Origin of the sequence: Psychromonas aquatilis (assembly GCF_038155185.1) — a bacterium.
Classification (GTDB): Bacteria; Pseudomonadota; Gammaproteobacteria; order Enterobacterales; family Psychromonadaceae; genus Psychromonas; species Psychromonas aquatilis.
Genome location: NZ_JBAKAZ010000022.1, coordinates 1 through 48,830, shown reverse-complemented (window position 1 = coordinate 48,830; position 48,830 = coordinate 1). Strand labels below are relative to the sequence as shown.

At 36.7% G+C, this 48,830-nt stretch carries 46 protein-coding genes and 2 tRNA genes; 24 read left to right on the top strand and 24 right to left on the bottom strand.

Going from position 1 to position 48,830, the window contains the following annotated elements:
• Nucleotides 1–357: 357 nt before the first annotated feature.
• Both V6256_RS07590 and V6256_RS07585 read right to left on the bottom strand, forming a co-directional pair.
• Nucleotides 358–445 (bottom strand) — tRNA-Ser (locus tag V6256_RS07590).
• 114 nt (nt 446–559) lie between these two features.
• On the bottom strand, nt 560–1,510 hold the full coding sequence (locus tag V6256_RS07585; protein WP_341597474.1) for a glucokinase: 951 nt from the start codon (nt 1,508–1,510) through the stop codon (nt 560–562).
• Between the two features lie 237 nt (nt 1,511–1,747).
• Between V6256_RS07585 and V6256_RS07580 the strand changes: the two genes are divergently transcribed.
• Both V6256_RS07580 and pyk read left to right on the top strand, forming a co-directional pair.
• Nucleotides 1,748–2,617: a MurR/RpiR family transcriptional regulator gene (locus tag V6256_RS07580; RefSeq protein WP_341597473.1), complete on the top strand. Its 870-nt coding sequence runs from the start codon at nt 1,748–1,750 to the stop codon at nt 2,615–2,617.
• A 68-nt stretch (nt 2,618–2,685) separates the two neighbouring features.
• Entirely contained in the window at nt 2,686–4,116 is a 1,431-nt protein-coding gene (gene pyk / locus V6256_RS07575; protein WP_341597472.1) for a pyruvate kinase, read from the top strand.
• A gap of 51 nt (nt 4,117–4,167) precedes the next feature.
• Here the strand turns inward: pyk and V6256_RS07570 are convergent, their stop codons facing one another.
• Nucleotides 4,168–4,728 carry a glutathione S-transferase gene (locus tag V6256_RS07570; protein WP_341597471.1) on the bottom strand — a complete coding sequence of 187 codons (561 nt, stop codon included), beginning with the start codon at nt 4,726–4,728 and terminating at the stop codon, nt 4,168–4,170.
• 349 nt (nt 4,729–5,077) lie between these two features.
• Between V6256_RS07570 and V6256_RS07565 the strand changes: the two genes are divergently transcribed.
• Both V6256_RS07565 and V6256_RS07560 read left to right on the top strand, forming a co-directional pair.
• Complete coding sequence (locus V6256_RS07565; RefSeq protein ID WP_341597476.1) at nt 5,078–6,400, top strand: YjiH family protein; 1,323 nt, start codon at nt 5,078–5,080, stop codon at nt 6,398–6,400.
• Between the two features lie 22 nt (nt 6,401–6,422).
• Entirely contained in the window at nt 6,423–7,022 is a 600-nt protein-coding gene (locus tag V6256_RS07560) for a MarC family protein (RefSeq protein WP_341597470.1), read from the top strand.
• A gap of 54 nt (nt 7,023–7,076) precedes the next feature.
• Here the strand turns inward: V6256_RS07560 and dinB are convergent, their stop codons facing one another.
• The gene (gene dinB, locus V6256_RS07555) at nt 7,077–8,186 is read right to left on the bottom strand and encodes a DNA polymerase IV (RefSeq protein WP_341597469.1); all 1,110 of its coding nucleotides are present in this window, start codon (nt 8,184–8,186) and stop codon (nt 7,077–7,079) included.
• 168 nt (nt 8,187–8,354) lie between these two features.
• Here dinB and V6256_RS07550 point away from each other — a divergent pair, with 168 nt between their 5' ends.
• Nucleotides 8,355–10,739 carry a heavy metal translocating P-type ATPase gene (locus V6256_RS07550; RefSeq protein ID WP_341597468.1) on the top strand — a complete coding sequence of 795 codons (2,385 nt, stop codon included), beginning with the start codon at nt 8,355–8,357 and terminating at the stop codon, nt 10,737–10,739.
• Between the two features lie 8 nt (nt 10,740–10,747).
• Entirely contained in the window at nt 10,748–11,143 is a 396-nt protein-coding gene (locus tag V6256_RS07545; RefSeq protein WP_341597467.1) for a MerR family DNA-binding protein, read from the top strand.
• Between the two features lie 2 nt (nt 11,144–11,145).
• Here V6256_RS07545 and V6256_RS07540 read toward each other — a convergent pair whose 3' ends face one another.
• From V6256_RS07540 to malQ, 7 genes are all read right to left on the bottom strand, one after another.
• Nucleotides 11,146–12,234, bottom strand: coding sequence for a DNA alkylation repair protein (locus tag V6256_RS07540; RefSeq protein ID WP_341597466.1), 1,089 nt, complete (start codon nt 12,232–12,234; stop codon nt 11,146–11,148).
• Between the two features lie 112 nt (nt 12,235–12,346).
• Nucleotides 12,347–13,114, bottom strand: a complete 768-nt coding sequence (locus V6256_RS07535) for a class II glutamine amidotransferase (RefSeq protein WP_341597465.1) — start codon at nt 13,112–13,114, stop codon at nt 12,347–12,349.
• Between the two features lie 3 nt (nt 13,115–13,117).
• Nucleotides 13,118–13,699, bottom strand: a complete 582-nt coding sequence (lpcA, locus tag V6256_RS07530; RefSeq protein ID WP_341597464.1) for a D-sedoheptulose 7-phosphate isomerase — start codon at nt 13,697–13,699, stop codon at nt 13,118–13,120.
• A 154-nt stretch (nt 13,700–13,853) separates the two neighbouring features.
• Nucleotides 13,854–14,132: a YeaC family protein gene (locus V6256_RS07525; RefSeq protein ID WP_341597463.1), complete on the bottom strand. Its 279-nt coding sequence runs from the start codon at nt 14,130–14,132 to the stop codon at nt 13,854–13,856.
• A 137-nt stretch (nt 14,133–14,269) separates the two neighbouring features.
• On the bottom strand, nt 14,270–16,360 hold the full coding sequence (gene glgX / locus V6256_RS07520; RefSeq protein WP_341597462.1) for a glycogen debranching protein GlgX: 2,091 nt from the start codon (nt 16,358–16,360) through the stop codon (nt 14,270–14,272).
• Nucleotides 16,361–16,363: 3 nt separating this feature from the next.
• Nucleotides 16,364–18,601, bottom strand: a complete 2,238-nt coding sequence (gene glgB / locus V6256_RS07515) for a 1,4-alpha-glucan branching protein GlgB (protein ID WP_341597475.1) — start codon at nt 18,599–18,601, stop codon at nt 16,364–16,366.
• 98 nt (nt 18,602–18,699) lie between these two features.
• Entirely contained in the window at nt 18,700–20,892 is a 2,193-nt protein-coding gene (gene malQ, locus V6256_RS07510) for a 4-alpha-glucanotransferase (protein ID WP_341597461.1), read from the bottom strand.
• 271 nt (nt 20,893–21,163) lie between these two features.
• Between malQ and V6256_RS07505 the strand changes: the two genes are divergently transcribed.
• The 10 genes from V6256_RS07505 to V6256_RS07460 all read left to right on the top strand — a co-directional run bounded on the left by V6256_RS07505 (nt 21,164) and on the right by V6256_RS07460 (nt 31,762).
• Nucleotides 21,164–22,057, top strand: coding sequence for a D-hexose-6-phosphate mutarotase (locus V6256_RS07505; protein WP_341597460.1), 894 nt, complete (start codon nt 21,164–21,166; stop codon nt 22,055–22,057).
• Nucleotides 22,058–22,423: 366 nt separating this feature from the next.
• Nucleotides 22,424–23,416: a type I glyceraldehyde-3-phosphate dehydrogenase gene (gene gap / locus V6256_RS07500; RefSeq protein WP_341597459.1), complete on the top strand. Its 993-nt coding sequence runs from the start codon at nt 22,424–22,426 to the stop codon at nt 23,414–23,416.
• Nucleotides 23,417–23,923: 507 nt separating this feature from the next.
• Nucleotides 23,924–25,351 carry an exodeoxyribonuclease I gene (gene sbcB, locus V6256_RS07495; RefSeq protein WP_341597458.1) on the top strand — a complete coding sequence of 476 codons (1,428 nt, stop codon included), beginning with the start codon at nt 23,924–23,926 and terminating at the stop codon, nt 25,349–25,351.
• A gap of 176 nt (nt 25,352–25,527) precedes the next feature.
• On the top strand, nt 25,528–26,493 hold the full coding sequence (gene cysK, locus V6256_RS07490) for a cysteine synthase A (protein ID WP_341597457.1): 966 nt from the start codon (nt 25,528–25,530) through the stop codon (nt 26,491–26,493).
• A 376-nt stretch (nt 26,494–26,869) separates the two neighbouring features.
• Complete coding sequence (locus V6256_RS07485) at nt 26,870–27,127, top strand: HPr family phosphocarrier protein (protein WP_341597456.1); 258 nt, start codon at nt 26,870–26,872, stop codon at nt 27,125–27,127.
• 47 nt (nt 27,128–27,174) lie between these two features.
• Nucleotides 27,175–28,896, top strand: a complete 1,722-nt coding sequence (gene ptsI, locus V6256_RS07480) for a phosphoenolpyruvate-protein phosphotransferase PtsI (RefSeq protein WP_341597455.1) — start codon at nt 27,175–27,177, stop codon at nt 28,894–28,896.
• 73 nt (nt 28,897–28,969) lie between these two features.
• A complete protein-coding gene (gene crr, locus V6256_RS07475) occupies nt 28,970–29,479 on the top strand; it encodes a PTS glucose transporter subunit IIA (RefSeq protein WP_341597454.1) in 510 nt (169 codons plus the stop codon).
• 121 nt (nt 29,480–29,600) lie between these two features.
• Nucleotides 29,601–29,951 carry an ArsC family reductase gene (locus V6256_RS07470; RefSeq protein WP_341597453.1) on the top strand — a complete coding sequence of 117 codons (351 nt, stop codon included), beginning with the start codon at nt 29,601–29,603 and terminating at the stop codon, nt 29,949–29,951.
• 9 nt (nt 29,952–29,960) lie between these two features.
• The gene (gene dapE, locus V6256_RS07465; RefSeq protein ID WP_341597452.1) at nt 29,961–31,094 is read left to right on the top strand and encodes a succinyl-diaminopimelate desuccinylase; all 1,134 of its coding nucleotides are present in this window, start codon (nt 29,961–29,963) and stop codon (nt 31,092–31,094) included.
• A complete protein-coding gene (locus V6256_RS07460) occupies nt 31,091–31,762 on the top strand; it encodes a M15 family metallopeptidase (protein WP_341597451.1) in 672 nt (223 codons plus the stop codon). Before dapE ends, V6256_RS07460 begins: the two co-directional genes overlap by 4 nt.
• Nucleotides 31,763–31,811: 49 nt before the next feature.
• Here V6256_RS07460 and V6256_RS07455 read toward each other — a convergent pair whose 3' ends face one another.
• Entirely contained in the window at nt 31,812–32,294 is a 483-nt protein-coding gene (locus V6256_RS07455; RefSeq protein WP_341597450.1) for a YajQ family cyclic di-GMP-binding protein, read from the bottom strand.
• A gap of 148 nt (nt 32,295–32,442) precedes the next feature.
• On the opposite strand from V6256_RS07455, the gene V6256_RS07450 reads away from it, so the two are divergent.
• Complete coding sequence (locus tag V6256_RS07450; RefSeq protein WP_341597449.1) at nt 32,443–33,345, top strand: ketopantoate reductase family protein; 903 nt, start codon at nt 32,443–32,445, stop codon at nt 33,343–33,345.
• Here the strand turns inward: V6256_RS07450 and V6256_RS07445 are convergent.
• From V6256_RS07445 to yejK, 5 genes are all read right to left on the bottom strand, one after another.
• A complete protein-coding gene (locus tag V6256_RS07445) occupies nt 33,323–34,315 on the bottom strand; it encodes an LPP20 family lipoprotein (protein WP_341597448.1) in 993 nt (330 codons plus the stop codon). The genes V6256_RS07450 and V6256_RS07445 overlap by 23 nt on opposite strands.
• A 21-nt stretch (nt 34,316–34,336) precedes the next feature.
• Nucleotides 34,337–35,572 (bottom strand): COG3014 family protein, encoded by a 1,236-nt coding sequence (locus V6256_RS07440; RefSeq protein WP_341597447.1) that lies wholly within the window; start codon nt 35,570–35,572, stop codon nt 34,337–34,339.
• 57 nt (nt 35,573–35,629) lie between these two features.
• Nucleotides 35,630–36,232, bottom strand: coding sequence for a penicillin-binding protein activator LpoB (locus V6256_RS07435; protein ID WP_341597446.1), 603 nt, complete (start codon nt 36,230–36,232; stop codon nt 35,630–35,632).
• A 47-nt stretch (nt 36,233–36,279) separates the two neighbouring features.
• Nucleotides 36,280–36,627 (bottom strand): HIT domain-containing protein, encoded by a 348-nt coding sequence (locus tag V6256_RS07430; protein ID WP_341597445.1) that lies wholly within the window; start codon nt 36,625–36,627, stop codon nt 36,280–36,282.
• A 204-nt stretch (nt 36,628–36,831) separates the two neighbouring features.
• A complete protein-coding gene (gene yejK, locus V6256_RS07425; RefSeq protein ID WP_341597444.1) occupies nt 36,832–37,908 on the bottom strand; it encodes a nucleoid-associated protein YejK in 1,077 nt (358 codons plus the stop codon).
• 190 nt (nt 37,909–38,098) lie between these two features.
• Between yejK and V6256_RS07420 the strand changes: the two genes are divergently transcribed.
• The 3 genes from V6256_RS07420 to V6256_RS07410 all read left to right on the top strand — a co-directional run bounded on the left by V6256_RS07420 (nt 38,099) and on the right by V6256_RS07410 (nt 40,575).
• Nucleotides 38,099–38,323 carry a YejL family protein gene (locus V6256_RS07420; RefSeq protein WP_341597443.1) on the top strand — a complete coding sequence of 75 codons (225 nt, stop codon included), beginning with the start codon at nt 38,099–38,101 and terminating at the stop codon, nt 38,321–38,323.
• Between the two features lie 5 nt (nt 38,324–38,328).
• Nucleotides 38,329–40,128: a DUF3413 domain-containing protein gene (locus tag V6256_RS07415; protein WP_341597442.1), complete on the top strand. Its 1,800-nt coding sequence runs from the start codon at nt 38,329–38,331 to the stop codon at nt 40,126–40,128.
• Between the two features lie 150 nt (nt 40,129–40,278).
• Nucleotides 40,279–40,575: an HlyU family transcriptional regulator gene (locus tag V6256_RS07410; RefSeq protein WP_341597441.1), complete on the top strand. Its 297-nt coding sequence runs from the start codon at nt 40,279–40,281 to the stop codon at nt 40,573–40,575.
• Between the two features lie 92 nt (nt 40,576–40,667).
• Here V6256_RS07410 and V6256_RS07405 read toward each other — a convergent pair whose 3' ends face one another.
• From V6256_RS07405 to V6256_RS07390, 4 genes are all read right to left on the bottom strand, one after another.
• Nucleotides 40,668–41,066 (bottom strand): hypothetical protein, encoded by a 399-nt coding sequence (locus V6256_RS07405; RefSeq protein ID WP_341597440.1) that lies wholly within the window; start codon nt 41,064–41,066, stop codon nt 40,668–40,670.
• Between the two features lie 72 nt (nt 41,067–41,138).
• Complete coding sequence (locus V6256_RS07400; protein WP_341597439.1) at nt 41,139–42,044, bottom strand: hypothetical protein; 906 nt, start codon at nt 42,042–42,044, stop codon at nt 41,139–41,141.
• Nucleotides 42,045–42,731 carry a YoaK family protein gene (locus V6256_RS07395; RefSeq protein WP_341597438.1) on the bottom strand — a complete coding sequence of 229 codons (687 nt, stop codon included), beginning with the start codon at nt 42,729–42,731 and terminating at the stop codon, nt 42,045–42,047. It lies immediately after the preceding gene.
• 186 nt (nt 42,732–42,917) lie between these two features.
• Nucleotides 42,918–43,316 carry a CBS domain-containing protein gene (locus V6256_RS07390; RefSeq protein WP_341597437.1) on the bottom strand — a complete coding sequence of 133 codons (399 nt, stop codon included), beginning with the start codon at nt 43,314–43,316 and terminating at the stop codon, nt 42,918–42,920.
• A gap of 139 nt (nt 43,317–43,455) precedes the next feature.
• On the opposite strand from V6256_RS07390, the gene V6256_RS07385 reads away from it, so the two are divergent.
• Entirely contained in the window at nt 43,456–44,001 is a 546-nt protein-coding gene (locus tag V6256_RS07385) for a DUF2058 domain-containing protein (RefSeq protein WP_341597436.1), read from the top strand.
• 427 nt (nt 44,002–44,428) lie between these two features.
• Here the strand turns inward: V6256_RS07385 and serB are convergent, their stop codons facing one another.
• The gene (serB, locus tag V6256_RS07380) at nt 44,429–45,451 is read right to left on the bottom strand and encodes a phosphoserine phosphatase SerB (RefSeq protein WP_341597435.1); all 1,023 of its coding nucleotides are present in this window, start codon (nt 45,449–45,451) and stop codon (nt 44,429–44,431) included.
• Between the two features lie 129 nt (nt 45,452–45,580).
• On the opposite strand from serB, the gene V6256_RS07375 reads away from it, so the two are divergent.
• The 3 genes from V6256_RS07375 to V6256_RS07365 all read left to right on the top strand — a co-directional run bounded on the left by V6256_RS07375 (nt 45,581) and on the right by V6256_RS07365 (nt 46,978).
• Entirely contained in the window at nt 45,581–46,210 is a 630-nt protein-coding gene (locus V6256_RS07375) for an AhpA/YtjB family protein (RefSeq protein WP_341597434.1), read from the top strand.
• A 141-nt stretch (nt 46,211–46,351) separates the two neighbouring features.
• Nucleotides 46,352–46,427, top strand: a tRNA-Val gene (locus V6256_RS07370).
• A 422-nt stretch (nt 46,428–46,849) separates the two neighbouring features.
• Entirely contained in the window at nt 46,850–46,978 is a 129-nt protein-coding gene (locus V6256_RS07365; RefSeq protein ID WP_341597433.1) for a hypothetical protein, read from the top strand.
• An 89-nt stretch (nt 46,979–47,067) separates the two neighbouring features.
• Here V6256_RS07365 and V6256_RS07360 read toward each other — a convergent pair whose 3' ends face one another.
• Entirely contained in the window at nt 47,068–48,063 is a 996-nt protein-coding gene (locus V6256_RS07360) for a hypothetical protein (protein ID WP_341597432.1), read from the bottom strand.
• 141 nt (nt 48,064–48,204) lie between these two features.
• Nucleotides 48,205–48,522, bottom strand: coding sequence for a hypothetical protein (locus tag V6256_RS07355; RefSeq protein WP_341597431.1), 318 nt, complete (start codon nt 48,520–48,522; stop codon nt 48,205–48,207).
• Nucleotides 48,523–48,830 lie beyond the last annotated feature (308 nt).

The following is a 48,830-nucleotide window of genomic DNA, read 5'->3' as shown; positions in this document are numbered from 1 at the left end:
TCGCTGTGCTATCGAGATTGGACAAATTTGGAAACTTAATTAACGGAATTGGTATAATTTCAAAACGCTTTTTGAAACATGACTAATTTAACTAATACATTATTAAGACTTTGTATTTACACCACTCTATCGGCATTTTTTAGCCATCAGTAGTTAAAACTTAATTTATATTGTGTCGCATTGAAACTTATCGACAAGCGGTAGCTTATCTATAATTTAATGGCAAAGGTATTTTGAAGTGAGTATGTTGGGGCAGCAATAAATAAACCCAGTAGATCAATGGTTGGGGCATAAAAAAACCCGTCAACCTTTTTGACAAGATTGACGGGTTTAGTCGTATCTATTCGATACTGTTGTTGGCGGAGAACAAGAGATTCGAACTCTCGAAGGGTTGCCCCTTACACACTTTCCAGGCGTGCGCCTTCAGCCACTCGGCCAATTCTCCATAAACTTTATTGTCTATTATATGAACTCGTTAAAGTCATTCAATAACAAAGTGATGCGCATAATAGATAACTCGGGCATTTAAATCAACCATTACTGTTCATATATCAGTTATTTATGATAATTCTTGCTGTAAATAAACCGCCGCCCCTAATAATCCAGGGTTTTTATGGGTAATTAAATACGTTGGAATCGTTTCAAGTGTTGCTTTCAAACGTCCTTTTGCTTCAAAGAATGCCCTAAACTCACTCGTAGTAAAGAAATCAACAAAGCGTGGCACAATACCACCAGCAATATACACACCGCCTCTGCAATCAAGGTTTAGTGCAAGGTTACCAGCAAAGGCTCCCATAGATTCACAAAATAAGGTTAATGTTTGTTTTGCAATATCACAGTTATTAGCCAGTGCGGCTTTACTGATTTCAGCAGCCGAGCGTAACTCTGCTGGTTTATCTGCTAATTGGCATAACGCTTGATAAATATTTTCAATCCCCTGCCCTGATAACAGCCTTTCAGCAGATACATGACCAAACCTTTCTTGTAACTGCAGTAATACATCAGCCTGCAGTCGTGTATTAGGCGCAAAACTCGCATGCCCCCCTTCACCGTCTAAGCTAACCCACTTACTTCCTTGTCTAATTAAATGTGATACCCCTAAGCCGGTGCCGGGTCCAAAAATAGCTTTTACACCATCAACTAATTCTTGACCACCACCGATCTGGATTTTATGTTGATCAGAGATAAAAGGAACAGCCAATGAAATTGCCGTGTAATCATTAATTACAAATAATTGTGTTAGTGAAAACTGCTCTATTAAGGCTTTTTTAGAAAAAGCCCAATTTAAATTAGTCATGGTCACTTGGTCATGTTCAACAGGACAAGCGATACCGATACATAAGTTGCTTACGGGAGCAGATAGCGTTGCAAAATATTGCGCTAATGCTGGCTCTATATTTGAAAACTGTGCACAAGCATATTCTTTTGTTTCAGATAACGCGCCGCTTGTTATATCTAATACTGCTAAACGGATATTGGTGCCGCCTAAATCAACAACAACGGATAACATAATTTTACTCCTAACTTATAAACCTATCGAATTATGAAAGAAACTTAACAGTTTCACATTTAAATATAATTAATTATTGATCTGAAACATTATTTTTATGTAATAAAATGACAACAAATAGGAGTTAACTTATACTGGTTGCATCAATAGCTACAAATTTTTGTACTTTTATTTCATGCTAAGTTACAAAAATCCATAACTTAATACTGATCGCTTTTACTACGAGTAAATAATATTATGAAAACTTTAGAGTTAATCAAAAAAAACCTTGAGACGTTCAGTAAATCAGAACGAAAAGTAGCCGAAGCAATACTTGCTTCTCCTGAAACGGCCATTCATTCTAGTATTGCTAACCTTGCCAAAACAGCTGAAGTCAGTGAACCGACTGTCAACCGTTTTTGTCGTCGCTTAAATACTAAAGGGTTTCCTGATTTTAAGCTACATTTAGCACAAAGCTTAGCGAATGGTACACCTTATGTGAACAGAAACGTTAATGAAGATGACGGTCCTGAAGCTTATACCTCTAAAATATTTGAATCAACAATGGCCTGTTTAAATGCAGCCAAAAATGGGCTAGATACTAACCTTATTAATCGCGCCGTTGATGTACTAACACAAGCCAATAAGATCTCATTTTTTGGTTTAGGTGCTTCTTCATCAGTAGCGCATGATGCCTTAAATAAGTTTTTTAGATTTAATATTCCTGTTTCTTGTTTTGATGATATTGTAATGCAACGCATGAGTTGTATTAATAGTAGTGAAGGCGATGTGATTGTCTTAATTTCACATACAGGCCGTACCAAGCCATTAGTTGAAGTAGCACAATTAGCTAGAGAGAATGATGCATTTGTTATTGCCTTAACGGAAAAAGGCTCTCCTTTAGCAGAACAAAGTAATCTGGTGTTATCACTTGGTGTACCTGAAGATACTGACATTTATATGCCAATGTCATCACGTATTGCACAACTGGTGTTAATTGATGTACTGACCACCGGCTTTACACTTCGTAGAGGCGCAAAATTTAGAAAGAACCTTAAGCGTGTTAAAGCGAGTATCAAAGATTCTCGATTTGATAAAATCAGTGAGGAAGATATAGAAGAGATATAAGGTATTTTATTGTAACGAACAGTTCATCCCTCTTTTAACATTTATTTTAATATTTGATTGGAGTTTACATGACAAGACGTACAAAAATAGTAACCACTTTAGGCCCTGCCACGGATCGTGATGATAATTTAGAAAAGATAATCATTGCTGGCGCTAATATGGTGCGCATGAATTTTTCTCATGGTGAAGCATCAGACCACATTGAACGTGCCCAACAAGTCAAAGCGATAGCCGCTAAACTAGGTAAGCAAGTGGCGATTATGGGAGATTTACAAGGACCTAAAATACGTGTCTCTACTTTTGAAAACAATAAAATAATATTAAAAGTCGGGGATAAATTTACCTTAGATAGCGATATCCCTAAAGGCCAAGGTAACCAACAACAAGTTGGCCTTGACTACAAATCTTTACCTCAAGAAGTCGCGATGGGCGATGTTTTATTATTGGATGACGGTCGAGTACAACTGAGTGTTGAATCGGTTGAAGGTAACAAAGTCCATACCATTGTTACGATAGGCGGCCCACTGTCGAATAATAAAGGCATTAATAAACAAGGCGGTGGTTTATCAGCCGCTGCATTAACCGAGAAAGATAAGCAGGACATTGTTACTGCCGCGAAAATTGGTTGTGATTACCTTGCCGTTTCTTTTCCTCGTAATGGTCAAGACATTCATTACGCAAGAGAATTAGCACGCGAAGCGGGCTGTATGGCAAAAATTGTCGCAAAAGTTGAACGTGCGGAAGCAGTTGAAACACAAGAAGCATTAGAAGATATCATCTTAGCATCTGATGTGGTGATGGTCGCTCGTGGTGATTTAGGTGTTGAAATTGGTGATGCGCGATTGGTCGCAGTGCAAAAAAATATGATCCGTAGTGCTCGCCGCTTAAATCGTGTTGTGATCACCGCGACACAAATGATGGAATCCATGGTCAGTGCCCCTATGCCTACCCGAGCAGAAGTGATGGATGTTGCCAATGCCGTACTAGATGGTACCGATGCTGTGATGCTTTCAGGTGAAACCGCAGCAGGTGATTATCCAGTAGAAACAGTAAAAGCCATGAGCGATGTTTGTATTGGCGCTGAAAAACACCCAAGCATTAATGTTTCAAATCACCGTATGGATCAAACTTTTGAGAATGTTGAAGAAGCCATTGCTATGACCACTATGTATGCAGCCAATCATACTAAAGGTGTTAAAGCCATTGTCGCGCTAACCGCATCGGGTAAAACGGCTCTTTTAACATCTCGTTTAAGTTCAGGCTTACCTATCTATGCGCTATCGAAAAACCAGAAAACCTTAAATTATTGTGCATTGTACCGCGGTGTTACCCCAATTTATTTTGATTCTGTTGCCACGGAGAGTATCGATTATATTGCGAATGCCATTACCACGCTTAAAGCCTTGGCATTAATTTCTACTGGGGATTTAGTATTATTAACCCATGGTGATAATACGTTAAAAGGCTCAACTAATACTTGTAAGATTATTAAAGTGTAAATATTAAAGCAGGTTATATTTAATGTATAACCTGCTTTTTATTGTGGCTACTTATTCTTTTGGTGCCGTTTGTGCGAAAATACTGTCCGTATTAGCAAGGTCTAATAGCTTTTGTAATTGTGGGTACTTAGCTATATCAATCACATTTCTAAATATTGCCCAATCTAAGAAAATCGCTAATCTTGTTTCAGCATTTGTTAAAGGCAATGTCTCACTCAAGCTTTTTTCATTAATCGCATTTAAACTAGTCTCTATGCGTGATTTTTGTCTTGTTAAGTACTGACTTTTCTCCGCTGTAATACCATCAAATTTAGCCAGCATTAATAAATTAACACATGTATCTAACATTGTGTTGGTTATATGGTAAAGCTCGACATCTTCTAAATCAGATAAAAAGTCCTCTCCAGCTACCTCATATAAATGAGTTAAAATAGATGTTGAGTCAGTTAAGGTTAATTCACAATCCGTTAAATAAGGAACCCTTTTTGTCGGTGAAATTTCTGCAATTTGAGCTGCATCAGTTTCTATAAATTTACATTCGATATTTTTTTGTAATAGTGCGATGCGACAATGGCGCACAAAAGGTGAAGTGTAGCTACCGTATAGTTCCATAATAAACCTTTATAATAGATGAGTGGGAAAAATAGATGATTTATACTGTATGAATATATTTAACGTTAGTCAATCAATCTATTTGCGTGAAATGATCCGCAACAGACTGATTTAAGTGATTAAATTATCCCGATAATGCAATCAAAATATCACACCATTATAAAAACCTTTATTAACTGCAAAAAAGAAAAAATAAACCATTAAAAATCAACAGTTTAAATATTGGCTAATGGTTTATTTACAAGCCAGAATAAAGGGGGTACTCTAGCGCCCCTTTAGATACCGACTCAATTGTTAATAATTTAAGGCGAACACAGTGAAACAACCAGCATCATTCACTTTAACCACCATGATGACATTCTTAATCCCATCATTATTAGGCTTATTTTTGTTTATGACTCCGATTGCATATAACGATTCATTAACCATTCCTATTGCTATTCTAGCCAAATCCTTAGAACAATTTTTAGGAGGAAATGGTGCATTATTAGTCACAGTGATCGTTGTATTTAGCGCCTTACTCAGCCTTTTATGTAAATTAATTAACCCTAAATTCATGCAACGCTCTGCATTTATTCATGATTTATTTAATACTAATTTAACTTGGTTATCAGTACGTGTGCTCGGGGCTATTTTTATCACATTAACCTATTGGCAATTCGGATCTGAAATGATCTATTCAGGTAATACCGGTGCCTTAGTCTTAAATGATCTATTACCAATTTTGTTATGTGTATTTATTTTTGCAGGGCTATTACTACCGCTATTACTTAACTTTGGGTTATTGGAGTTATTTGGCACGCTATTAACTAAAATTATGCGACCTGTCTTTAATTTACCAGGGCGCAGTGCAATTGATTGCATGGCTTCTTGGTTGGGAGACGGTAGTGTTGGTATTTTACTGACCAGTAAACAGTATGAATCACGTTTTTATACCCAACGTGAAGCGGCTGTCATTGGCACCACTTTCTCTGCTGTTTCTATTACCTTTTCTTTAGTCGTGATCACACAAGTTAAATTAGAGCATCTATTTTTACCTTTTTACTTAGCTGTTTGTACTGCAGGTTTGGTTGCAGCGATAATTGTTCCTAAGCTACCTCCTTTACGAAATAAAAAAGATATTTATATCGATGGTTCAACACCACAAGAAAATGATGAAGCTATCCCTGAAGGACACAATGTTTTCTCTTGGGGATTGCATCATGCACTAACTCGAGCGAAACAATCACAAGGGATTAAGGCAACCCTAAGCGATGGCTTAAAGAATGTGATTGATATGTTATTTGGTGTATTACCTGTGGTGATGGGCATTGGTACTATTGCATTAATGATCGCTGAATACACGCCTATTTTTCAGTATTTAGGTGCACCATTCATTCCATTGTTAGAATTACTGCAAATACCACAAGCAGCAGAAGCATCTACGACTATTGTTGTGGGCTTTGCAGATATGTTTATTCCTGCTATTTTAGCAGCTCAAATCGAATCAGATATGACACGCTTTATCATTGCCGCGATGTCTGTAACACAATTGATTTACATGAGTGAAGTGGGCGCGCTATTACTGGGCAGTAAAATTCCCGTTAATATTACAGAACTATTTATTATTTTCATTTTACGTACGTTAGTGACATTGCCTGTTATTGCCGGCATTGCGCATTTAATTTTTTAATATAAATTGAAATAGAAAAGATATGGATACTACACTTTACCTACATGCAATAACGGGTTTACTGGTTATTATCGATCCAATCGGATCGGCATTAATTTTCAACTCATTAACTGCTGGTAGTGATCAAAAATACCGTAATCTAATGGCGATAAAGTCAGTGATCATTAGTGGATTTTTACTGATTTTATTTGGTAATTATGGTGAGGCATTGTTCTCTCATTTAGGCATTAATATTAACTCTTTACGTATTTCTGGTGGGTTGCTTTTATTTTATACGGCATTTCATATGATCACGCAGGAGTTAAAATTCACTAAGGCAGAAAAAGACACTGATATTTCAGTGTTCCCTATGTCTATTCCTTTGTTAGCAGGTCCAGGTACTTTAACATTAGCCATTTTATTATTTTCACAAAATACAGAAAAAGGCAGTGCAGTTTTATCCGTGAGTGCGGCAATAATAAGTGTATTATTAATTACCTTTACTGCCATGATTGCATCTAAATACCTTAAAAACATCATAGGTAAAACCGGTGATGAAATTATACGTCGTTTCTTAGGTGTTGTTTTAGCGGCATTAGCTATCCAATTTATCTACGAAGGGATCCGTAATATTTCTATGTAGTTGTGCTGTTTAATATTGTTATGTAGCTTTTCTATATAGTTTAAATGTATTCATTTATTCATCAATCAAGCTGAGCTGTATTGATTGTTGTTCAGACTTTTCTGCAATGCCTACACTTAACCCTAGTAATCGAATCGGTTTATTAGGGTTAAGTGTAATTAATTGATGCAGCAGTTGCTCAAAAATAGCTTGGTTTAGTTTTGAATACTTACGTTCACTGCTTTTAATCGTAAAATCACTGAATTTTAATTTTACACCTAGTTTAGTAATCACCTTATTGTCTAAATGTTTCTCTACCCTAGCTTGTAACCGTTGATAAAAATCAGCCAAGTGTTTAGCACACTGTGCTTCGCTTATTAGGTTATGCTCAAATGTCCGCTCCACCGCGACTGACTTACGTTCTCTATTGGGTTGTACAGGACGTAGATCGATACCTTTACTATACGATAACAAGGCTTTGCCTAACTTACCAAAACGCGATAACAGCTGAGACTCCGGATAAGCAAGAATATCTGCACAAGTAAACAAGCCCTTTTCAGCTAAATGTTGCTGCCCTACTTTCCCTACTCCTGGTATTTTTTTAAGCGGTAATGTGGCAATGAATTGATTGGCTGTCGTAGGGCTAATAACAAATTGTCCATTTGGTTTATTTTCATCAGAGGCAATTTTGGCTAAAAATTTACAATAAGAGATACCAGCAGAAGCTGTTAAATGAAGCTCACTTTCAATGGCTTTTCTGATATCTTCAGCAATATAAGTCGCAGAGCCATGAAACATTTCACACTCACTAACATCTAAATAAGCTTCATCTAATGATAAGGGTTCAACTAAGTCAGTATAACGGTAAAATATTTCACGCAATTTTTGAGAGACTGCGACATAGCGCTCCATTCTGCCCGGTACAATAACTAATTGCGGACACAACTCCCGTGCTTTAAACACAGGCATCGCTGAATGTAAGCCAAATTGCCGTGCAATATAGTTACAGGTAGATAACACACCTCGATGTCTACTTCTGCCACCAATGGCTAAGGGAACATGCCGGTATTCGGGGTGATCACGCATTTCCACAGCCGCAAAAAAACAATCCATATCAATATGAATAATTTTACGTTGTGTCAACTCCGGATGACTAGCATCTGCTTGCTGATGGCACTGCCCCATACTCATTCGACCTTAAACGACATGAAAAGAGATAATAAAGATAACTGTTTATAAAAACAGTTATCTTATGATAAATAATTAATATTTCAAGCATAAAGAAATGTTTGACCTTACCCTTAGGGGAAGGGTTATCCTTTTTCTATTCTTTTAATAACCTAGTGAGTTAATATGAGTGAACAACAAAAAATCTCGTTCTCTGTTTATGGAATGAATTGCGCTAGCTGCGCAAGTACACTTACCAAGGCATTTGAAACGCTACCGAACATTCAGGCTAACGTAAACTTCAGTTTAGAGAAAGCAAGTTTAACTTTTGATAAAACGCAATTAAGTGAACCACTTGCGCCAGCAATTAATCAAATATTATTAGATAAAGGTTATCAAACAGATTATGAAACCTTAGTTTTCAATGCCGATTGGTCATGCGCAAGTTGCGTAGAAAAAACCGTAAAAGCTTTGAAAAAACATCCCTTTGTTATTGATGTTAAAACTAATTTGATCACTAAAACGCTATATGTAGAAACACTACAGAGTCTGGTCAACGCCGAACTAATACAAACATTGATTGCGATCAGTCCATATCAGTTAGAGCAAAAAGACAACCATAGCTCACAACAAAAATTGATAAACAAACAACAACAAGAAAAACGTTTATTTCGTCGTGAAAAAATCAGTTTATTGTTAGCTTTATTATTAAGCTTGCCCTTCTGTATTGCGATGATATCGATGTTTATCAATGATACTCAATTGTTAAGCCCAATAATGCAATTCGCTTTAGCATCGCCTATTCAATTTTTAATTGGAGCGCGCTTTTATAAAGGTGCATGGCAAAGTATCAAGAACTACACCACTAATATGGATGTATTAGTGGTATTAGGGACTTCTGCCGCCTATTTCTTTAGTGTCTACTCGATGCTCAGTGGTCATCACACTCACCTGTACTTTGAAAGTAGTAGTTTAGTGATCGTGTTAATTCGTATTGGGAAATATTTAGAGTTTAAAGCGAAAAAATCCAGTAGCCAAGCAATCGCTTCTTTAAATCAATTACAGGCCATTGATGCGCAGGTAAAAAAAGGAAAAGTGTTTAAAACCGTATTAATTGAACAAGTACAAGTGAACGATCTTGTGCAAATAGCTGCTGGCGATAAAGTACCGGTTGATGGTGTTATTGTCGAAGGTAGTAGCTATATTAATGAATCATTATTGACTGGTGAAAGTAAGCCTATTTTAAAAAATACTGACGACACTATTTATGCAGGTACGATAAATGGTGATGGCACGCTCTTAATTAAAACAACCGCAGTCAATGAACAAACTAAATTACACCATATCATTTCGCTGGTTGAGTCAGCGCAAATGAGTAAAGCGCCCATCTTACAATTGGTTGATAAAATAAGCGCTGTTTTTGTCCCTGTCGTGTTAAGTATTGCTTTATTAACCTTTGCGAGTTGGATGTTAATTGATGGTAACTTTGAAGCCGCATTACTGCATAGTGTTGCCGTATTAGTTATTGCTTGCCCTTGTGCATTAGGGCTAGCAACCCCTACTGCTATGGTTGTCGGTACTGGTTTAGCTGCGCAGAAAGGTATTTTAATAAAAGACCTCAATACGTTACAAATGGCGCATAAATTAGATTATATCGCCTTTGATAAAACCGGAACCTTAACCAAAGGAAAAGTAGGGTTAGAAAAAGTAACCGCTTTGGATAGCGACTTTTACCCTATTTTATTGGCATTACAAACAGCCAGTAAGCACCCCATTGCTAAAGCAGTGGTTGAGCATTGCCAATCACTGGAGGTTGAGCCAAAACAGCTCACCAACATACAAAGTATTCAAGGTGAAGGTATCACTGCCACATTAAATGGTGATAATGTATATGTCGGTAATGAGAAAATCCTAACACGCTTTAAAGTCGATAAAGCAACACAACTTGCTACCCATGCTATTAATGTAGCCGAAGATGATAATGTCATTTATGTCGGATATAAAGAGAGCATAATTGGCTTCTTTTTAATCGCAGATCAACTACGCGAACAGAGCCAACAAGCGATTACAGATTTACAAAAGCTCGATTTATCGACCTTGATGTTAAGCGGTGACAAGTATCAAGTGGTTGAAAAACTCAGCTCAGAACTTGGTTTAGATGGATTCTATGCACAACAATCACCACAACAAAAACTTCAGCATCTATCGAGATTACAACAAGATCATTTAGTCGCGATGGTAGGAGATGGAGTTAATGATGCGCCTGCCCTAGCACAGGCCGATGTAAGTATTGCAATGGGCGGCGGCAGTGATGTTGCTAAGCATACTGCGTCAATGACCTTGATGCGTGATGATCCGCGCTTAATCGCCGTTGCAATCAAGTTATCCAGATATACTTGGAGAACGATTAGACAAAACTTATTTTGGGCATTTATCTTTAATACTATTGCTATTCCTGCTGCAGCGCTTGGTTATTTAAACCCAACACTAGCGGCACTTGCAATGACCGCTTCTAGTTTAATGGTATTAGGTAACTCGTTACGTTTAAAAACATCTCAATCAAGCATTTAAGGGCTATTATGGTAACCATCAGTCAAGCAGCAAATAAAACCGGTTTATCAGTGAAATCGATTCGTCATTATGAGGAAATTAAACTCATTGATACACCACCGCGAGATGAAAGTGGCTATCGCTTTTACCCTGATAGCCTACTAAAACAATTGCATTTTATAGTGAATGCCAAACAAGCTGGGTTTAATTTACAAGAGTGCAAAATATTACTGGCTTTATCTGAAAATGAGCATAGAAGCAGTAAAAACGTAAAGGAAATTGCTTTACAGAAAATAGAAGAAATTGAAGCACGTATAAAACAGCAACAGTTATTAGTGCAACAGTTAAAGAAAATAACTAAGCAATGTCCTGGAGACCAACAATCAGAGTGCGCGATAATAGATGCTTTTAGTGTTGATCAATAAACTTAAGCGACTAAGGTAAAGTCGCGATGAGAGAGCTCGACACCGTTTACTAAAATAGCAAGACGATGAAGTCCACAGTAGTATTTTCGAGTTGAAATAGCTTTAAAGTTAAATGACTTGGTAAATGTTTTGTTGTTTTGATTAATCATCGATTCTGATAATTGGAAAATCTTACGTGCTTGTTTGCCATTGCTTTTCATAAAATCAATGGCAAACTCAATACGTAATTTATCAAGTGTGCTATTGCGCTTATGCTGTAGTGCAAAACTAAAATGTAATAGCTCCCCTAACCTAACCTGTTGCTCACAATTGAAGTCGTTCACTTCGATCTCTTTAGGCGGCAAAAAACCAAATAATGCTAAAGCCGATGGATCAGCTTGTTTGAGCAAACTACGACAAGCATGTTTTACCAAACGCTGGGTTTGAATCGTCTTGTTTTCCACTAACCATTTAGCCGCAATATCAGTCACCAATTGCGGATGATCTTTAGCAATATCATTTAAGTTATTAGCGACACTGCGACGTACATATTCACTTAGATCTGCTTTTAGATTTTCTAAAATAGGCAATAAATAGACAGGATCTTTTTTAAATTCAGGTAAAGCCATTGCCCATGGTAAACGTGGACGCGCGCCCTCCGAAGATAAACGCCTTATATGTTCATTATCGCTGACACTCCACTGTAACAAGATACTATGCATGGCTTGAGGATATTTCACAATAAAAGGACGGACTGCAAATTCTGCACTAGAAAATTGTGTTATGTATGAAAGAGCTGCGATTGATTCAGGAAAGTAATCCAGCCCATAAATTTCAACAAACGCAGGGACGAACATGCCTTGATAACTAGTAAAATGAGGAGCAATCTTTTCAATCACAGCTAATGTTGGTAGGTAATCAAATGCAATATACGCATTTAATTGAACAGCGATATGAATGGTACGTGCTTTTAGCTCTTTATTTTGCCAATCTGTATCAAAAATAGCATTGAGAAAAGCTGTTTTATTAAAATCCGAATAATGGCGCTGCACACAATCTGCAACATGTGCCATATACTGTAAGTTATAAACATCTTTTAATAAGGCAGCCATAGATCCTAATATTGTCTTTTTAATTTAAAAATCAAGCACTTAACTAATGAAAAATCATTATAAACAAAACTTAAGTGCTGCTATTGATGGTCAGCTAAACGACAAAAGTGAATTACAATACCCGTTCACCAAAATGAAATACGCAAAACTCACCTTCGTGCATTTTTGTCCAAGCTTCATCTTTTGTGAGAGGACGAGTAGCAATTACGGTCACAATATCCGAGTCTGATGTTTCCTGTTGAAAATCAACCGTCATATCTTCGTCAATTAATTGTGCTTTACCAAATGGTGCGCGTCGAGTTATCCAATGTAAATTATTAGTGCAATAGCACATTACATATTCACCATCAGTTAGTAACATATTAAAAACACCAAGCTTTTTTAACTGATCTGCATAACTTGCAATCAGTTTAAACATCTCCAGCATGTTCTCTGGTGGTTGTTTATATTGTTTATGTAACTGGTCTATGATCCAACAAAAAGCACGTTCGCTATCGGTCTGTCCAATCGGGTTAGCATAGCCCATTGCTAAATCTTCATAGCCTGTTAACTGACCATTATGTGCATAGGTCCAATTACGTCCCCATAACTCGCGGATAAATGGATGGGTATTTTCTAAGTTAACCCCACCGCGATTAGCTTGACGAATATGGCTAATAACAGATTTACTTTTAATCGGGTAGCTTTTTACTAGCTCTGCGACTTTAGAATTAAAACTAGGGCTAGGATCTTTAAAGCTACGGCATCCCTTCCCTTCATAGAAAGTGATACCCCAACCATCTTTATGAGGCCCTGTTTCCCCACCACGCCTTACTAAACCACTAAAACTAAAACAGATATCCGTAGGGACATTGGCACTCATGCCTAATAATTCACACATTAGTTAAGCTTGTTCCATTTTCTTTTCGATTAAATAAATTAAAATATGAATAACTTTAATATGTATTTCTTGAATACGATCAGCATAGCCAAAATGCGGTACTCTCACTTCTACATCAGCTAGACCGGCCATTTTCCCGCCATCTTTACCAGTTAAAGCAATTACTTTTATGCCTTTGGTTTTCGCCGTTTCAATTGCTTTTAAGATATTTACTGAATTGCCACTGGTTGATAAACAGAATAATACGTCACCTTCACGCCCTACTCCTTCAAGGTAGCGTGAAAAAATAGCATCAAAACCAAAGTCATTACCAACACAAGAAATGTGGCTTACATCAGAAATAGCAATAGCAGGATATGAAGGACGATTTTCTCGGTAACGACCTGTTAATTCTTCAGCGAAATGCATCGCATCACAATGCGAGCCACCATTACCACAAGCAATTACTTTACCGTCACGTTTAAATGAGCTTGCTAATAACGTCGCTGCATCTTCAATACACTGTATGTTATTGTCATCCGCTAAGAAATCAGCCAATACTTTTTGTGACTCTAACAGCTCGTCTTTAATTAATGATAAATTCATAATACCTACTTCTTAAAATATGTTTATTAACTACCAGCGATCTATTACTGGTTATTGTTACTTGAATTGCACAATACAAAAATACTTGAATCACAATATATCACGGAGGTGATAACAATGAACAAGATCTCAATGGCTGAAGCTGTTGTTTACCTTATAAATTAAGCAAATGTACATCTTCTTCTTTGTCAGAGAATTGTTTCTTTAAAGTGGATTTTGCTTCCATATGAATTTCACCATTTTGATCAATCGTAAAATGATCTGGTTTTTCATTAAATTCTTTTTGATAAGCCATCACTAATTGTAAAGAGTGAGCCTTTTGCTCTTCACTTAATTTAGCGCCATCTAGCCATTTGCCAGTTTCAACAGCAGTTTTTAATTTATCATACAGCTCTGGAGAAATATTTTTTGCATACTGATTTATGTTTTCCACTGTATTACCTTGTATTACGTTATAAAATTTAATTTGAAGTATATTTATTTACTTAAAAATATCTAGTTATGTTTTTGCACCAACTGCAAAGACTTTGTAAAAATATCAAGATTAATACAAAGCCTTCTTAATAGCGGTTAATCTTTACTCTCTTTAGGCACCGCTTGAAAAAGTAAAATGGAATGTGCAACTGCATGTACTGGTATTTCCACTTTATTGTGATGTTCAACTAACTCGCCTGTAGCACAACTTGTATCCAATACCGCAATCCACTTTTTATCTGCCCCTAAATCTGGTAACTGGCAAGCAATTTGATAGGTAGATGCATTTAAAATGAGATACCAATGTTCACCATTAGGAGCCGCTTCTGCAAGTTCAACTGCAATTGCTTGAGAATTTGATGCATGCCAATCGTCACTTTCCATTAAATAACCATCAGGATGGTACCATTTAGCGCTATCGCTATTCTCATCATCGTCGTCTAACGTGAGGCCGCCGAATAATTTAGACGCTTCTCTTAAGGCAATAATTTTTGATGTGAATTGCTTTAAGAGTTGATCACTTTCAGATAGTTCCCAATTGATCCAACTGATTTCATTATCTTGACAGTAAGCATTATTATTACCCGCTTGATGATTACCCATCTCGTCACCTGAAAGAAAATGAGGTGTACCTTGCGATAAAAACAAGGTTGCAATCATATTACGTTTTTGTTGCTGTCTTAACTTATTAATACGTGGCTCGGTTGTTGGCCCTTCACAACCATAGTTAAATGATAAATTATGGCCATGACCATCTCGATTATTTTCTCCATTGGCTTGGTTATGGCGCTCTTTAAAGGACACCATATCATCCAATGTAAAACCATCGTGATAACAAATATAATTAACACTAGTAGTTTTACAGCGATTTTTAACAGGAAAAAAGTCATGTGACCCTAATAAACGGGTCGCGACTTCAGCTACTTTTCCTGTATCGCCTCGCCAAAATGAACGCATCGTATCGCGGTATCTGTCATTACACTCTTTCCACTGTTCAGGAAAGGCGCCTAAACGATATCCGCCCGGTCCAATATCCCAAGGCTCAGCAATTAACACCACTTCACTCAAAATAGGATCTTGCATTAATGCTTTGAAAAATGCGCTTTGCTCTGAAAAACCTTGTGCTTCTCGCGCCAATGTCACCGCTAAATCAAACCTAAAGCCATCCACTTGCATTTCTGTCACCCAGTAACGTAATGAGTCTAACGTTAATTTTAGGGACATTTTAAAATCTAGGTTAACGGTATTACCACAACCAGAGTGATTGCTGAATAATTGGTAATTAAGTCCCTGTTTGTCACTTTCAAAGGTGTAATATTGACGGTTATCTAATCCTTTTAAACTAAGTACTAGCCCGTTATAGCCTGACTCTGCAGTATGATTAAAGACCACATCAAGAATCACTTCGATGCCCGCTAGATGTAAGTCACGTACCATGGTTTTAAATTCGTTGACGGCATCATATTGTGAGTAACGTGTTTCAGGAGCAAAAAAGTTAATTGGGTTATAGCCCCAATAATTTGTTAAACCTAAGCCACCTAAACGTGCTTCACTCATAAAACTAAATACCGGCATGATCTGCAAACTAGTCACACCGAGCTTTTTATAGTGCTCGATACTTTCAGAGTGGGATAAACCTAAATATTTACCCCGCATTGGCAATGGAATATTAGGATTTAACTGGGTAAAACCTTTGGTATGTATTTCATATAAAATGCGCTCGCTATCTGCAAGTTTTGGTTTTTTTGCATCAAGCCAGTCAAACTGATCATCGATTACCACTGACTTGGCAACGGCCATGTCGTTATTATCACTTTGCGCCTGTACGAAACTGTGTTGCACTTTACTTAAACATTTAGCATAAGGGTCAATCAATAAGTGTTTTTTATTAAAAAATAAACCTTGTTCAGGTAAATAATCGCCATCAACACGATACCCGTATTTTTGACCAGCTTTGACACCTTTAAGGTAAATGTGCCACAGGTGAGTATAAGAGGTCTTTAGCGCATAACTTGCAATTTGGTTGTCATGCTTATCAAAAAGACAAAGCTCGACACTTTTACTGCCTTTGCTATGCACTGCAAAGTTACATCCTTGTTCATCTAAACTTGCTCCTAATGGATGAGCGAAACCATTTTCAGCAATAAAATTAGGTGTTCCTTCCTCAATTTTAATATTATCTTTCAATGTTTAGATTCCTTTTTTCTTTAGGTAAACTGTCGATAAAGGCGGTAGATTGATAAGTATTGAGTGTGCTTTTCCTTGCCATGGGTAAGCTTCACTTGTAAAGCTCCCCATGTAATCACCCATTGGATAGTTACTACCCCAATAATATTTACTATCAGTATTTAACACAACTTCATATTGTCCCGCTTGATCAACCGGAACACGGAAGTGCTCTCTTGGGATTGGCGTAAAGTTAGAGAGGCAAATGACAAAATCACTTTGGTCAAGGCTATAACGCACAAATGAAATAACACTATTCTCACCATCACTATGATCTAGCCATGCAAACCCGTTTTCATCATAATCCAATTCAAACATCGCTTTATTGTCTTTGTAGAAATGGTTTAAATCACAGATTAATTGTTTTTGCCCTTTATGTTTATCATACGCTAAAAGATCCCAATCTAAGCTGTGATTGTGATTCCATTCTCGACTTTGAGCAAATTCCCCCCCCATAAAGTTAAGTTTTTTACCTGGATGACCGTACATATATCCCATATAAGCACGTAAATTAGCAGCCGCTTGCCACTCATCACCTGGCATTTTATTTAACATGCTTTTTTTACCATGTACTACTTCATCGTGAGAAATTGGTAATACAAAATGCTCATTGTAGTGATAGGCCATTGAAAAGGTCATTTCATGATGATGGTATTTACGGTACATAGGATCTTGTTGAATATAATCTAAGGTATCGTGCATCCAGCCCATATTCCATTTAAAGCCAAAGCCTAACCCACCTTCAAATGTTGGTTTAGAAACACCAGAAAAAGCCGTAGATTCTTCTGCAATGGTCATTGCATGAGGGTATTGACGATACACTTCTTCGTTAAACCATTTTAATAAACTAATGGCTTCATAGTTGTGATTACCACCATCAACATTAGGTACCCACTCACCTTCTTCTCGTGAATAATCCCAATAAAGCATAGAGGCAACAGCATCAACACGTAACCCATCTACATGGAACTTATCCAACCAAATTAACGCACTAGCGACTAAAAATTGGCGTACGTTATCGCGCCCAAAATCATAAATATAAGAGTTCCAATCTGGGTGCCAACCACGACGAGGATCTTCATATTCATATAAAGCCGTTCCATCAAAACGCGCTAAACCATGGGGGTCTGCCGGGAAATGAGCTGGTACCCAGTCGACAATCACGCCAATACCTGCTTGGTGACATTGGTCAATAAAGAATTTAAGATCATCTGCATCGCCAAAACGGCTTGTTGCTGCAAACAACCCAACTGGCTGATAGCCCCAAGAACCATCAAAAGGAAACTCAGAAATAGGCAACACTTCTAAATGCGTATACCCCATCTCAATTAAGTAAGGTAATAAATCATCGGCCAGCTCACGATAAGTGAGCATACGCTCAGTGCCGTTTTCAAGTTTACGTTTCCATGAACCAAGGTGTACTTCATAGATACTCATCGCTGCAAAACGTTTATCTCCAAGCTGCGAAGCTCGCCACTGTTCATCGCCCCACTGATACGCATCATGATCAACCACAATAGAGGCATGGGAAGGATATAATTCCGCTTGGAAACCAACGGGATCTGCTTTATGCGGTAAACGGTGACCTGCGGCATCTTTAAGTTCAAATTTGTAAGCACAACCTGCACTTAACCCAGGCACAAATATAACCCAATGACCACACCAGCTTTTTTGCATTGGATGACGACGACCATCCCAGTGATTATGTGAGGTTAATAAACTCACACTACTTGCATTCGGGGCATATACAATAAAACGTACACCACTTATTTCAAGATCATCAACCGTTACTGTCTTTAACTGTGCGCCTAAGGTTTTATAAACATTTTCTGGTGCTTCAGATAAACTTTGCAACCCATCAAAAGCGATATCATGAAATTGGTAAGGGTCAATCAGTTGATTTGACCCTTGTTTATAGTCGACATTTAATTGATAAATAAATGGTTGTGTACCTTTAGGTAATATAATTTCAAATAAACCACTTTCGTAAACCTGTTTTAACTCGCCTGATAAGGCACTTTCATCTAGCGCGAGAAACGAAACAGCTACCGCTTCAGGTAACCAGACTCTTAATAACAAACCACCTTCATGTTCAATTAAGCCTAAGTGCTTAAATGGTTCAGCTAACCTCGCCTCTTGCAGCTTATCGACTAACTCTTTTTTTAGTGGTGCAAGTGGCAGAATAACTCCACTCTTGGCCATTGGTTGTTGCACTGTCTTTTTTACTGTAGCGGTTTTCTTCACTGTTGGTTTTTTAGTCATATTAAATACCTAATAGAAGCATAAATGCTGAGTTTTAATTACTTTGAGCGTGCAATTGTTAACGCTTTTAATAAACCTTTAATATCTTCGTTATTAAAAATATCATCTAAGTTATGAGTTAATTTACGTTGCCAATTTTTATATTCATTACTTGTTCCTGGAACATTAACTGGTTGATCCATCTCTAAAAAATCTTCTAACTGTAAACTTAACAATGATGAATTGCCTGCAGCAAGATGTTTTTGCAACGAAAAGTTTAAAGTTTGATCCATCCCTGTCATATTTGCATCGTGGTACCTATCATCAGGGATACTGTGATGGCCATGCAGGCTATTTAATATCTGCTGTTTGCTTTCAACGCGCTCACGCATCAATCTATCCAATACATTTTGATCTGGGTATAAACCCAACGCTTTACCTAGCGTTAAGTCATCACAATGCCAGTAGCCTTTGATGGTCGGCATGTCATGAGTAGATAAAGTTGCCATCGCTTGTTGAATATAATGAGAAGGTGAAATATAACCGCCGTCTTCAGCTTGCTCAAAGAAAAAGACCTTATATGAATACACACCAGCGTCTTTCAGTAGCACATCCATTCCATCGGGCACAGTGCCTAAGTCTTCTCCAATCACTAAACACTGATTGCGGACACTTTCTAAAGCAAGAATGTTCAACATATCGTGCACGTTATAATAGATATAAGCACCTTTATCAGCACTAACGCCTTCTGGCACCCACCACAAACGCAACAGCCCCATCACATGATCGATACGTAAAGCACCGCAATAACTCATGTTTGCTTGTAATAACTCAATAAAATCTTTGTAGCCCGTTTTATAAAGGTGGTCCGGAGACAATGGAGGTAACCCCCAACTTTGTCCTAAAGGACCTAATACATCAGGCGGTGCACCAATACTGATATTTTCATGGTAAGACTCATGATTTGCCCATACTTCACTGCTATTTTTACCCACACCTACGGCCAAATCTCTATATAGGCCAAGCGTCATTCCTAATGATTTTGCTAGCTGATCAGCTTCTGCAAGTTGTGTTTCTGTCACCCATTGGCAATAACACCAAAACAACACCTCTTGTTTATTTTCTTCGCACCATTGCTGAACCGCTTTTTCAGAAAATGATTGGAAAGCCTCTGGCCAAGCAGGCCAGCCCCATGCATCTTTATTTTCGGCTAAGAATTTAAACTGTAATGCATCAAATGCAGCTTGTTGTTGAAGTGTTTCACCTTTCTCTTCTACATAGGCTAAAAATGCTGTTAGACGTTGTTGGTTGGCTGCTTTACCCTCATTCAAAGTAGCAAATAACGCTCTTAAAGAGGTCAGTTTTAATTCACTGACTTGTTGATAATCAACCCATTCTACCGCTCGTAAGTCCGTTAACTTTTGCTGAAATTGTTCGCTTTTATATAATGTCTGTAGCGTATTACAGTGTTTAAACTCTGGAACCGCATTGATATCCGTATAGAGAATATTTAACCATTTCCGAGAAGATGGGCTATAAGGGCTAGCATGTTCAGGTTGAGATGGGTTCAAGGCATGGATCGGGTTTAAACCAATAAAATCACCACCATTTTCAGCGGTTTTCCTTAATAACTCTTTTAAATCAGAAAAGTCACCAATACCCCAGTTATTCTGGCTTCTTAAGCAATAAAGTTGAACACTTGTGCCCCACAGCTTATGCCCTTGTTGAATTTTTTCAGGTGTAAAGCACGCCGCTGGTGTAATAATCAATGACATCACAGCGAGAGGTTCTTCATTACCTTTTTCCAATAATGAAAGCTGATGATAACCAATAGTTAATGGCAAGCTCAGAGCAACTTCATATAATTGAAACTCAACGTCAGCAATCTCAGTAATGGCACACAGTGGGAAGTCAATTGCTATTAGCTCTTCTTCTAATATTTCTCCCTGCTCAGTTGTCACTCTGTAAATTAACTGGTCAGTGACAAAATCAATGGGAAGACGCACTTCAACTTGGTAAGTATCGGCTTCTTGTAATACTGATACTGGTGCTAATAAGGATAACCAATGCTCACTTTCTGCTTGTTTATAATAAGCTTCTAGCTGTGCATCATCGGATACATCAAAGCCCATTTTCTCAATGAGACGACTAATGTCTTCTTCAAGTACTGTTGTTGGTTTTCCCCAAGCATCAACAAAATTAGCATCAATACCCTTTAATTGCATAAAGTAATCTAACGCGGGACGACTCATAATTCACCTATGTTCAATGTTATTGTTATATATAGCTAACTATATATTGATTCAAATCAACGGGCTAACCAAGATTGCAATATTATGTTTGTATCTAGTAAAAATTTAAAAGTAGAATGCTTGTTGATTTTAATTCACTTCAGACATTTAATATACATCAATTTAACACCCACTTTTAGTTATACAGTTGATTATTTAAAAATCAACAATATAGTGTAATAGAAGTGTAAACAGAACTGCGCTGACTTTACTTCATGACAAAGGATCAATAATGATTGCACATTTGGGATTGACAACAATAAAACAAATAAGCAGTAATCTTTCCATACAAGTTAACCAAGATAACTTTGAGTTCCTGGTAATTAACCATCCAAAGTTTGATGCGGCTTTTGCATTGCATGGAGCTCATTTAGTGCACTTTCAGATAAAAGGCCAAGCCCCGCTAATTTATACCAGTAGTAATGCCATCTATTCTGCAGATAAAGCCATCAGAGGTGGCGTGCCGATTTGTTGGCCTTGGTTTGGCAGTACAGTAGAAACAAAACAAAAAAATTTACCATCCCATGGTTTTGCTAGAACCAGCAAGTGGCAGCTCAACGACACTTCTGAAAATGAACAAGGGGTTGATATTGAATTTTTGTTTGCGTCAAATTCCGAGACTAAATCTGTCTGGAATAATGATTTTCAAGTCACTCTTAAAGCACAATTAACTGACCAAATAAAGTTAACCTTAGTCACTAAAAATACAGGTGATCAAGGATTTACTTACAGAGGCGCTTTACATTCATACTTACATATAGGAGATATTAAGCAATTTGCTGTTAATGGATTAGCAAGTACTTACAGTGATTCATTAGATCACGGCGTAATAAAAAACACTCAACAACCGGCCTATCCATCAGGCCCAATTGATGCAATATTTGCGGTAAATGAAGGTGATATTGTATTAGAAGATAAGGCAAACCAAAGAAATATAACCATTCGCAATCAAGGAAATGATTCAGTGGTTGTGTGGAATCCTTGGGAAGAAGGCGCAAAGGCGTTTGTCGATATGCCAGATGATGGTTACAAAACGATGTTCTGTGTAGAGTCTGCGATTACAGCAAAACAAGGGGTTTATGTTGCGCCAAATCAACAACATTGCCTTCAAACTGTCATAAAATAAGGTTAAATTGTTGGGCGTTGCCCTTCAATGTTACAAAAAAGTGTATGCTAAATGACCAAAAATGATTTAAATTTACTTATTCAGCTAGCTAAAGTAGTTTAGATTAATGACAAATAGCAGTTTAATGATTCTTTTGCTTTATTTTCTAAAGAATTCACCTTAAGATGTCTCGGTAATTTAATTACTGTGATATTAGTTCAAAAAACATAAACTTTGTTTTTTATAATTTTTTGAAGTAACGCAAGATTTTATAAAAAAAAGAAGTTGCTTTCTGAGCTTATAACTTGATTAACATCAAGTTTAAGATGTTTATAACATCTATAATGATGGCAAGTTTAAAATCAAACCTCCAAAAGGAAAAATATAATGACAATTAAAGTAGGTATTAACGGCTTCGGTCGTATCGGCCGTTTCGTATTCCGTGCAGCATGTGAACGTGCTGATCTAGAAGTTGTTGCAATCAATGACTTAATCGACGTTGAATACATGGCTTACATGCTTAAATATGACTCAACTCACGGTCGTTTCAACGGTACTGTTGAAGTTAAAGACGGTAACCTAATCGTGAACGGTAACACAGTACGTGTAACTGCAGAACGTAACCCTGAAGAATTAAAATGGGATGCAGTTGACGTAGACGTAGTTGCTGAAGCAACTGGTCTTTTCCTTACTGACGAAACAGCTCGTAAACATATCACAGCTGGTGCGAAGAAAGTTGTATTAACTGGCCCTTCTGGCGACGTTCCAATGTTCGTTAACGGTGTTAACTTCTCTGAGTACGCTGGCCAAGATATCGTTTCTAACGCTTCTTGTACTACTAACTGTCTTGCGCCAATGGCTAAAGTTCTTAACGACAAATGGGGCATCGAATCAGGTCTAATGACAACTGTTCATGCAACAACTGCAACTCAAAAAACAGTTGACGGTCCTTCAATGAAAGACTGGCGCGGTGGTCGTGGTGCTTCTCAAAACATCATCCCATCTTCTACTGGTGCAGCTAAAGCTGTAGGTAAAGTAATCCCAGAACTTAACGGTCTACTAACAGGTATGGCTTTCCGCGTACCAACTGCTGACGTATCAGTTGTTGACTTAACAGTTAACTTAAAATCTGCTGCTACATACGAAGAAATTTGTGCAGAAATGAAACGCGCTTCTGAAAACGAAATGGCTGGCGTTCTAGGTTACACTGAAGATGCAGTAGTATCTCAAGACTTCATCGGTGAAATCCAAACTTCAGTATTTGATGCTAAAGCTGGTTTATCACTAACTGACAAATTCGTTAAAGTTGTATCTTGGTACGATAACGAAATCGGTTACTCAAACAAAGTACTAGACTTAATTGCACTTGTTTCTAAATAAGACCAATTAAATAGTATTATGAAGCCTGCTTAACGCAGGCTTTTTTGTATCTAACACCCTCACAAATACCATTCATTTCTAAATTCACTTTCCTCTATCAATAAAATACTGAACTAACGGCTTCAGTTCGTTAATTTTAACGATCTGTATTTTCTTTTTTAAAGATAGATGCGGTTAATTGATATAACAGGTTACTTTTAGCAAACTGGATAGCATCTAAAAATAAACGGGTATTGAATACAGCGACACTAATCCCTAAAATAAATTTTTACGGGGCAAAATAACGACTTCAAAAAAGTATGCACAACAGCATCATTCATCTATAACATTTTAAATTCAAGACTCTGATCACTGCTAAGTCCTTACAATGTAAAATAATAAAAAAGTACAACAAAGCAGCATTAACAATAAAAGTGATGTTTCACTATAATTAAAAATAAATAAATTGGATCGCTTTTTGGCTTTCATTTAGCCACAATATACAGATACAAATTAATAGGTAACAATATGAATCAAGTATCACCCAGCCTCTTTTGGCACGACTACGAAACATTTGGACTTAACCCAGGCACAGACCGCCCTTCTCAATTTGCAGGCATTCGTACAGATCTTGATTTGAATGTAATTTCAGAACCGCAACAATGGTATTGTCGACCTCCCAATGATTATTTACCGGGACCAGAAGCTTGCTTGATCACGGGGATCACTCCACAACATGCGTTACAACATGGCGAATTTGAAAATCAATTTATTTTTAATATTCTTCAAGAATTTCAACAGGCAAATACTTGTGTTGTAGGCTACAACAATATCCGCTTTGATGATGAAGTCACACGCTTTACTTTGTATCGTAATTTCCATGATCCATACCAACGTGAATGGCAAAATGGTTGTTCTCGTTGGGATATTATTGACATGGTTAGAGCATGTTATGCACTTAGACCTGAAGGGATTGAATGGGTTTATGATGAAAATGATGTACCCAGTTTTAGACTAGAGTTACTAACAAAAGCAAATGACATTGCACACCAACAGGCGCATGATGCAATGTCTGATGTGTACGCGACGATTGCAATGGCAAAATTAATCAAAACAGTACACCCAAAACTATACGATTACTGTTTTTCATTAAGACAAAAAAACAAAGTACTTCATCAACTTAAGCTTGGTACTTATACACCACTCGTGCATATTTCAGGTATGTTTCCTGCTTTACAAGGTTGTAGTTCATATATATTACCAGTGACAACTCATCCAACTAATAATAACGCGGTGATAGTGATCGATCTTAATAAAGATATTTCGTCACTACTCACTTTATCAGTTGAAGAAATTCAGGAATATTTATATACCTCTTCAGATAATTTACCTGAAGGCATTAGTAGACCTCCGATTAAATTAATTCATATTAACAAATGCCCGATTGTAGCCAGTGCAAAAACATTAACACCAGAGAGAGCAAAAACACTGGGCATCGATGCAAAACAATGTCGTGAATCTATTAATATTTTCAACGAAAATAAACAATTGGTAGAGAAACTATTTGCAGTGTTTGACACGCCGGCCAAACCACAACAAGAACAGCAACCTGAACAAAAATTATATTCAGGCGGCTTTCCTTCAACCAATGACAAAAATGAAGCTAAAAAAATTGTCGCTTTATCACCTCAGCAAATAGCAAATCATCAACCAGAGTTTGATGATCCAAATCTTGCGACACTATGGTGGCGATACAAAGCAAGAAACTACCCAGAAACATTAACCGAACAAGAACAGCAAAAATGGAATAGACATAGAGAAGCGTATTTCTTAGACAATATGCAGGAATATGTAAATCGTTTAGATGTATTAGCCATTGAACATCAACATGATCCAGACAAAATAGAGTTATTACAAAAACTAAGCCATTACTTAGCATTTTTGACCAACCAGTAAAATTTTAAATATGCGCTATCGCTTAAATATCCAGATGTTATCTTTAGATATTAATACGATAGCCATTTAATATATCTCAAAATCCTATATGGTATAACAAAATGTAACTTCCGCATTTTTTCACATTGGATATGCTACATCCCACTATTTAAAAACCAACTAACAGGAACACTATCATGAGCAAGATTTTTGATGACAATTCACAAACAATTGGCGGTACTCCACTAGTACGTTTAAAAAATGTAACGACTGGAAACGTTTTTGCAAAAGTTGAAAGCCGTAACCCTAGCTTCAGTGTTAAATGTCGTATTGGCGCAAACATGATCTGGGAAGCTGAGAAGAATGGCACATTAACAAAAGATGTTGAATTAGTTGAAGCAACAAGTGGTAACACAGGTATCGCACTAGCGTTTGTTGCTGCTGCTCGTGGTTATAAAATAACACTAACAATGCCTAACACAATGAGTGTTGAGCGACGCAAATTATTAAAAGCATTAGGTGCTAACTTAGTACTAACTGAAGGCGCTCAAGGTATGAAAGGCGCAATCAATAAAGCTGAAGAAATTGCACAATCAGCACCAGGTAAGTACTTTGTTGTACGCCAATTCGAAAATCCAGCAAATCCACAAATCCATGAAAAAACAACAGGTCCAGAGATCTGGGAAGATACAGATGGTGAAGTTGATGTATTCATTGCTGGTGTGGGTACTGGTGGTACAATTTCAGGTGTAACTCGTTACATCAAAGAAACAAAAGGCAAAGCAATCGTAAGTGTTGCAGTAGAGCCGACTGATTCTCCAGTTATTACGCAAGCATTAGCTGGCGAGGAATTAACACCTGGACCACATAAAATTCAAGGTATTGGCCCTGGTTTCATCCCTAAAAACTTAGATCTTTCTTTAATCGACCGTGCTGAGCAAGTTAGTAACGAAGACTCAATTGAAATGGCTCGCCGTTTAATGGAAGAAGAAGGTATTTTAGCTGGTATCTCTTCAGGTGCAGCAGTAGTAGCAGCATCTCGTTTAGCACAAGAACCAGAATTTAAAGATAAGAATATTGTAGTAATATTACCAAGTTCGGGTGAACGTTACTTATCAACTGCATTATTTGCAGGTGTTTTCGAAGGTGAAAACTTCGCATAACACGCTTTTTTAAGCTTATCTAAGGCACTTAAAAGTGCCTTTTTTTATTTTCAAATAAACGATAAATAAATCAAAGCTTAAAAAACAAACAAAAACACCAACATTAACTAGTTTTACTGCCTTTTCTCTAAAAAATTATTGACCTATAGCCCCTTATTTAGGATCATTAATTGTGAAATTAATAAGGTTAAATGAGCTACTTAGAGATAAGAGTTACATTAGTTTATTAGTATTTCTCTATTGTAATTTAATTACAATTTATAGAGGTTATCTAAGTAATAAACCTCATCAACACAATGTTATATTCATTCAATAAAAAGTTATTCCCCCGGATAATTTTTTATTGTTAAAATCAAAAATAGATTAAGGTGTTACCATGTATCAAAAAACAGTAACTATCACAGCTCCAAACGGCCTTCATACTCGCCCAGCAGCACAATTTGTTAAAGAAGCAAAATCATTTGAATCTGACATCTCTGTTGAAGTTGGCACAAAATCAGCAAGTGCAAAAAGCCTTTTCAAATTACAAACTCTAGGTTTAACTCAAGGTACATCTGTTAACATCAAAGCAGAAGGCGCTGACGAGCAAAAAGCTGTCGATACGCTTGTTGAATTAATGGCAACATTAGTTTAATTCTCATATCTTTTATTAGATAAAATTTAGTAGTTTAAGGATAGGTTATGATATCTGGCATTCTAGCATCACCTGGTATTACTTTTGCGAAAGCATTGTTATTACAAGAAGACGAAATTTCTCTTAACAACGAAAAAATTCAAGATATTGATAAAGAAATATCTCGATTTTTAGATGGGCGAGCAAAGACTTCAGCTCAACTAGAAATAGTTAAGCAAAAAGCGCTCGAAACATTTGGAGAGGAGAAAGAAGCCATCTTTGAAGGGCATATAATGCTACTTGAAGATGAAGAGCTTGAAGAAGATATCATCGCCTATATTAAAAAGAACAAATGTACAGCTGACTTCGCAATTAATGCAATTGTTGAAGAAAATGCACAAATGTTATCAGAATTAGATGACCCTTATTTACGTGAGCGTGCTGCAGACTTCCGTGACATTGGTAATCGTTTACTAAAAAACGTTTTAGGTATCGTGATTATTAATCTTAGTGACATCGACGAAGAAGTTGTATTAATCGCTAATGACCTAACACCATCTGAAACAGCACAAATTAATCTAGACAAAGTATTAGGTTTTATTACTGATATTGGTGGCCGTACTTCTCATACGTCAATTATGGCGCGTTCGTTAGAAATTCCAGCAATTGTCGGTACTAACGATATTACTCAAAAAGTAGAAACTGGCGACCTAGTTATTCTTGACGCTTTAAATAACAAAGTCATCATCAACCCAAGTGATGAAGAACTTGCTGAAGCGAAAGAAGTGCGCGAGGCTTTCTTACATGAAAAAGCCGAGCTAGCAAAACTAAAAGACTTACCTGCAGAAACAACTGACGGACATCAAGTAGAAGTTGGTTCAAATGTTGGTTCAGTTAAAGACACAGATGGCGCTAAACGTAATGGTGCAGAATGTGTTGGTCTATACCGTACAGAATTCCTGTTTATGGATAGAGATCAATTACCAACTGAAGATGAACAATTCCTTGCATACAAAGATGTTGTAGAAGCAATGGAAGGTAAGCCATGTATTATTCGTACTATGGATATTGGTGGTGATAAAGATCTACCATATTTAGATCTACCTACTGAATTAAATCCATTCCTAGGTTGGCGTGCAATTCGTATTTGCTTCGACCGTCCTGAAATTATGAACCCTCAATTACGTGCCCTACTTCGTGCATCTGCATTTGGTAAGATTCGCATTATGTTCCCAATGATCATTTCTGTTGAAGAAGTGCGTAAATTGAAAGACATTCTAGAGACATTAAAAGCAGAACTTAGAAACGAAAGTGTTGCATTTGATGAAGAAATTGAAATTGGTGTTATGATTGAAACACCTGCTGCTGCAGCAATTGCTCATCATTTGATCAAAGAAGTAGACTTCTTTAGTATCGGTACAAATGACTTAACGCAATATTCACTTGCTGTTGACCGCGGTAATGAGTTAATTTCAGACCTTTACAACCCATTAACACCTTCTGTATTAACGATCATCAAGACAGTTATTGATGCATCTCACGCTGCTGGCAAATGGACAGGTATGTGTGGAGAATTAGCAGGCGATGAGCACGCAACTCTGTTACTATTAGGTATGGGCTTAGATGAATTCTCTATGAGTGCAATTTCTATCCCGACTGTGAAGAAAATTATTCGCAGTACTAGTTACGCAGATGCAAAAGCATTAGCAGATAAAGCACTGTCAGTAGCGACAGCAGCAGAAATTGAAGCGTTAGTAAAAGAATTCAACGCAGCTAACGGCATCAGCTAAGATCTTATAAAGGTGGACGATAGTTAATATCGCCCCCTTTAATCGTTTATATATAATTTTGGAGTTAAAACTTATGGGTTTTTTCGATTCACTTAAAAAAGCAATGACTGGAAGTACACCATCATCAAATACTATCGATATGATCGCACCTATCTCAGGTGAAATTGTTGCAATTGAAGATGTGCCAGACGTTGTTTTTGCTGAAAAAATTGTAGGCGATGGTATAGCAATACGCCCTACCGGCAATAAAATGGTAGCGCCATGCGATGGTGAAATTGGTAAAATTTTTGAAACAAACCATGCTTTCTCTTTAGAGTCTGATAGTGGTATTGAGCTTTTTGTTCACTTTGGTATTGATACTGTTGAGCTTAAAGGTCAAGGTTTTACTCGTATTGCTCAAGAAGGCCAAAAAGTGAAAGCCGGTGAAACAATCATTGAGTTTGATCTTGAGTTTTTAACTAAAAATGCAAAATCAATTTTAACTCCTGTTGTTATTTCTAATATGGATGAAATTAAAGAACTACAAAAAATGTCTGGCAGTGTTGTTGTTGGAACAGACACCGTATTGAAAATAGTTAAATAATTTATCTATAAACTGAAAAAATAAAGAGTCGCTATTGCGACTCTTTTTGTTTCTGCCCTTTTTTTCCTCACAGCTTCTTTGCTACAATTACCTCCTATTTTTCAACTGATAAGCACCCAACATGACAGCAATAATGTACGGTATACCTAATTGTGACACGATCAAAAAAGCACAAAAATGGTTAAAAGAAAACAACATCCCTTTCACTTTTCATGACTACAGAAAAGATGGGCTAGATGAATCGCTACTAGAAAAATTACTAGCACACTCAAGCTGGGAGACATTACTTAATAAACGTAGTACCAGTTATAGAGCGCTCACAGATAATCAAAAACAAACACTTAACGAAGATAATGCAAAAGCGTTATTCATCGAATCTCCAACATTAATAAAACGCCCTGTTATTATTTATAAAGAATCAGCAATTGTTGGCTTCAATATAAAAAACTATCAAACATTTTTTGCCGTATAAGGAAATACAATGTCTCACTCCCCCGTTGTAACGTTATTACAAGATTTAATGAGTCGTCGCTCAGTAACACCTGAAGATGCAGGTTGCCAAGATTTACTTATTTCTCGATTAGAAAAACTTGGTTTTGTATGTGAAACCATGGAATTCGAAGATACTTTGAACCTTTGGGCGAGAAAAGGCACTGAAGCACCCCTATTTTGTTTTGCTGGCCATACTGATGTTGTTCCACCAGGACCAGAAAGCAAATGGAACACCCCTCCTTTTGAGCCGACTATCATCGACGGTATGTTATACGGACGTGGTGCGGCTGATATGAAAAGTGGTATCGCTTGCTTTATGTTAGGTCTAGAAGCATTCATTGAAGAACACCAAGATCATAAGGGCTCTATTGCTTTATTAATCACTAGTGATGAAGAAGGCCCCTTCATTAATGGTACAACACGTGTTGTTGATGTTTTGGAAGCGAGAAATGAAAAAATCGATTACTGTATCGTAGGAGAACCATCTAGTACTAACCATGTTGGTGATATCATTAAAAATGGTCGTCGTGGCTCATTAACTGCAGATATTACTTTTAAGGGTACACAGGGGCATGTTGCTTACCCGCATTTAGTTAATAACCCAATCCACTTAGCGGCACCTGCTTTAGCCGAATTAGTACAAACAGAATGGGATAAAGGTAATCAATACTTCCCTGCAACAAGTTTCCAAATTACTAACTTCAACTCAGGTACTGGCGCTAGTAATGTAGTTCCCGGTGATGCCGTTGTGCAATGTAACTTCCGTTATTCTACGGAATTGACTGCTGATATGCTCACAGAGAAAGTAGAAAGTATCTTAAATAAAGCAGGATTTGAGTACGATATAAAATGGACTTATAACGGTCAGCCATTTATTACTGAACCAGGTTCTTTAACTGATGCCGTTGCACAAGCTATCCTAGCGACCAATGGAATTACTACTGAGTTATCAACGAGTGGTGGGACATCAGACGCTCGCTTTATTGCACCTACTGGTGCACAAGTTGTGGAATTAGGGCCAATCAATGCAACTATTCATAAGGTAAATGAGTCTACGAATATTGCACAATTAGATGAATTGGTTGATATTTTCAAATTAACCCTTAAAAATCTACTAGCATGAACCCATTAGCGCTCACAGGACAGGTACAAACTCATTTAGTTGAGTTTGCACCTAACCGTTTATTACATAAACAAGTCATTTCAGATTTTACTGGCTTACAAAGCGCTGCTGAAAAACAAGGTTTTACCTTGCATATCGCCAGTGCATTCCGCAGTTTTGATCGGCAATTAATGATTTGGAATAATAAATATTCTGGTGTGACAACAATACTTGATAAAGATGAGCAACCTATTGATATCGATAAAGTAAGTGAAAAAGAAAAGCTTACTCACCTACTGCATTGGTCAGCTTTACCTGCAACCAGTCGCCATCATTGGGGGACTGATATGGATGTTTATGACCCGACTTTATTGCCCAAAAATCAAGCTTTACAGTTACAAAAAAGTGAGTATGTAAAAGGAGGTTATTTCTCTGAATTAACTCATTGGTTAAGTGAAAATAGTCAAGAGTTCGGTTTTTATCGTCCCTACCAGAATGATCAAGGTGGTGTGGCACAGGAACCTTGGCACCTTAGCTATTTTCCATTGGCTGATGAATTCTTAAAACAATTAGATTTAACACTAATAACAGAAACACTTAAAAGTAAGGATATATTGGGTAAGTCTTTAATTCTTGAACAACTGCCTTGGATTTATAAGCAGTATATTTGCAATGTTTGTGAGCGATAAAATAAAAGCATTAACACATAAAGTGATAATGCCTTTTTAGAGCAATAACTTAATCTTTAAAGTTATTGAATTGGAAGCCCATCCCTAAATCCGCTTCTTTTACTAAACGCATTGTTTGCTGTAAATCGTCACGCTTTTTACCTGTCACACGTAATTGATCACCTTGAATAGATACTTGTACTTTAACTTTACTGTCTTTGATCTGTTTCACTAGCTTTTTCGCCGTTGGTTGATCAACACCCACTTTAAATTTTATATTTTGAGACCAGAACTTACCTGATTGCTCATATTTATCAGGATCCATAGCTCGTGTATCTACACCACGCTTAACTAAGTTAGCGCGTAACATATCGCGTAATGCATTAATTTGCATTTCAGCTTCAGCTTCTAATTTAACTACTTCTTTGTTTAGTGTGATTGCTGCTTTTACACCACGGAAATCATAACGTGTACCTAATTCACGACTGGTATTGTCTACAGCATTTTTTACTTCTACTAAATCTATCTCTGATACGATATCAAATGAAGGCATTTTTATTCCTCAAAATACAATTAAAATAATTATGCTAAATCTACCAGAAAAGCGCTCAATCATCTATCAGTAGACTCAGTTTGTTGCTTGTAAATTCAGATTCAAATTTGCATAATGTTTTTTTGTTTATTATCTATTCGAGAAAAATATGATTCAAATTATTGGTGCTGGCGCAATCGGTTGTTTATGGGCAGCGACACTCCAAAAAAGCGGTCATTCATGCCACCTTGTATCTCGCCATAAACAATTAACAAATACCCTGCACTTTACAGATTTATCTGCGAATACCACGCAGTTCACCATATCGCATGGACATCATTTATTAGCGACTCGCTTAGCTGAACAACAAAGTGCTATCCTTGTTTGTGTGAAAGCCCCTCAGGTACTTGATGCTCTGTTATCCCAACAGCCATATATAAACAAACACCAGATAATTATCTTAATGCATAACGGCTACGGCTGCGCAGAACAAGTATTAAAGTACTTTCCTAATAACCCAATAATCTCAGCGACTACCTCCAACGGCAGTTTACTAAATGGTCCATTATCGATCACTCATACAGGTGCTGGACCGACTTATTTAGGGTACTTCAATGACCCTTCTCAACAAATACCAATACAACTAGTGAAGACACTTCAAGATACTATGGATGACGTACATTGGAGTAAGGATATTAATAGTAAGTGTTGGTTAAAATTAATTATTAATGCTGCAATTAATCCGCTTAGTGCAATTCAGCAAATAAAAAATGGACAATTACGAAGCTCGACATACACAAAGACTATTGAAAACATTATTAGTGAAAGTATTGCTGTTGCTAAGGCGGAGTCAATACACTTCCATGTACCTACTGTTCTACACACTGTGAATAAGGTCATTACTGCAACGGCTGAAAATTACTCTTCAATGAACCGGGATATTCACTATCAACGACCCACTGAAATTGAGTTTATTAATGGATACCTCATAAAAAAAGCACTACAACATCAGATTGCAGTGCCTACTTTAAGCGATTTATATCACCAAATTAAAAAGAAGGAGTGTCACTAACCAAGGTTTGTAAATACTCATCCATATGACTATCTAATTTATCTTGAAGACGCGTATTTAACATCTCTTTTTGGCGGGTTGATACTTTTACAGGCCAACGTTTACGACTGATCACTTGATCGTTTTCGGTCATTGTTAATTCATAACTGCCTCGTAACCAATACCAAGACTCGATATAAGCAGGTTGAGTTAAGTCTAAAGTCCCTACGACTTTAAAAGGTGATGAGTCAACCACTTTGATACCTAAACGCGATAAGCTTGCTGCCAATAAATTTCGTTGCGGTTCAGTCGGTGCTTCAACACTTGCCTCTATAGAGGCTAATTTTTCTCGTATCAGATATTCGATATCTTCACTTGAAACCTCAACGGGTACTCCATTGCCACTTAAATAGCTTAACTGAAGATCAGCCATTTTTCGCGTGACCTGTTTATCACGAGCCGAACGTAGCGCATTAAGCGCCGTAATTGAGTTAGGCGCACCGTCATTACTGTATTCAATTAAATTGGCCGTTGACTTATCTAACTCAATAATCGATTCCGTTAGATTTTGTGCTGCGCTAATACGATGTATCACTGCTAGCACATAATATTGCCCTAGAGGACTTAACCAACTTTCCTTAATTTCAGCACCTTGGATAGCTTGCTCTGTTTCTGTTGCAATACTACGTCTTATCGTACTAGAGCTCTCTAAGGTAACCCCTAATGCACTCTCTTTTTTGATACCTTCAGTTAACGTTCTCGATTCAGATTTAACCTTCACTGAAAAAATTTCTAATAAATTGGCAATCGCCTTTTGACTTGCTCTATCGCGTGTTGAACCCTGTCCAACGGCGGATAAGTAAATATTACTTGGATATTTCTCTGATGCATGATCAATCCATTCAGGACGTGCCACTGAATCAGATGACGAACAGCCACTGATCACAAAAGATGCCAATAACATTGGCAATATTAACCTAACGTATTTCATAACTACCTCTTATATCAAACTCTATTGTTGATAATGGAAAACATCTTTCGATAAACCTGTTGCTAAAATAACATGTTGTGCTGCTTTATCTAAATTAATTGATTGGCGGCCTTGATTAGGAAGTTCAATAACCACATTCTGAGAATCGGTTTCTAAATAACTAAACTGAATACTTGCAGGCAACATATTCCAACTTCTCACATCAGCAACTTCACTAATTAATGTTGTCATATTAACAATGGCCCCCAATAATGGGTCTCGCCTTTGTGCTTCTTGCACTAATTGGTATTTTGCTACTGCTCTGGTTGTTGTTAACAATAAAATGCTAGGATATTCCTTATCTAAATCTTCTCTAACAATACGATTAACATCTTCGATTAATCCACTATTCTTGCTCTGTTCCCCATCATTTATAGTGTTATGTCGCGAATTAGTATATCTAGGCGGATAAGTAGGTACAGAAACTCGAATAAGTTGATGGCCAGCAAAGCTAGGTACGACAATCGAGGCTTCTCTTTTATGGTCAACTACCCCATCAAAATATAAGCTAAACACTTGATGTGTTTTATTGGCCGGTAACACAACTGATGGGTACTGATTCTTGTAATATCGATATTGAACATTATTGCCCATTTTATCACTCATACGTAGCAAAGCTAATTGCAAACTAAGCGGAATTGACAGCCCTCGCTCCAACATTATTTTTTCGGCAAATCGATAACTAATAAAAGCATTGGATCGTTCATCTAGTAATTCGTAAATAATGGCGGTTAATAAATGAGTACTGGCTAATTGACCGTTTAGCGCATCACCATCAATTAAAGTTTTCATGGCAACATCGGCTTGCAGCATCTCAACTCGAGCCCCTTCAATATCATCACTAAACAGGTAACTGAGCGCAAGCATATTATGCACCATTACTCGATCTGTAGGAGAGCCACTATAACGACGAAACGTTTCATTGATTGTACCTGCAGCCAATGTTTCCGAAACCGACGTCGCTGTTAATAATTGCATCTCTTTTTTAGCTGTTTGCAAAGACTCAATAGCTGATTTTGGTTGACCTGAAATTAATTGTAAATAACCTAGATTTAAATAATATTGCGCAATGTCTGTGGTGTCAGGTTGATCTGATTGCAGCGCATTTAAAATGGTTTGTGGTGGTTGGTAAGTAAGCTCTTCAGCTAGACGGTTGCTACCATGCTGCGCAGAACAGCCGGCCAGTAAAATTAAAATAATGAAAAGAAGCTTAGGCATGAGGATTCCAAAGCATATTAGATAGACCCAGTAATAGGCCTACCTAATATCAGTAGCTTATTTACGTAATGTACTATTGGTAATCAGTTTTTTAATTTTTGTATCGCCAATCCATACCTTGCGATTATCTTTTAAACTAATTAACTCTAGGTTAACTTGGTAAAAACGCACTTGAGTCGTACCTTCAACATCAACAATGGTATTCACTTGCCCCTGCATCATAAAGTCAGCGCCGTACTCTTGGCCATTTTCTTTACGTGTTGCTTCTGATGCATTTAAATCTTGGTCTGCACGTTCATTACGAATCTCTTCTCTTCTTTGTGCATCAGCGACAAACTGAACTTCGCCTGAATTGATCAATTCACGTTCGATATTAGCGATAAACACAGCGGTATTAATATGTTCATGACTTAGATTTTTAATCTTCCCTACTATTACAGCAGGATCTTTACCGTTACTCTGTACAAACTTTGGTAACCATGCGCGCGATAGTGCATCATCTACCATCTCACGAGCAACCAATTGTGCATCGGTATCATTCCACTCACCACTTAAATCGACTTGTGCTTGCGGATCTAATCGCTCAACTGTCGATGATGAACAAGCAGATAACACTAACACTGCCGCTAACATTACCCATAAACTAGAATGTTTTTTCATCAAAAAACTCCACTTAATTATGTTGTATAAAGTTATAAACGTTTGTTTTAACTAACTAACTTGCCAATTCTTTTACCACCCAACAAATGCAAATGTATATGGTAAACTTCTTGTCCACCATCATTATTACAATTCATTATTAATCGGTAACCTGAGTCTGCAATACCTTCTTGTTTTGCTAATAACTTAGCAACAGAATACATTTTCCCAATTAAAAATTCATCTTCAACTTCAATATCATTAGCAGTTGGAATCAGCTTATTAGGAATAATTAAAATATGCACCGGTGCCTGCGGTGAAATATCACGAAAAGCAGTAATATATTCGTCTTGATACAAGGTATCTGATGGGATCTCTTTATCGATTATTTTTCTAAAAATAGTTTCTTCAGCCATTTTAAGCCCTTAATATTGTTAACTTTAAATCTACTAATGCAATCACTATATCATAACCTTCAATCACGATGAGATGCTTTACTTAATCTAATACCTATTCTCTATTAGTAGTAAAGAAACTTTGATCACTTACGCTTGTTTATATCACCACATTTATTATTTCGTTGTGCTTCTTCACTAAACAAATATTAATTGATTCCACAATTAAAATGGCGCTTTACCATCATCTTCTTGATCAATAGCAATGACATGCTCACTGCTATTCATTAATGCATCTCGCTTCAATTGTTCACGCAAATTAGTAGGTAAACCGGTAATGGTTAATGTATCAGAAGCCTCATCGTATTTGATTGATGTCCCTAAATGCTTTTGATCAAAACTAATACTCATGCCGCCGCCAGAACCGACATATTTAGTTAATTTACGAACCAGTGTTTTATCCGCTGGAAAGTTTTCTTCTAATTGATAGTCTTCACTTACAAAATCATAAAAGCTGCCTTCTAAATTGGCAGTACTTTCAAATTCTTTAGATAAATTGCTTAGGTCAATATCCTGTCCTTCTTTGATTTGATCTTTACAATAATTAAAGGTGACTTCACGAACTTCTTGTTTTTTCTCCGTTGGCATTTCTTGCTTTTCACAAAACTCTTCAACGGCTTTCATCAAACCTTGGTTTTGTGCTTTAGCATCAAAGCCTTCTTTAGCGCCCATAAAGTCCAAGAAAAAGTCAGATACTTTACGACCAACACGCCCTTTAATAAAAGAAATATAACGATTCGCTTCTGGATCTCGTTCTAATAATGTCAGGTCAATACGTGCAACCAATTGAATTTTACTTGTTTCAATATGTTGGCTAACTTGTAATTCTAAATTTTCATTAACGCTAATTGACTGATTATTTTGTAATAGAGCAACCAACAAGTAATTACTGGTTGTCCAAGTATATTTGCTAACCAACAGAATACCTTCTTCTGCAAAGTCATGATCTTTTAATTCATTTACTAAACAGGTGGCCGCTTGCTGTGAAAAACTAACAAAGTCTAGTTCGCCATTTAACTCCTCTTTTAATGCACGTTGGAACAGTTGTGATTTTTCACCTTCTTCGGCAAAGTAGGCAAACGCTTTATTTGATTTACTTTGATATGTTCGATGTAAATCCATTACAAGCTGTTCAATAGAAGCAGAGATAGGTAACTCACCTTCACGCATTTTACAATTTAAAACGCCTTCATCATTGTAATTTAAAGAGTGTAAAATAATGTTAGTAGCGGAAACATTCATAGATAAAAAACCTTGTGTAGAACCTGAGAGCTGAATTATTAAATTATACACGTCACTTGATATCTTGAAACAATAAAAATTTGCTTAATTATCCGACTAATACCGCAAAAAGCATTCGTTAAGTGATTGGTATAATAATACGAGTACTGTATTATTAGCGCATTACTATTCCTTATATTAGAAGTTTATTATGCCAATACAATCAAAGTACTCTAGCCAAAAAATTGAAAACATCTTAGATCAAGTAATGGAGGTTTTACATGAAAACGATGTCTCTGTTGATTTAAGCCTAATGATATTAGGCAATAGTATTACGCATATTATTAATAGCCAAGTACCTACCGCACAACGTAAAACTATCAACGACAAATTCGTTAAAGCACTGAGTGCTTCTATCAACACAAAAGATAAATAATCAAAATGGTTGAAACAGGTAATAAATTCCACGATAACGTAGGTAAACGAGTTGCTTGGGCACATTGGTTTACATTTTTTAACATTGTTGCGCTTTCATTAATTAGCCTACGTTACATTGTCTATTCGGGATTAGCGAACACAATACCGGGTATCGCTTATCAATTTATAAGTTTAATCGGTCACTTCAGCTTCCTATCTGCTGTGGTCTTTATCCTTGTGATATTCCCACTCGCTTTCTTGATACGCAATAATTTATTATATCGAATCTTTTCGATTTTCCTGGCCACCATTGCAATTACTTTTTTAATTGTAGATACACAAATTTTCCGTTTATATGACTTCCATTTAAACCCTTTAATCTGGCAATTCTTACAAAAGCCAGAACAAGTGGAAGCTATCTACTCGATTAATTTACATTATATCTCGATACCCATTACTTTTTGTTTGCAGATGTTTTTTTCTTATATCCTGTGGCGTAAGGTAAGGAACTTGCAAGCGAAGCATATCGGTAAACCGATCGCTATTGTCTTATTTTTATGCTTTATATCAAGCCACTTGATCTTTGTGTGGGCTGATGCAACGCAGTACCGAGATATTACTAACCAAAAATCTATTTACCCGCTTTCATACCCAATGACCGCAAGAACCTTCCTAAAAAGACAAGGTTGGTTGACTGAAGATAGCCTTCAAAAAGCCACATTTGGCGCGGTTAGTGAGAACAATAAAGAATTAAATTATCCTTTAGCACCGTTAACCTATGCACCGGCAACAGCGGATCAAAATAAGAATATTCTGATTATTAACGTAGAAGCATTACGCGCAGATATGTTAAATACCGACAATATGCCGTACTTACAATCATTAAGTGCAGAAGGCCTTAACTTTAAAAATCATTTCAGTGGCGCAAATAATAGTCGACAAGGTGTTTTCAGCTTGTTCTATGGTTTACCAAATAGCTACTGGGGCATCATTACTGATAATCATATTTCACCTGTATTGATGGACAAAATAGCTGAAAACCATGCCATTGGATTGTTTTCAAGTATTGGGATGATCCACCCAGAATTTTTACAAAGTAGCTTTAGTCAGCTTAAAAATATAGACAATGTTTATTACGCAAAATCGCAAAATAATAGTCAAGTATTACAACAGTGGTCGCAATGGCTAAGCTCTTCCAAAGCACCTGAACCTTGGTTTAGCTATGTCTATTTAGAACAAAGAAATGCTTTGTTATTTTCACAAAATAACCAAGCATCAATACCACAACAAGCTGAATACTTAACCCTATATCAAAATCAGGTTCGTGAGATTGATCAGCAAATTGAAAAGCTGGTTAATACACTAAAACAGCAAAAAGAATATCAAGATACGATTATCGTGATCACAGGGACACATGGGCAGTCCTTTAAAGGCCAAAGTACTAACAATCACCTAATCAGTGAAGCCAATGTACCTTTAATTATCATTTGGCCAGGTAAAGCACCTAAAGAGATCTTTAGAATGACAAGTCATTTAGACTTTACAGCAACGCTTATGGAAGAGGTATTCGGTGTCGAGAATCCAAGTAATCAATATAGCAGTGGACAATCACTCTTTAATGATACAGAGCGAGAATATGTATTATCAGGGGATTTAGATAACTATGTTATCTATGAGAACCGTAAAATCACTCAATTCTCAGGTAACGGCAACATTGACAGTATTGATTGGCAGGGTAACCATATTGAGCAAGACCCTCATAATGATAAGTTCAATATCACTCTATTCATTGATGTACTATCGAAATTACGCCGTTTTAACTAAATAATATTGACGTAAAAAACATCACTTGTGCTTTACGTCAATAAGTAACTGAACGACCGTTATCGTGATAACGTAGCAATAAATGACTATTACAATCAACCACAGCGCTTAATATTCAGTTTATTAATAGCAATATAAAGGAACTAAAACATGAGCTTTTTGGCTTCGATTAAATCACTCTTCTCAAGTAGTGAAAGTACAACAACAGCTCCAGAAGTCGCTGAGCAAAGTATTGAATATAAAGATTTCACTATTACACCGACACCAATCAAAGAAGGCGGGCAATACCGTCTCTCGTCACTTATTACAAAAGGTAGCGATGACTTAATGCAATCGCATACCTTTATTCGCTCTGACGTAGTGGCAAGTCGAGATGACTGTATAGAAATGACCATTAGAAAAGCAAAAATTGCAATCGACCAAATGGGTGACAATTTATTTAATTAAGACTCAGATGCGTATGCGCAATATTGATATACGCACGGCAAGCTTACTTATCACGCTTTAAGTAAGCCATTTAAGGGTAAGTTAAACAATCATTAAAATGATTTTAACGAGCGCAAGAATAAACCTAATCCACCGATAGCCAGCACTAAGATAACAATTAAATCAAAAGATGACATCGCGTGAATACCAAACCTAATACTTGATATCACACCAAAGATTAATGCCACAATCGAACCTAAAAATAATAGCCAGCCTAAAATATTCTTCGCATTATAAAAAATCAGACCGATCCCCAAAATGAGTGGGATCATTAATGTCCCGCCAGTGATACCAAGGCCACCTAATTGTTCAATACGATATAATCGTGAACTGAAACCAAAATTAGTTGTGACGGTAATAGCATTCAGTAACATGTAAAAGCCACCACACATCATGATTACGCCAATAAAGAAACGCCCTACTCCACCCGAACTGCCACCAGCACCATTCATTTTAGTCCCTTACTAGTTATTTAATGAGTGTCATCTTCTCACGAGTTCTGGTAATGACGCGAATTTAAACGACTATTTTTTTAATTCGTCAAATAAATCCAAATATCTTATTTCTAAGAAATCCAGATTATTAATCTCAAAATTAATATACTTCTCAGATTTAGCAGCAGGCTTCCCATAGACAAAAACAAATGCCCTTTTATCCTTTAATGCTGAGACGGTTTGCAACCTTTTTAGTAAAAGGTTTTTCATCGGGTAAGCATCAATTGCTTGTTGAGAAATAAATAAGGAAGGCTTAATCATATTCCCTTGTGTTGTCAATGGCTCCTTAAAAGTCACTTTATAACACTGGATATCTGCTAAATAATTTATAAATGCGACACCCCAATAAATTAAACCAGTATTCGGTAACTTCTCCAAAGGCTGCTTAAATACCCCCTTAAATAATGCTTGGTAAGTTATTGCCTGCTTAGCAATATTAATCGAATTATTCCCTAGGCTATCCTCTTTTCTGTAACGTAAATATTGATTAACTATGGAGCGAACCGAGTAATAATAAGCACTTCTGTTAATACTTGTATTGTTTGTCTGCTTGGTAGAGGTTGTATTATCAAACACTTTTTCTTTGTGGTTAAGCTTCGATATGGTTTTTTGTGTCAGTTGTTTTTCTGGCCGAGTTAAACAAAAAACATCAGGCGCTACTTCTCTATCTTGGTTTTCACCTGTAAGTTCTTTAGTAGAATTGCCACTTACTACCTCGCAATCCTTTGCATGCCTGTACCCTCTAAAGTGAGGTATTTGCAGCATATTTTGCTTTTCGCTATCTAAATTAATACAAGTAACTTTAGCTGAACAAACATCACTGGGACATTGAAAATCGGATTTATTTTTGATCACACCAGCCCAAAATAACTCATAGGCTAGCTCGGCATTAATGACTTCTTGATATTCGTTACTATAGGCCTTTTCTAATGCCATTTAACTTCCCTTTGATAAGTGACTGGCTTGGATCTGTTTTTTAAGATAAATACGGTATGACAAGGCAAGTAATAAGCAAGTGCTAGCTGGAAAAATTAACGTCCAAAATAGAAAATATTGATACAGCCAAGCACCAAAAACACCACCAAAAATAAAACCAAATATAATAATAACAAACAATTGTGCTTTTCTTTTATCTAAAGGCTCGCCTCTAAAAAAAGAGCCTATCATTAAGCCTAAATCAGTAAAGATACCGGTAACATGCGTCGTTCTTATGACTGCACCACTATACCTTGTGGCTAACGCATTTTGTAAACCGCAAGCACCAGAAGCAAAAAAATGGCCATAAAAAGACCCTTGCGATAAAAACATAATCGCAGCAAATAACAGCGCTGCCTCTAGAAATAAAGTAGTATCGTAATGTTTTCCTAAGCGTAATGTCTCACCATGTAACAAAAAACCAGCGACACAGGAGCCCAGTAAAAAAGAAAACAAAATACCAAAAAGGTGAAAACTTGTTTGCAAAGGAAGATTAATAAAACTAGACCCTAATAAAGTGGCGGTACCTGATAAATGTGAAACTGATTGATGCTCAAAACCCAATAAGCCAACCGCATTAACCGTCCCAGCAATTAACGACAAGACAAATGCACCAAACTCAACCCACTTAGGTAATCTAGAAACCACTTTATGATCCTTAAAAGTGAAACAGAAAGACTGTAGCTTAGCAGATAAAACAAGTTATTTGTTTGATCTTAAACGCGCTATTTTATTATTCACCCTATTCTCAATAGAAAGGAATTTAAGTTTTTATCTATAAAAAAGCCCCATTGAATAACAATATCAACAGGGCTAATTATCTTAAGTGGAGATTTACAGTTGTGATCTCATCGCACCTAGTACCTGTTTACGGGTAATTAACCCAACATAAATACTATCCTCATCCAATACCGGATACATTTTAGGTTTCTCATGAATCATTTTTTGGGCCAAGTCCATAATACTTAGCGTAGAGTGGATAGTAACCGGTTTATCGGACATCACATCTTCAACTAACGCAGAGTGATCGCTGTAATAACTTGCCTCCATTAACTTAGCCATACAATCTTGCTCTGATAACCACCCTACAACTTTGCCTTCCTCATCCACCACTGGCCCGCCAATTAAATTTGTATTGAGTAATTTATCAACGGCGACTTGGAGATTCATCTCTTTAGTAAAAGCAATCATCTTACCCGACATAAATTCTTTAACTTGTAAATTATTCAGCATTTAATACTCCTTTTTTACATTGCCATTCCCTTTGCCGAGTTACCAACTTAGTCCCTATTTAAAACAAAGTCGATAGTTCAAATATTATAATGTGATAAACTAATTCTTTTTAGTGATCAATATTTAAAGGGTTATCGATATGGCTTCATTACAAGAGCAATTAATGAATTCAGGCTTAATCAATAAGCAAAAAGCAAAACAAGCACAAACAGAAAAACGCCGTCAAGCCAAACAAAAAAAGAAAAAAGGCAGCAAAGTTGTCTCTGATGTGCAAATCGCAATACAAGAAAAAACGCAGTTACAAAAACAAAAAGACCTAGAAAATAATCAACAGACACAACAAGAGTTAGCCCTTAGAGCCGCTCACGGCAAATTGATACAAATGATTGCCCAACATTGTGAAAAAGATTATCAAGGTGAGCTTGATTACCACTTTACCTACGATAACAAAGTCAAAAGAATCGCTGTCACACCGGCTATTCAACAAGGTTTGATTAAAGGCCTTTATGCTATTTGTGTATTAAATGAAGAGTTTTATTTGATTAACAAAGAAGCGGCTCAAAAATTACGTGATATTGACCCGTCAGTGCTGGTTGCATTACACGATCAGACGGCTAATGTTGAAGAAACAGAAGAGGATGACCCGTACGCAGAATTTGCGGTTCCAGATGATCTCATGTGGTAATGATAAATAAAGAGGCGAGCTGATTCACTTAGTATAAATTTCTATGCTTAAGAAGGATGCCGCCATCATTACACAGAGTTTGCAATACCAGATGATCTCATGCAGTAATAATAAAAAGACACGCTGATTAACCATTCAATTTTCTTTTAAGCGGTTGGTTTAGCATGAATTTTTATGATTAAAGAGGATGCTGCCATCATTACACAGAGTTTGCAATACCAGATGATCTCATGTGGTAATGATAAAAAGCCGACTGATTAACTGTTCAATTTTCTTTTAAGTGGTTGGTTTAGTATGAATTTTTATGATTAAAGAGGATGCCGCCATCATTACACAGAGTTTGCAATACCAGATGCTCTCATGTGGTAATAATAAAAAAGCGGACTGATTAACTGTTCAGCCCGCTCTCTATCAAAATCGAATTAACTTAAACATTTAAAGAAGCCGTTAATAAGCACAACGCACCTTCTAAATCGAGGTTGTTTAGTGCAACAGAAGCCTTCTCTTGAACAATTGGCTTAGCATGAATTGCAATGCCTAAAGAAGAAGCCGCCATCATTACCAAATCGTTTGCACCATCACCAATCGCTACCGTTTGTGATAATGGAATATCGTAAGTTGTTGCCAATGTTTTTAATGTACGCGCCTTGACATCAGCATTAACTATTTCGCCTGTCACATTTCCTGTTAATGTATTATCAACAATTTCTAAGGTATTAGCATACGCCGCATCAAAGCCGTGATCTTCTTTTAAACGGTTCGCAAAGTAAGTAAACCCACCTGAAGCAATTGCAACTTTCCAATTAGCCGCTTTTAAACCCGCAATTAATGCAATAAGCCCCGGCATCAATGGCATGTTGTCAGCTACTTCTTTAATTACTGATTCTGGCGCATTAGCTAACTTACCAACACGAGTACGTAAACTCTCATTAAAGTCTAATTCACCACGCATTGCAGCAGCTGTCACAGCAGAAACTTGATCACCCACACCGTATAAACGTGCAATCTCATCAATGCACTCAATTTGAATTGTCGTTGAATCCATATCCATCAACACCAACCCTGGTTTTGCAAAGTCAGGCAATTTATCGACTAGCGCAAAATCACAGTCCTGCTCTTTTGCATATAATGTAATCTGATCAATTAATGTCATTTTAAGTGAAGATAATGAAAAACGTATAAAAGAAACACCTTCGACCTCACCCAGGTTAGATAGTTTAACTTGCTTAACTTGCTGTTTAGTAAGCACTTCCTGTAGAGTGTTCAAACAATGTGTATCTATACTTTTTCCCATAAGCACCAGTTCAGACTGTGCAGTAAAGATCTGTTCAGGTAAATCATTGATTAAAAATAAAGCTTGTTGTGCATCTAATTTAGTTTGTAAATCTTGCTTCCATTGCAAAATTGAAAGAGGATTTGTAGGGATGTGAAGTGTTATCGTCTTTTCCACTGTATTATACCTATGGGTTAATTGCGGGTAGAGGTGTGTAATATAAACCATTAAAAATTATGACTCACAAGATAACGATTGCTAATTTATAATGCAAGCAACAGATACAATAACTAAAGGTTTAAATGAATGATAAAAAAGATATTTCGGTTAAAGCGACTGTTAAAGGTTATTATCATCTGCCTCATTACAATCGTGATCGCCAGTCAACTAATAAGATTACAAAGTGCATCAGTTACTGTTCGTAATCAACAAACAGAACAATTCTCACAATCACTAACCAAAGCGATTGCTGCTAATGCAGCACATTTTTTATCGGAAAATAAGCTAGATCAACTACAAGAAATGATTGGCGATTTAAAAAATGACAGCATGGTACGTGACGTCACTATCTACAACACATTAGGTGAAACTGTTGCACAATCAAAAAACAGTATTCCATTACCTGAGTTATTAAACTTATCCGAAGATGATCAGGCCATTCAAGAAATAACTATCCGCCCTTACGTCGAAGAATTACGCTATGAAGATAAAAAAATTGGTTATATTCGACTTTCTTTAGAGCAAGATAAACTTTTGGCATTAATTAATAATTATCAAGAGCATAGCTTTAATACCCTGATCTTAATTTCCATCCTAATTTTTATTACAGGTTTATTAGTGATGAGTATTTTCCATCAAAAATGCACCAGTATTAGTAAAACTATCACAGGTTTTTTCCAAAAAAACAAAAGCACTACCGAAGCGGAGCAAGAATAAAATCATAAATTGTGCGATAAATGAGCGCCCGCGCTCTTTAGCGCACAAAAAAACATCAAACAAAACAATATTCTAAAAGTTCTATTGACACTCACGAAGAGATACAGCAAAATCACTTTGCTTTCAACAGCTTCTATATAAGCTCGCTTAACTCAGTTGGTAGAGTGCCGCCATGACATGGCGTAGGTCACTGGTTCAAGTCCAGTAGCGAGCACCACATTTTAGTTTATACTTTTCATTATATCCATACTCTCTTAAAGTCCATGATTTAGCACATTCAGCTTTATAACATTCTTTTAAGTTTTTGTATTAACTCATTGTAAAACCCAATTTTCCTAATATGGACACCCACTACTTTCCTTGATAGCTCTCAAAAGAACTCTTCTATAAATATCAAATGTGGATATCAAATGTGGACACCCAATAATTATCTTTATAAAAATGATTTTTTATCAGTTTAAACTCTAACTCAGTACGCTTATGTAACTAATAAGCTGAATAACAACCTATTCTAATATGCAAAGGGTAACCTACTTCTCAATTTAGCTTCATAGACCACAACATACTAATTTTTAATGGTATTGTCCGATAGAACATATACCAAACATCATTAAGTTTATTAATACACACTGAGGGCTTATGAATATAATAAAGAAAGCGTGGACACATTATTGTAATTGGCTAGATGGGATGGGCTTAACTCCTGAAAATCAACGCTGTTGTATACCACTTGATGAGCGAGCACAAAAAGCAATTAAGAAAAGTTAGAAACAACGAAAAAGCATGTTATTCAGGCATACAAAAGATTAGCAAATGCTAATAGATAAAAATTAATAATAGCTATAACTGAATAGTAATTAATGCAGTCGTGGCAATTGGTTTTTACTTGCAATCCATTTTTTACCCGTATGACTTGCGAATAAAGCTAACTCCTCTAAAGAGCCCACTGCTCCTTGGTAATCTTTCCCAAATCTACTTGCCAAAGATAACCAAGTATCACTATCCAAATTCAAGACATTGAGTAACCTAGGATGTGCGCTCGGAATCAGACCTCTTTTGTCTTCACGTAAAATGCGACCGCTCCAGTCAACTAATTCAAGATAATCAATAAATGAAAAAGGGATACCATGTTGGTTAACTTCATGCTCCTTATCCAAAAAAGCAAAAAGTGGCTTTTTAGTAAAATAATATCGATCTGATTTTTCACCTGTATGCGCAATACCATGGATCCGTTCATAAACAGAGGTATACTCAGAAGATTCTACACTTTCGCTCATTTTTGCTCGAATTGGATTTAAATCAACGTACGCCATACAAGTTAACAAGGCTTCCTCATCTAATAGCGCTTGTGACTTAAAGCGCCCTTCCCAAAATCGACCAAAACACTCGTCTTCTTTATTTGCTTTACGTGCAATAAACTCATTCAAACAACGCATAAACCAAGAGATATCGACAAGCCTATCTCGCCATCGATTAACAATTTCCAGTGCCATTTTATTTTCAGCTACAGAGATGCTTTGCTGACTTAGCCACCGTTCGACTAATATTGGTACCGAATATAGACGACGCCATCGTTCGCAAACAGCTTTATTAGATAATAAGCTGTTTTCATGTTCATTCACATGCAAAACGATGTGATAGTGGTTTGACAATACTGCATATGCACAAATATCAAGATTGAACACTGATGCAAGATAATGCATTCTTTCAATGACCCATTGCCTTCGATGTGCAAATGATCTCCCAGTATATTTATCTTCTCCACACAAAAAAGCACGACGAACACAACGAGAAATACAATGATAGTAAGGGGTATCATTCAACGAAACTTGTGATTGGCGAGATTGAGTCATATAAACTACCTCCAAATGCTAATAAGTCAGCATATATAAAGGTAGTGTATAGTTGAAAACTAGTCAAAGTTGATGGATGTCCAACAATTGTTTCCAACAATTGATTTTGAAGCTTTCGGACAAGTGATTTCTTTAAGGTGTTTACAGACGATATATGGTTACCGCGTAGAGTATTGCACAACCTAGTAACATTAATAACACAACCGGTTTCCCACGCTGCAAAAACGAAGGTAAACAGCTTGCTTTAACAATATAGATTGAAGTTAATACCATTAAAAGACCAGAGCAAAAGGCTGCTATCCCCCAGAACTCTTGAAAATGTTGGCTTGCGTACCAAAATATATTCCATAAACCCGCCATAAGTAAAAGACCTCCAATACTCATCCTAATAAATCGAGGACATACTTTTTTCATTGGCGGCACAGCAACAATTAAACCTGCGAACATACACGCAGTCACAACACTTCCCATTGGTATCATATTATCAACTTCACTTGAGATTATTTAAGTCACATTATATTTAACCTTAATAGGAAAACAATCGTTCAATTCAATATTAACAATGTATTAAGTTAACCTTTAGGATATATCTGACAATAATTTTTTTACTGCATAAATTAACAGATGGGATTTTTGGGTGTCCTAGAATTAGTTTCCTAGAATTAGTTGACCACTACACTCCAAGAAAGCATTCCACCTAAAAAGAAAACTTATGGGTGCTGAAATGGTCACTCCACCAAGGCATCGCAATGTGCCAAGATTAGATA

Excerpts from the sequence above, each read along its gene's own strand:
- V6256_RS07585 (WP_341597474.1), bottom strand. The coding sequence starts at position 1,510 with ATGTTATCCGTTGTTGTTGATTTAGGCGGCACCAATATCCGTTTAGCA.
- V6256_RS07580 (WP_341597473.1), top strand. The coding sequence starts at position 1,748 with ATGAAAACTTTAGAGTTAATCAAAAAAAACCTTGAGACGTTCAGTAAA.
- pyk (WP_341597472.1), top strand. The coding sequence starts at position 2,686 with ATGACAAGACGTACAAAAATAGTAACCACTTTAGGCCCTGCCACGGAT.
- V6256_RS07570 (WP_341597471.1), bottom strand. The coding sequence starts at position 4,728 with ATGGAACTATACGGTAGCTACACTTCACCTTTTGTGCGCCATTGTCGC.
- V6256_RS07565 (WP_341597476.1), top strand. The coding sequence starts at position 5,078 with ATGATGACATTCTTAATCCCATCATTATTAGGCTTATTTTTGTTTATG.
- V6256_RS07560 (WP_341597470.1), top strand. The coding sequence starts at position 6,423 with ATGGATACTACACTTTACCTACATGCAATAACGGGTTTACTGGTTATT.
- dinB (WP_341597469.1), bottom strand. The coding sequence starts at position 8,186 with ATGGGGCAGTGCCATCAGCAAGCAGATGCTAGTCATCCGGAGTTGACA.
- V6256_RS07550 (WP_341597468.1), top strand. The coding sequence starts at position 8,355 with ATGAGTGAACAACAAAAAATCTCGTTCTCTGTTTATGGAATGAATTGC.
- V6256_RS07545 (WP_341597467.1), top strand. The coding sequence starts at position 10,748 with ATGGTAACCATCAGTCAAGCAGCAAATAAAACCGGTTTATCAGTGAAA.
- V6256_RS07540 (WP_341597466.1), bottom strand. The coding sequence starts at position 12,234 with ATGGCTGCCTTATTAAAAGATGTTTATAACTTACAGTATATGGCACAT.
- V6256_RS07535 (WP_341597465.1), bottom strand. The coding sequence starts at position 13,114 with ATGTGTGAATTATTAGGCATGAGTGCCAATGTCCCTACGGATATCTGT.
- lpcA (WP_341597464.1), bottom strand. The coding sequence starts at position 13,699 with ATGAATTTATCATTAATTAAAGACGAGCTGTTAGAGTCACAAAAAGTA.
- glgB (WP_341597475.1), bottom strand. The coding sequence starts at position 18,601 with ATGGCCAAGAGTGGAGTTATTCTGCCACTTGCACCACTAAAAAAAGAG.
- malQ (WP_341597461.1), bottom strand. The coding sequence starts at position 20,892 with ATGAGTCGTCCCGCGTTAGATTACTTTATGCAATTAAAGGGTATTGAT.
- V6256_RS07505 (WP_341597460.1), top strand. The coding sequence starts at position 21,164 with ATGATTGCACATTTGGGATTGACAACAATAAAACAAATAAGCAGTAAT.
- gap (WP_341597459.1), top strand. The coding sequence starts at position 22,424 with ATGACAATTAAAGTAGGTATTAACGGCTTCGGTCGTATCGGCCGTTTC.
- sbcB (WP_341597458.1), top strand. The coding sequence starts at position 23,924 with ATGAATCAAGTATCACCCAGCCTCTTTTGGCACGACTACGAAACATTT.
- cysK (WP_341597457.1), top strand. The coding sequence starts at position 25,528 with ATGAGCAAGATTTTTGATGACAATTCACAAACAATTGGCGGTACTCCA.
- V6256_RS07485 (WP_341597456.1), top strand. The coding sequence starts at position 26,870 with ATGTATCAAAAAACAGTAACTATCACAGCTCCAAACGGCCTTCATACT.
- ptsI (WP_341597455.1), top strand. The coding sequence starts at position 27,175 with ATGATATCTGGCATTCTAGCATCACCTGGTATTACTTTTGCGAAAGCA.
- crr (WP_341597454.1), top strand. The coding sequence starts at position 28,970 with ATGGGTTTTTTCGATTCACTTAAAAAAGCAATGACTGGAAGTACACCA.
- V6256_RS07470 (WP_341597453.1), top strand. The coding sequence starts at position 29,601 with ATGACAGCAATAATGTACGGTATACCTAATTGTGACACGATCAAAAAA.
- dapE (WP_341597452.1), top strand. The coding sequence starts at position 29,961 with ATGTCTCACTCCCCCGTTGTAACGTTATTACAAGATTTAATGAGTCGT.
- V6256_RS07460 (WP_341597451.1), top strand. The coding sequence starts at position 31,091 with ATGAACCCATTAGCGCTCACAGGACAGGTACAAACTCATTTAGTTGAG.
- V6256_RS07455 (WP_341597450.1), bottom strand. The coding sequence starts at position 32,294 with ATGCCTTCATTTGATATCGTATCAGAGATAGATTTAGTAGAAGTAAAA.
- V6256_RS07450 (WP_341597449.1), top strand. The coding sequence starts at position 32,443 with ATGATTCAAATTATTGGTGCTGGCGCAATCGGTTGTTTATGGGCAGCG.
- V6256_RS07445 (WP_341597448.1), bottom strand. The coding sequence starts at position 34,315 with ATGAAATACGTTAGGTTAATATTGCCAATGTTATTGGCATCTTTTGTG.
- V6256_RS07440 (WP_341597447.1), bottom strand. The coding sequence starts at position 35,572 with ATGCCTAAGCTTCTTTTCATTATTTTAATTTTACTGGCCGGCTGTTCT.
- V6256_RS07435 (WP_341597446.1), bottom strand. The coding sequence starts at position 36,232 with ATGAAAAAACATTCTAGTTTATGGGTAATGTTAGCGGCAGTGTTAGTG.
- V6256_RS07430 (WP_341597445.1), bottom strand. The coding sequence starts at position 36,627 with ATGGCTGAAGAAACTATTTTTAGAAAAATAATCGATAAAGAGATCCCA.
- yejK (WP_341597444.1), bottom strand. The coding sequence starts at position 37,908 with ATGAATGTTTCCGCTACTAACATTATTTTACACTCTTTAAATTACAAT.
- V6256_RS07420 (WP_341597443.1), top strand. The coding sequence starts at position 38,099 with ATGCCAATACAATCAAAGTACTCTAGCCAAAAAATTGAAAACATCTTA.
- V6256_RS07415 (WP_341597442.1), top strand. The coding sequence starts at position 38,329 with ATGGTTGAAACAGGTAATAAATTCCACGATAACGTAGGTAAACGAGTT.
- V6256_RS07410 (WP_341597441.1), top strand. The coding sequence starts at position 40,279 with ATGAGCTTTTTGGCTTCGATTAAATCACTCTTCTCAAGTAGTGAAAGT.
- V6256_RS07405 (WP_341597440.1), bottom strand. The coding sequence starts at position 41,066 with ATGAATGGTGCTGGTGGCAGTTCGGGTGGAGTAGGGCGTTTCTTTATT.
- V6256_RS07400 (WP_341597439.1), bottom strand. The coding sequence starts at position 42,044 with ATGGCATTAGAAAAGGCCTATAGTAACGAATATCAAGAAGTCATTAAT.
- V6256_RS07390 (WP_341597437.1), bottom strand. The coding sequence starts at position 43,316 with ATGCTGAATAATTTACAAGTTAAAGAATTTATGTCGGGTAAGATGATT.
- V6256_RS07385 (WP_341597436.1), top strand. The coding sequence starts at position 43,456 with ATGGCTTCATTACAAGAGCAATTAATGAATTCAGGCTTAATCAATAAG.
- V6256_RS07375 (WP_341597434.1), top strand. The coding sequence starts at position 45,581 with ATGATAAAAAAGATATTTCGGTTAAAGCGACTGTTAAAGGTTATTATC.
- V6256_RS07365 (WP_341597433.1), top strand. The coding sequence starts at position 46,850 with ATGAATATAATAAAGAAAGCGTGGACACATTATTGTAATTGGCTAGAT.
- V6256_RS07360 (WP_341597432.1), bottom strand. The coding sequence starts at position 48,063 with ATGACTCAATCTCGCCAATCACAAGTTTCGTTGAATGATACCCCTTAC.